Origin of the sequence: Mesorhizobium sp. M1252, assembly GCF_040318265.1 — a bacterium.
GTDB lineage: Bacteria > Pseudomonadota > Alphaproteobacteria > Rhizobiales > Rhizobiaceae > Mesorhizobium.
Genome location: NZ_JAMYLX010000010.1, coordinates 223,729 through 267,471, shown reverse-complemented (window position 1 = coordinate 267,471; position 43,743 = coordinate 223,729). Strand labels below are relative to the sequence as shown.

The 43,743-nt window shown below is 63.4% G+C and carries 56 protein-coding genes (1 of these 56 only partly in view); 29 read left to right on the top strand and 27 right to left on the bottom strand.

Annotated features, from left to right (window positions below):
* Positions 1 to 130 precede the first annotated feature (130 nt).
* Both NKH22_RS21525 and ykgO read right to left on the bottom strand, forming a co-directional pair.
* Positions 131 to 712 carry a tetratricopeptide repeat protein gene (locus NKH22_RS21525; RefSeq protein ID WP_352910853.1) on the bottom strand — a complete coding sequence of 194 codons (582 nt, stop codon included), beginning with the start codon at positions 710 to 712 and terminating at the stop codon, positions 131 to 133.
* 113 nt (positions 713 to 825) lie between these two features.
* Entirely contained in the window at positions 826 to 951 is a 126-nt protein-coding gene (gene ykgO, locus NKH22_RS21520; RefSeq protein WP_006327841.1) for a type B 50S ribosomal protein L36, read from the bottom strand.
* Positions 952 to 1,193: 242 nt separating this feature from the next.
* Between ykgO and NKH22_RS21515 the strand changes: the two genes are divergently transcribed.
* Entirely contained in the window at positions 1,194 to 1,622 is a 429-nt protein-coding gene (locus tag NKH22_RS21515) for a lysozyme inhibitor LprI family protein (RefSeq protein ID WP_352910859.1), read from the top strand.
* Between the two features lie 39 nt (positions 1,623 to 1,661).
* On the opposite strand, the gene NKH22_RS21510 is transcribed toward NKH22_RS21515, so the two are convergent.
* From NKH22_RS21510 to NKH22_RS21475, 8 genes are all read right to left on the bottom strand, one after another.
* A complete protein-coding gene (locus NKH22_RS21510) occupies positions 1,662 to 2,738 on the bottom strand; it encodes a 5-(carboxyamino)imidazole ribonucleotide synthase (protein WP_352910850.1) in 1,077 nt (358 codons plus the stop codon).
* Complete coding sequence (gene purE / locus NKH22_RS21505) at positions 2,735 to 3,232, bottom strand: 5-(carboxyamino)imidazole ribonucleotide mutase (protein ID WP_023752880.1); 498 nt, start codon at positions 3,230 to 3,232, stop codon at positions 2,735 to 2,737. The genes NKH22_RS21510 and purE overlap by 4 nt, the downstream gene beginning before the upstream one ends.
* Positions 3,233 to 3,306: 74 nt before the next feature.
* Positions 3,307 to 4,512 carry an aminotransferase class V-fold PLP-dependent enzyme gene (locus NKH22_RS21500; protein ID WP_031197096.1) on the bottom strand — a complete coding sequence of 402 codons (1,206 nt, stop codon included), beginning with the start codon at positions 4,510 to 4,512 and terminating at the stop codon, positions 3,307 to 3,309.
* A gap of 20 nt (positions 4,513 to 4,532) precedes the next feature.
* Positions 4,533 to 4,994, bottom strand: a complete 462-nt coding sequence (locus NKH22_RS21495; RefSeq protein ID WP_023673109.1) for a RidA family protein — start codon at positions 4,992 to 4,994, stop codon at positions 4,533 to 4,535.
* A gap of 117 nt (positions 4,995 to 5,111) precedes the next feature.
* Positions 5,112 to 5,906, bottom strand: a complete 795-nt coding sequence (locus tag NKH22_RS21490; protein WP_023673108.1) for an amino acid ABC transporter ATP-binding protein — start codon at positions 5,904 to 5,906, stop codon at positions 5,112 to 5,114.
* Between the two features lie 4 nt (positions 5,907 to 5,910).
* A complete protein-coding gene (locus tag NKH22_RS21485; RefSeq protein WP_023684027.1) occupies positions 5,911 to 6,561 on the bottom strand; it encodes an amino acid ABC transporter permease in 651 nt (216 codons plus the stop codon).
* 1 nt (position 6,562) lies between these two features.
* Complete coding sequence (locus NKH22_RS21480; RefSeq protein ID WP_023693641.1) at positions 6,563 to 7,228, bottom strand: amino acid ABC transporter permease; 666 nt, start codon at positions 7,226 to 7,228, stop codon at positions 6,563 to 6,565.
* 69 nt (positions 7,229 to 7,297) lie between these two features.
* A complete protein-coding gene (locus NKH22_RS21475; RefSeq protein ID WP_023673105.1) occupies positions 7,298 to 8,128 on the bottom strand; it encodes a transporter substrate-binding protein in 831 nt (276 codons plus the stop codon).
* A 155-nt stretch (positions 8,129 to 8,283) separates the two neighbouring features.
* Between NKH22_RS21475 and NKH22_RS21470 the strand changes: the two genes are divergently transcribed.
* The gene (locus NKH22_RS21470) at positions 8,284 to 9,099 is read left to right on the top strand and encodes an IclR family transcriptional regulator (RefSeq protein WP_023698476.1); all 816 of its coding nucleotides are present in this window, start codon (positions 8,284 to 8,286) and stop codon (positions 9,097 to 9,099) included.
* A 24-nt stretch (positions 9,100 to 9,123) separates the two neighbouring features.
* Here the strand turns inward: NKH22_RS21470 and NKH22_RS21465 are convergent, their stop codons facing one another.
* Positions 9,124 to 9,327 carry a YdcH family protein gene (locus NKH22_RS21465; RefSeq protein ID WP_023673103.1) on the bottom strand — a complete coding sequence of 68 codons (204 nt, stop codon included), beginning with the start codon at positions 9,325 to 9,327 and terminating at the stop codon, positions 9,124 to 9,126.
* Between the two features lie 239 nt (positions 9,328 to 9,566).
* Here NKH22_RS21465 and NKH22_RS21460 point away from each other — a divergent pair, with 239 nt between their 5' ends.
* The 6 genes from NKH22_RS21460 (at position 9,567) to NKH22_RS21435 (ending at position 14,848) form a co-directional block, all read left to right on the top strand.
* The gene (locus NKH22_RS21460; RefSeq protein WP_023684024.1) at positions 9,567 to 9,746 is read left to right on the top strand and encodes a YdcH family protein; all 180 of its coding nucleotides are present in this window, start codon (positions 9,567 to 9,569) and stop codon (positions 9,744 to 9,746) included.
* 287 nt (positions 9,747 to 10,033) lie between these two features.
* Entirely contained in the window at positions 10,034 to 11,287 is a 1,254-nt protein-coding gene (ispG, locus tag NKH22_RS21455; RefSeq protein WP_023742770.1) for a flavodoxin-dependent (E)-4-hydroxy-3-methylbut-2-enyl-diphosphate synthase, read from the top strand.
* A gap of 3 nt (positions 11,288 to 11,290) precedes the next feature.
* Positions 11,291 to 12,148, top strand: coding sequence for a transglycosylase SLT domain-containing protein (locus NKH22_RS21450; RefSeq protein WP_352522058.1), 858 nt, complete (start codon positions 11,291 to 11,293; stop codon positions 12,146 to 12,148).
* A gap of 14 nt (positions 12,149 to 12,162) precedes the next feature.
* Positions 12,163 to 12,714, top strand: coding sequence for a chloramphenicol phosphotransferase CPT family protein (locus tag NKH22_RS21445; protein WP_352910847.1), 552 nt, complete (start codon positions 12,163 to 12,165; stop codon positions 12,712 to 12,714).
* A 164-nt stretch (positions 12,715 to 12,878) separates the two neighbouring features.
* Complete coding sequence (locus NKH22_RS21440) at positions 12,879 to 14,015, top strand: sterol desaturase family protein (RefSeq protein ID WP_352910846.1); 1,137 nt, start codon at positions 12,879 to 12,881, stop codon at positions 14,013 to 14,015.
* 80 nt (positions 14,016 to 14,095) lie between these two features.
* Positions 14,096 to 14,848, top strand: a complete 753-nt coding sequence (locus tag NKH22_RS21435) for a Stf0 family sulfotransferase (RefSeq protein WP_023711633.1) — start codon at positions 14,096 to 14,098, stop codon at positions 14,846 to 14,848.
* On the opposite strand, the gene NKH22_RS21430 is transcribed toward NKH22_RS21435, so the two are convergent.
* The 3 genes from NKH22_RS21430 to NKH22_RS21420 form a co-directional block, all read right to left on the bottom strand.
* Positions 14,849 to 17,191, bottom strand: coding sequence for a response regulator (locus tag NKH22_RS21430; protein WP_023684019.1), 2,343 nt, complete (start codon positions 17,189 to 17,191; stop codon positions 14,849 to 14,851).
* 85 nt (positions 17,192 to 17,276) lie between these two features.
* Positions 17,277 to 17,462 (bottom strand): hypothetical protein, encoded by a 186-nt coding sequence (locus NKH22_RS21425; RefSeq protein ID WP_023684018.1) that lies wholly within the window; start codon positions 17,460 to 17,462, stop codon positions 17,277 to 17,279.
* Positions 17,463 to 17,499: 37 nt separating this feature from the next.
* Entirely contained in the window at positions 17,500 to 18,519 is a 1,020-nt protein-coding gene (locus NKH22_RS21420; RefSeq protein WP_352910845.1) for a LacI family DNA-binding transcriptional regulator, read from the bottom strand.
* Between the two features lie 218 nt (positions 18,520 to 18,737).
* On the opposite strand from NKH22_RS21420, the gene NKH22_RS21415 reads away from it, so the two are divergent.
* The 6 genes from NKH22_RS21415 (at position 18,738) to NKH22_RS21390 (ending at position 25,498) form a co-directional block, all read left to right on the top strand.
* Positions 18,738 to 19,571 (top strand): inositol monophosphatase family protein, encoded by an 834-nt coding sequence (locus tag NKH22_RS21415; RefSeq protein WP_050588586.1) that lies wholly within the window; start codon positions 18,738 to 18,740, stop codon positions 19,569 to 19,571.
* A gap of 61 nt (positions 19,572 to 19,632) precedes the next feature.
* Positions 19,633 to 20,658, top strand: coding sequence for an ABC transporter substrate-binding protein (locus NKH22_RS21410; RefSeq protein ID WP_023711637.1), 1,026 nt, complete (start codon positions 19,633 to 19,635; stop codon positions 20,656 to 20,658).
* 91 nt (positions 20,659 to 20,749) lie between these two features.
* Entirely contained in the window at positions 20,750 to 22,954 is a 2,205-nt protein-coding gene (locus NKH22_RS21405; RefSeq protein WP_502899913.1) for an ABC transporter permease, read from the top strand.
* Between the two features lie 14 nt (positions 22,955 to 22,968).
* The gene (locus NKH22_RS21400) at positions 22,969 to 24,069 is read left to right on the top strand and encodes an ABC transporter ATP-binding protein (protein ID WP_352459714.1); all 1,101 of its coding nucleotides are present in this window, start codon (positions 22,969 to 22,971) and stop codon (positions 24,067 to 24,069) included.
* A 98-nt stretch (positions 24,070 to 24,167) separates the two neighbouring features.
* Positions 24,168 to 24,641, top strand: coding sequence for a carboxymuconolactone decarboxylase family protein (locus NKH22_RS21395; RefSeq protein ID WP_023673089.1), 474 nt, complete (start codon positions 24,168 to 24,170; stop codon positions 24,639 to 24,641).
* Positions 24,641 to 25,498 (top strand): sigma-70 family RNA polymerase sigma factor, encoded by an 858-nt coding sequence (locus tag NKH22_RS21390; RefSeq protein WP_352910841.1) that lies wholly within the window; start codon positions 24,641 to 24,643, stop codon positions 25,496 to 25,498. The genes NKH22_RS21395 and NKH22_RS21390 overlap by 1 nt, the downstream gene beginning before the upstream one ends.
* Before the next feature lie 114 nt (positions 25,499 to 25,612).
* On the opposite strand, the gene NKH22_RS21385 is transcribed toward NKH22_RS21390, so the two are convergent.
* Complete coding sequence (locus tag NKH22_RS21385; protein ID WP_352910839.1) at positions 25,613 to 26,197, bottom strand: TetR/AcrR family transcriptional regulator; 585 nt, start codon at positions 26,195 to 26,197, stop codon at positions 25,613 to 25,615.
* Positions 26,198 to 26,302: 105 nt separating this feature from the next.
* Here NKH22_RS21385 and NKH22_RS21380 point away from each other — a divergent pair, with 105 nt between their 5' ends.
* On the top strand, positions 26,303 to 27,118 hold the full coding sequence (locus tag NKH22_RS21380) for an oxidoreductase (protein ID WP_352910836.1): 816 nt from the start codon (positions 26,303 to 26,305) through the stop codon (positions 27,116 to 27,118).
* Positions 27,119 to 27,185: 67 nt separating this feature from the next.
* Positions 27,186 to 28,187 (top strand): NADP-dependent oxidoreductase, encoded by a 1,002-nt coding sequence (locus NKH22_RS21375; RefSeq protein WP_023736995.1) that lies wholly within the window; start codon positions 27,186 to 27,188, stop codon positions 28,185 to 28,187.
* A gap of 96 nt (positions 28,188 to 28,283) precedes the next feature.
* Here NKH22_RS21375 and NKH22_RS21370 read toward each other — a convergent pair whose 3' ends face one another.
* Positions 28,284 to 29,201 carry a polyprenyl synthetase family protein gene (locus tag NKH22_RS21370; protein ID WP_023736994.1) on the bottom strand — a complete coding sequence of 306 codons (918 nt, stop codon included), beginning with the start codon at positions 29,199 to 29,201 and terminating at the stop codon, positions 28,284 to 28,286.
* Positions 29,202 to 29,333: 132 nt separating this feature from the next.
* On the opposite strand from NKH22_RS21370, the gene NKH22_RS21365 reads away from it, so the two are divergent.
* From NKH22_RS21365 to NKH22_RS21350, 4 genes are all read left to right on the top strand, one after another.
* A complete protein-coding gene (locus NKH22_RS21365) occupies positions 29,334 to 30,041 on the top strand; it encodes a biosynthetic peptidoglycan transglycosylase (protein ID WP_352499960.1) in 708 nt (235 codons plus the stop codon).
* Between the two features lie 153 nt (positions 30,042 to 30,194).
* The gene (gene rpmF / locus NKH22_RS21360; RefSeq protein ID WP_008834724.1) at positions 30,195 to 30,377 is read left to right on the top strand and encodes a 50S ribosomal protein L32; all 183 of its coding nucleotides are present in this window, start codon (positions 30,195 to 30,197) and stop codon (positions 30,375 to 30,377) included.
* 197 nt (positions 30,378 to 30,574) lie between these two features.
* Entirely contained in the window at positions 30,575 to 31,522 is a 948-nt protein-coding gene (locus NKH22_RS21355) for an agmatinase (RefSeq protein WP_023690073.1), read from the top strand.
* A gap of 193 nt (positions 31,523 to 31,715) precedes the next feature.
* A complete protein-coding gene (locus NKH22_RS21350; RefSeq protein WP_352910834.1) occupies positions 31,716 to 32,117 on the top strand; it encodes a hypothetical protein in 402 nt (133 codons plus the stop codon).
* 122 nt (positions 32,118 to 32,239) lie between these two features.
* Here NKH22_RS21350 and NKH22_RS21345 read toward each other — a convergent pair whose 3' ends face one another.
* The 3 genes from NKH22_RS21345 to NKH22_RS21335 all read right to left on the bottom strand — a co-directional run bounded on the left by NKH22_RS21345 (position 32,240) and on the right by NKH22_RS21335 (position 33,688).
* The gene (locus NKH22_RS21345; RefSeq protein WP_023733046.1) at positions 32,240 to 32,671 is read right to left on the bottom strand and encodes a GlcG/HbpS family heme-binding protein; all 432 of its coding nucleotides are present in this window, start codon (positions 32,669 to 32,671) and stop codon (positions 32,240 to 32,242) included.
* Between the two features lie 176 nt (positions 32,672 to 32,847).
* Positions 32,848 to 33,081, bottom strand: a complete 234-nt coding sequence (locus NKH22_RS21340) for a hypothetical protein (RefSeq protein ID WP_023670152.1) — start codon at positions 33,079 to 33,081, stop codon at positions 32,848 to 32,850.
* 79 nt (positions 33,082 to 33,160) lie between these two features.
* The gene (locus tag NKH22_RS21335) at positions 33,161 to 33,688 is read right to left on the bottom strand and encodes a winged helix-turn-helix transcriptional regulator (RefSeq protein ID WP_352910832.1); all 528 of its coding nucleotides are present in this window, start codon (positions 33,686 to 33,688) and stop codon (positions 33,161 to 33,163) included.
* A gap of 115 nt (positions 33,689 to 33,803) precedes the next feature.
* Here NKH22_RS21335 and NKH22_RS21330 point away from each other — a divergent pair, with 115 nt between their 5' ends.
* The 5 genes from NKH22_RS21330 (at position 33,804) to NKH22_RS21310 (ending at position 36,621) form a co-directional block, all read left to right on the top strand.
* Positions 33,804 to 34,637 (top strand): alpha/beta fold hydrolase, encoded by an 834-nt coding sequence (locus tag NKH22_RS21330; RefSeq protein ID WP_352910831.1) that lies wholly within the window; start codon positions 33,804 to 33,806, stop codon positions 34,635 to 34,637.
* 116 nt (positions 34,638 to 34,753) lie between these two features.
* Positions 34,754 to 35,410: a glutathione S-transferase family protein gene (locus tag NKH22_RS21325; protein WP_023816408.1), complete on the top strand. Its 657-nt coding sequence runs from the start codon at positions 34,754 to 34,756 to the stop codon at positions 35,408 to 35,410.
* A 5-nt stretch (positions 35,411 to 35,415) separates the two neighbouring features.
* Complete coding sequence (locus NKH22_RS21320; protein WP_023699361.1) at positions 35,416 to 35,742, top strand: ArsR/SmtB family transcription factor; 327 nt, start codon at positions 35,416 to 35,418, stop codon at positions 35,740 to 35,742.
* A gap of 23 nt (positions 35,743 to 35,765) precedes the next feature.
* On the top strand, positions 35,766 to 36,140 hold the full coding sequence (locus NKH22_RS21315) for a nuclear transport factor 2 family protein (protein ID WP_032893136.1): 375 nt from the start codon (positions 35,766 to 35,768) through the stop codon (positions 36,138 to 36,140).
* A 16-nt stretch (positions 36,141 to 36,156) separates the two neighbouring features.
* Positions 36,157 to 36,621, top strand: coding sequence for an SRPBCC family protein (locus NKH22_RS21310; protein ID WP_023670148.1), 465 nt, complete (start codon positions 36,157 to 36,159; stop codon positions 36,619 to 36,621).
* A 29-nt stretch (positions 36,622 to 36,650) separates the two neighbouring features.
* Here the strand turns inward: NKH22_RS21310 and NKH22_RS21305 are convergent, their stop codons facing one another.
* The 3 genes from NKH22_RS21305 to NKH22_RS21295 all read right to left on the bottom strand — a co-directional run bounded on the left by NKH22_RS21305 (position 36,651) and on the right by NKH22_RS21295 (position 38,476).
* Positions 36,651 to 36,914: an ArsR/SmtB family transcription factor gene (locus NKH22_RS21305; protein WP_023822283.1), complete on the bottom strand. Its 264-nt coding sequence runs from the start codon at positions 36,912 to 36,914 to the stop codon at positions 36,651 to 36,653.
* Between the two features lie 32 nt (positions 36,915 to 36,946).
* Positions 36,947 to 38,185 carry an MFS transporter gene (locus tag NKH22_RS21300; RefSeq protein WP_023683997.1) on the bottom strand — a complete coding sequence of 413 codons (1,239 nt, stop codon included), beginning with the start codon at positions 38,183 to 38,185 and terminating at the stop codon, positions 36,947 to 36,949.
* A 96-nt stretch (positions 38,186 to 38,281) separates the two neighbouring features.
* Positions 38,282 to 38,476 carry a DUF1192 domain-containing protein gene (locus NKH22_RS21295; protein WP_023670145.1) on the bottom strand — a complete coding sequence of 65 codons (195 nt, stop codon included), beginning with the start codon at positions 38,474 to 38,476 and terminating at the stop codon, positions 38,282 to 38,284.
* Between the two features lie 136 nt (positions 38,477 to 38,612).
* On the opposite strand from NKH22_RS21295, the gene NKH22_RS21290 reads away from it, so the two are divergent.
* From NKH22_RS21290 to NKH22_RS21280, 3 genes are all read left to right on the top strand, one after another.
* The gene (locus tag NKH22_RS21290) at positions 38,613 to 39,623 is read left to right on the top strand and encodes an NAD(P)H-quinone oxidoreductase (RefSeq protein ID WP_031198618.1); all 1,011 of its coding nucleotides are present in this window, start codon (positions 38,613 to 38,615) and stop codon (positions 39,621 to 39,623) included.
* A 356-nt stretch (positions 39,624 to 39,979) separates the two neighbouring features.
* Entirely contained in the window at positions 39,980 to 40,120 is a 141-nt protein-coding gene (locus NKH22_RS21285; protein ID WP_023670143.1) for a DUF1127 domain-containing protein, read from the top strand.
* A 326-nt stretch (positions 40,121 to 40,446) separates the two neighbouring features.
* Positions 40,447 to 41,139, top strand: coding sequence for a DUF1013 domain-containing protein (locus NKH22_RS21280; protein WP_023670142.1), 693 nt, complete (start codon positions 40,447 to 40,449; stop codon positions 41,137 to 41,139).
* A gap of 63 nt (positions 41,140 to 41,202) precedes the next feature.
* On the opposite strand, the gene NKH22_RS21275 is transcribed toward NKH22_RS21280, so the two are convergent.
* From NKH22_RS21275 to NKH22_RS21265, 3 genes are all read right to left on the bottom strand, one after another.
* Positions 41,203 to 41,922: a helix-turn-helix transcriptional regulator gene (locus NKH22_RS21275; RefSeq protein WP_023683994.1), complete on the bottom strand. Its 720-nt coding sequence runs from the start codon at positions 41,920 to 41,922 to the stop codon at positions 41,203 to 41,205.
* A 126-nt stretch (positions 41,923 to 42,048) separates the two neighbouring features.
* On the bottom strand, positions 42,049 to 42,459 hold the full coding sequence (locus NKH22_RS21270) for a hypothetical protein (protein WP_031198616.1): 411 nt from the start codon (positions 42,457 to 42,459) through the stop codon (positions 42,049 to 42,051).
* A 182-nt stretch (positions 42,460 to 42,641) separates the two neighbouring features.
* Positions 42,642 to 42,812: a hypothetical protein gene (locus tag NKH22_RS21265; protein WP_023670139.1), complete on the bottom strand. Its 171-nt coding sequence runs from the start codon at positions 42,810 to 42,812 to the stop codon at positions 42,642 to 42,644.
* A gap of 204 nt (positions 42,813 to 43,016) precedes the next feature.
* On the opposite strand from NKH22_RS21265, the gene NKH22_RS21260 reads away from it, so the two are divergent.
* Positions 43,017 to 43,178, top strand: a complete 162-nt coding sequence (locus tag NKH22_RS21260; RefSeq protein WP_023683991.1) for a hypothetical protein — start codon at positions 43,017 to 43,019, stop codon at positions 43,176 to 43,178.
* Between the two features lie 9 nt (positions 43,179 to 43,187).
* Here NKH22_RS21260 and NKH22_RS21255 read toward each other — a convergent pair whose 3' ends face one another.
* Both NKH22_RS21255 and NKH22_RS21250 read right to left on the bottom strand, forming a co-directional pair.
* The gene (locus tag NKH22_RS21255) at positions 43,188 to 43,520 is read right to left on the bottom strand and encodes a hypothetical protein (RefSeq protein WP_155921656.1); all 333 of its coding nucleotides are present in this window, start codon (positions 43,518 to 43,520) and stop codon (positions 43,188 to 43,190) included.
* Between the two features lie 13 nt (positions 43,521 to 43,533).
* Positions 43,534 to 43,743, bottom strand: the 3' end of a protein-coding gene (locus NKH22_RS21250; protein ID WP_352910828.1) for an SGNH/GDSL hydrolase family protein. 504 nt of this gene lie beyond the right edge of the window; 210 of the gene's 714 nt are visible here — the last part of the coding sequence; its start codon lies off the right edge, out of view — the gene reads right to left on this strand; the stop codon is at positions 43,534 to 43,536.

The following is a 43,743-nucleotide window of genomic DNA, read 5'->3' as shown; positions in this document are numbered from 1 at the left end:
AGGGAGTAGGGAGTAGGGAGTAGGGAGTAGGGAGTAGGGAGTAGGGAGTAGGGAGTAGGGAGTAGGGAGGTGGCGTCTCGACCAATCTTCTCTACTGACTACTGACTAATCCCTAATTCCTACTGCCTAATCAAATTCGTTCGCCGGCAAGCTCTTCCGAAATTGCCGCGACCTGGTCCTGGGCGCTGCGCATCATCGGATAGATGGTAAGCACCTTCTGCCAGGCTTCGAGCGCCGATTGCTTGTGGCCGGTGGCGGCCATGATCTGGGCCAGGCCGGAAAGCGCGCCGAAATGGCGTGGTTCCAGCTGCAGCGTCTGGTCGATGTCGGACATCGATTTCCCGAAATTCTTCATCATGTAATGGACGGTGGCGCGCCGGTTCCAGCCTTCGGCATATTTTGGCTGCAGGATGACGACCTGGTCGAGGAAGTCGAGGGCGACGTCGAACTTCTGGTCGTCCATCGCCTTTTGCGACCATTGCATCATCAGGTCGATCGAGGCGCTGCCGGACTGGAACCATTCGCCCCAGATGCGCCCGGCGATGCGCTCGGCCGCCTTTTCGTTGCGCTCGCGCTTCAGCTCGGCAAACAGTTGGTCGAGCCTGGCTTCCCTGGTCAGGGCAACCGGCGGCTTTGCCGGCGGATCGTCCGCCGACGCCGGAGCGACGCCGAAAAGAAACAGGGTCGCCAAAAATGCAAAAAGAATCCGCATCACCGGAATCTAACCCCGGACGGCGGATCGTCAAACTGAAATTAGCGTGAAAGTGCCTGGAACCAGGCAATTACCATCGTATGGACGGAGACAACGAGCCTCCGGCCGAACACTCAGCCCTGGCGCGCCTTGTAGCGTGGAGCGGTCTTGTTGATGATGTAGACGCGGCCCTTGCGGCGAACCAGCTGGTTGTCGCGGTGACGCGCCTTCAGCGCCTTGAGCGAATTCTTGATCTTCATGGTCTTGCCCGTCGGTCTGGGCCCTGTCCGGGCCGAATTATTAAGGCGCGCCTGAAAAGCGCGCCTTTGAACTTGCGGTGGCTCATAAACGAGGAGCCTTGCCCGTGTCAACCGCAAGCGTGCTGGATAGAGGCCGAGAATGGCTTTGGCCATCAAATATCCGCCATCTCGGCTCCACGCCATTGCGCGGCCGAAGGCGGGCTGGAATGGTGCGGCACCCGCAAGCCGATTTGGAGACCTCCATGCGCCTGTTGTTTGTGTCCGCGAGCCTTGCCGTTATGGCAGCCGCCTCCATCGCGCAGGCGCAGGAATGTGACCGCAACGACGACAGCCAGCAGATGATGAACATCTGCGCCGGCGAGGACTATCTGGCCGCCGATGCCAAGCTCAACCAGGCCTACAAGGATCTCGTCGGTCACAACGACGACAAGGGCAGGAAGCTGCTGCAGGTCGCGCAACGCGCCTGGATCGCCTTCCGCGACGCCGAATGCGCCTATACGACGACAGACAGCGAGGGCGGCTCCATCCATCCGATGGAGGTTTCACAATGCCTGACCGAACTGACGGACCAGCGCATCAAACAGCTCACCGCGGGCGCCAATTGTAGGGAAGGCGATGCGAGTTGCGCCAGCCCCGACGAGGACGGAGATCTGAACGACGAGCTGCAATAGGGGCTCGAGCCACGCCCTCGCGCAAAGTGCCGGAATGGCTTAGCTACGGCGGCTGATGCGCGTGAAATGGCCCATCTTGCGGCCTGGGCGCGCTTCCGCCTTGCCGTAGAGATGCAGCATCAGATCGGGCTCGGCGAGCAAAGCGGGTACGCGCAGCACATCGTCGCCGATCAGGTTTTCCATGACGCAGTTTGAATGCCGGCCAGGGTTGCCCAGCGGCAGGCCGGCAATGGCGCGGATATGCTGCTCGAATTGCGAAACGATGCAGGCGGCTTCCGTCCAGTGGCCGGAATTGTGCACGCGCGGCGCCATTTCGTTGGCCAGCAGCGTGCCATCGGCAAGAACGAAGAACTCGACGCCGATGACGCCGACATAGTCGAGGGCCGACAGGATTTTCGCTGCCGACCCGTGTGCCGTCGCCGCCGTCTCCAGCCTGATCTGGGCCGGCAGGGTCGAGGTATGCAGGATGCCGTCGCGGTGGACGTTCTCAGCCGGATCGTAGGCGGCGACCGCGCCGTCCAACCCGCGCGCGGCGATGACCGAGATTTCGCGCTCGAAAGCGACGAAGGATTCGAGGATCAGCGGCACATTGCCCATGGTCTCGCATGTGCCGGCAAAGCCGCCCGTCTCCATGTTGCGGAAGACGCGCTGGCCCTTGCCGTCATAGCCCATGCGGCGGGTTTTCAAGATGCCGCTGCCACCGAACTCTCTCAGCGCCGCCGTCAGCTCGTCGTCATTGTCGACGGAGCGGAAATCCGCTGTCCTGATGCCGATGCCGTCCAGGAATAGCTTCTCCGCCACCCGGTCCTGGGCGACTTCCAGCGCCCTGGGTGGCGGATAGACCGGGACCTTGGCGGCGAGCGCGCCGGCAGCCGCTACCGGCACATTCTCGAATTCGTAGGTGACGACGGCGCTGACTGCCGCCAGTTCGGCAAGGGCGTCCGCATCGTCATAGGCGGCGGTGATCTGGCGGTTGGCGACCTGAGCCGCCGGGCAATCGGCCTGCGGTTCGAGGATAATTGTGCGGTAGCCGAGGCGCGCTGCGGCAACAGCCAGCATGCGGCCGAGCTGGCCGCCGCCGATGATGCCGATGCTCGATCCCGCGGGCAGGCTCACGGCGCGTCCGTCGGTTCGGTGGCGACCCTGGCGGTTTGGGCGGCGCGCCAGGCATCCAGGCGGGCGGCAAGTTCTTCGTCGTTCAGCGCCAGCACGGCGGCCGCCAGAAGGGCGGCGTTGGCCGCACCCGCCTTGCCGATGGCAAGCGTGCCGACCGGAATGCCGGCCGGCATCTGGACGATGGAGAGCAGCGAATCCTGGCCGGACAGCGCCTTCGATTCGACCGGCACGCCGAACACCGGCAGCGGCGTCATCGCCGCCGTCATGCCGGGCAGGTGGGCGGCGCCGCCGGCGCCGGCGATGATCACCTTGTAGCCGGCCGCCTTGGCGCCCTTGGCGAAATCATAGAGGCGGTCCGGGGTGCGGTGGGCGGAGACGATCAGCCGCTTGTGCGGAATGCCCAGCGCCTCCAGCGTTTCGGCGGCGTGGCGCATCGTCGCCCAGTCGGACTGGCTGCCCATGATGATGGCGACGTCGGCGCGGTGGTCGGTCAAGCGCATGCTCCCGGCGGTAAAGGCGCGCCTTAGCGGAATTCGGGCTGGCCCGCAAGGATGGCGGCCGCCGCAGCCTAGTCCGGCCAGCGCAGGGCGCCGGATGAATCCTTTCGCGGCTGTCTCATCGCATCCGCCGGCCTGTCGGCCGCGGTGAGCACGGCGCGGAGGCGTTCGGCGACGATCTCGGCCTCGCCTGGGTGCAGGTTGCACGGGTCGAGGAAGAAATGGCCACGCTCGACTTCGTGGTTGCGCACGATGATGGGCGGCGATCCGGCCGCCAATGCCGAGGCGAGGCCGGCGGCACTGAAGCGGCTTTCGGGGGAGACGAAGATCTGCAGCCGGTCAAGTGGATTGGCGGTCGGGTCGGGAATGATGTTTGCGACGATGCCGGGTATTCCCTGCAGCGAATCCCTCCATAGATGGAGCGCCGCTTCCTCGCGTCGGCGGATGCCGGCATGGTCGCGCTTTTCCCAGGCTTCGAGCGCCGCGATGGTGCCGGCGATGCTTTCCTTGCCGACCTTCATGGCGCGGGCGACGCCGCGGTTCTGCAGATAGGCGGCGCGGACCAGATCCTTGCGGCCGGTGACGATGCCGCTGGTCGGCCCCGAAAGGAATTTGTGGCCGCTATAGACGACGATGTCGGCGCCGCGCGCCAGGAAGCTGCGCAGGTCATATTCGGAAGCCGCATCGACGATCACCGGCACGCCCCTGGCGTGGCAGATATCGCAGAATTCCTCAAGGGAAAGCATGCCGTATTGCACGGTGTGGTGCGCCACGACGTAGAGCGCCGCCGCCGTGCGCTCGTTGATAGCCTCGCGCACATGATAATCCTGCGTGACGCTGACCGTGCCGGCCGGAATGACCTTGGCGCCGGCGACGCGGATCGACTGGTCGATCGGTGCGCCGTAATTGACGATATGGCCAAGCTGGATGACGACTTCGGACTTCAGGCCTTCGGTGTCGTCGGGCAGCCGTTCGATCGCCAGCAAATTGGTGCCGGTCATTGCCCCGGCGATCGCCATTGTGATGCCTGAGGCGCAGCAGGCGGTGATGAAGCCGGCCTCGCCGCCGGTGAGGCGGGCGGTGATCACGCTTGCGGCGCGCTGCAGATCGTCCATCTCCACCCATTGCGAGGCGATCTCGGCCATGGCGCTGATCGCCTCGGGAACGATGATCGAGGCGCCGAGCGTCGTCATCGTGCCGGAGACGTTGATGATCGGCCGCAGTCCCAGCCGTTCACGGATCGTGGTGTTGGAGCCGGTGTCGGAATAGGTTTTCATGTTCAGCAATCCCTTGACGGTCAGGCGGCGATCTCGACGACCGCTTCGATTTCGACGGTGATGTTTCCAGGCAGCGAGCCGACCCCGATCGCCGAGCGGGCATGGCCGCCGATCTTGTCGAAGACGCTGGCGAACAGGTCCGAGCAGCCATTGACCACTTTCGGGTGGTCGCTGAAGGTCGGCGTCGCATTGACGAAGCCGAGCAATTTGACGACGCGCACGATGCGGCCGAGATCGCCGGCGGCGGCGTGCATGACGGCGAGCAGGTTGAGGCCGGTGAGGCGGGCATGCTCATAGGCCTGCTCGACGGTGACGTCCTCGCCGACCTTGCCGGTGCACAGCGTGCCGTCGGCGCGCAGCGGCCCTTGACCCGAAAGAAAGATCAGCCGGCCGCTTTCCGCATGGGTGACGAAATTGGCGATCGGCGTCGGCGGCTCGGGCAGCGTCAGGCCGAGCTCGGCGAGCCGGATGTAAGGCGTCATGGAAGAATTCTCCTTGGGCCGGCCTGTTGTTTTACGCAATTCCCAAGGGAAAGCGCTTCGCGCTTTTCCCGGGAAAACCGCTTACACTTTTCCTGGAATTGCTTTGGGCCGCCCATGTCAGAAATGCGAGGCGCGGAACCGCGCCAGGAAAGAGCGCAGGCGCTCATTGGTGGTCTCTTCGGCAAGGATCTCCTTCGGCGGGCCAACAGCGCTGACACCGCCATCGGCCATGAAGACAATGCGGCTCGAAGCGTCGCGGGCAAAGGCCATCTCGTGCGTGACCATCACCATTGTCATGCCGTCTTCGGCCAGGCTGCGCACAACGGCCAGCACCTCGCCGACCAATTCGGGATCGAGCGCGGAGGTGATCTCGTCGAGCAGCAGGATCTTTGGCTCCATGGCGACTGCCCGCGCTATGCCGACGCGCTGCTGCTGGCCCCCGGAGAGTTCCGCCGGCAGGCTGTCGGCCTTGTGGGCGAGGCCGACGCGGCTCAGCCAATGCTCGGCGATCTGGCGCGCCTCGGCCTTGCTCTTGCCGCGCACCTTGGTGAGGCCGAGCATGATGTTGCCGGCGGCGGTGAGGTGCGGAAACAGGTTGAAGCTCTGGAACACCATGCCGGTTTCGGCGCGCATATTGGCAAGGTCGCGCTCGCTGCGCCGCTGGCGCGCGCCGGCCTCACGAAAACCGACCTCCTTGCCGTCGATGCGGATCGAGCCTGAGTCGTAGCTTTCGAGAAAGTTGACGCAGCGCAGCAGGGTGGTCTTGCCGCTGCCGGAAGGGCCGATGACGGTGACCACCTCGCCCCTGTCCACCTTGAGGCTGACCGAGCGAAGCACCTCGACCGAACCAAAGGCTTTCGAGACCCCGGCAATGTCGAGAAGGGCAGCATTGTCGTTCGAGCTTGTGGCCATCGTGCTAGTCCCGGATGAAGGCAAAGCGCCGTTCCAGCCGCCGGCTGGCGTAGGAAAGCGCATAGTTGACGGCGAAATAGATCAAGGCGCCGAGGATGTAGAGCGGCATCGCCTCATAGGTGCGGCCGATGACCTGGTTGATCGCCTGCATCAGGTCGGTGATGCCGAGCAGCGAGACCAGGGCGCTGCCCTTGACCGCATCGGTGACGCCGTTGATCCAGGGCGGCAGGAAGCGCCGGAAGGCCTGCGGAAAGATGACGTAGGTGAGCCGCTGGCGGAAGGTCAGCCCAATCGCCATCGCCGCCTCGGACTGCCCTTTGGGAATGGAGCCGACGGCGCCGCGGAGATACTCAATGACCTGCGCGGTCTTGAACAAGGTGAGCGCCAGCACCGCCGCCGAGAAGGATTGCAGATGCAGGCCGATGGCCGGCAGGCCGTAATAGACGAAGAACATCAGCACCAGGATCGGGATGCCGCGGATGGTGTCGGAGAAGATGCGCACGGCCCAGCGCAGCGGCGCCGGGCCGTAGACCAGGCCGACGCCGAGCGCGACGCCGGCAATCAGCGACAGCACCACGACCAGCAGCGACACCCACAAAGTGATGGCGAAGCCCTGGGCGAGGAACGGTACGGCGTAGAGGATCTGGCTCAGCATGTCAGCGCGCAGCCCTGAACCGGCGTTCGACCAGCCGCAGTCCGAACAGCAGGGTGTAACCGGTCACCAGATACATCGCCGTCGTCACCAGATAGACCTCGACGATGCGGAAGGTGTTGAAGTTGATCCACTGGGCGCCGAAGGTGAGCTCGGGCACCGAGATCACCGAGGCGATCGACGTGTCCTTGAACAGCGAGATGAAGGTGTTGGACAGCGCCGGCAGCGTGATGCGCAGCATGGTCGGCAGGCGCACATGAACCAGCCGCTGCCACGGCGTCAGGCCGATGGCCTTGCCGGCATCGAGCTGGCCGCGCGGCACGGCTTCCAGGCCGGAGCGGAACACCTCGACCAGATAGGCGCCGCTATAGACCGACAGCGTCAGCACGAACGAGGTCGGCGCGTCGTAGGCGACGTCGATCACCGTCGGCAGGCCGTAGAAGACAAGATAGACGAGCAGGATCAGCGGCACGTTGCGGATGAATTCGACGTAAGCCGCAATGATGGCGCGCACCACGCGTCCGGCCGAGACATACCAGACCGCCAGCACCAGGCCGATGACGACGCCGATGGCAATCGAAATCACGGCAAGCTCGAGGCTGAGCAGAAGGCCGCCCCAGAGCTTGTCGAAATGGCGCCAGATCAGGTTGAAGTTGAGCGTATAGCCCATGCGTCTCCCGCAATAACCAAGGGGATGCGAACTAGAAGGCGGAAGGGCTAACCCTTCCGCCAGCACTTGTCAGACAACCGGGAAACCGGGATGGCGGGCCGGCGGCTCTTGGCCGAAATAGTCCTTGAAGGCGGCGTCGTAGAGTGCGGTCTCATGGCCGAACATGGCGATGGTGAAGGTCTGGTTGACGAAGGTCAGCCAGTCCAGGTCGCCCTGCCTGACCGCCGCGCCGTAGAGCATCGAGTACCAGCTCTTGCCGGCATCGAAATATTTGTCGGGGTTGCGCGAGGCCAGCCAGCGCACGGTTGAAAGATCGACAGCGGCGGCATCGGCGCGTTTCGATTCCAGTGCCTGCAGCACATTGGCCTGGGTGTCGATCTGCAGCACCTGCGCCTCCGGCAGGGCGTAATGGACCGAGCTTTCGGCATCGACATTCTGCAGGATCGAGATGCGCGTCGCCGAGCCGCCGGCGAGCAGCTTGTCGAAGGTCTTGTTTTCCGCAGTCGGCAGCGTCAGCAGGGCGACGCCCTCGACATAGTATGGCCTGGAGAAATGGATCAGCTGCGAGCGCTGCGCGGTCATGGTCATGAACTGGATGGTGATGTCGACCTTGTTGGTGGTGACATTGGGGATGCGCTGCGCCGGATCCTGCATGACGAACTCGACCTTGCTCGGATCGTCGAACAGACCCTTGGCCAGGATGCGGCCCATGGTGATGTCCATGCCGACCAGCTCGCCGGCATCGTTTTCGAAATGCCATGGCGCGTTGGTGCTGCCGGTGCCGACGATCAGCTTTCCGCGGTCAAGCGCGGTGCGCAGAACGCTGTCGGATGCGGCTTGTGCCGCCGCCTTTTCGGCGCTGACAGCGGTCATCACGCCCGCCGTTGCAAGCCCGGCCATGCCCAGTTTCAGAAAATCTCGCTTGGATGCGTCGTTCACTGCGACCTCCTGTTGTTTGAGTTCCCCTTACAGACACACGTGTCGCCGACCTGATTGTCTCTTACAATAGACACATGTATCCTATACAAGACAGATACTAACATCAGGAATCAGTTATGCAAGACAGCAATGGACTCACGGATCGGGCGGAGCTTGGTCCAGCCGGGAGCCCGACGCCCGACAAGACCTCCGGCTCGCGCGAGAAGGGCCTCAACCGGGTGCTGGAGATCCTGGACTTCCTGCATGTTACGCAGCGCGCCATCGGCATTGGCGATCTCGCCAAGGGGGTGAATGCGCCGCGCTCCACCACCTATACGCTGGTGCGTTCGCTGGTCGATGCGGGTCTCCTGGAGATGGAGGGCGACGGCAACCGGGTCTATTTCGGCAAGAAGCTCTACCTCTATGGAATGGACTATGTCAGGGGCAACGACCTGCTTAGGCGGGGCCGGCAGGAGGTCGACAATCTGTCGCGCGAGACCGGCGAGACCTCCGAATTGTGCATGCTGCAAAGCGGGCGCTATACCATCGTCCATTCCAGCCCCGGCACCAGGCCGTTCCGCATCAGCTCGGCCACCGGCCTGCAGATCCCGCTGCCATGGACGGCATCGGGGCGGCTGCTTCTGGCCGGATTGGAAAGGGCCGCCATCCAGGACATGGTCTCGGAAGACGACCTTTTGCTGCCCGACGGCCGCAGGCTGCAGTTCGACGACTTCGTTGCCGATATCGCGACGGCCAGAACGACCGGCTATTGCATCACTTCGGGGCTGGTCGACGCCTACACCAAATGCCTGGCCGCCCCTGTCTTCGCGGCCGCCGGCAAGGTCGAGGCGACGATGTGCCTGGTGGTGCCGATCGACACTTCAGCGGAGAAGACCGACGAATTGCTGACGTTGCTGCGCCATCGCGCGGCGCGGCTGTCGATAGCGGGGTGAGCAGTTAGGCCCCGAGGCCGTCGGCTAAGCGATGATGTCCGGAATGATCTTGTCTTCCAGCGCCATCAGCCGGTCCTTGAGGAAAAGCTTCTTCTTCTTCATGCGCTGGATCTGCAAGGGGTCGCAGCCCATGGCGATCATCGCATTGATGGCCGCGTCGAAATCGGCATGCTCCTGCTTCAGGCGGGAAAATTCGAGGCGGACATCGGCCTTTTCCTGGTCGGACATTCTCTACCGTCTGCATGTCTGCGGCGCCCGGCAATGGGCATGATTGGGCGGGGGCGGCATCAATTGCCGCCGGCGCGCAGCCAATATCACATATCACATTGTCGTGGAATGCTACCACGCAGCATTCGACATCGCAGCCGGATGGTGGCAGACTGTCATGGTGCCGTCACAGATGCGACCTGCGGTGGACGTGCCTTTGACGGCTGCAATCGAGGAAACCATGAAAGGGAGAACCAATCATGTCTCTTGCATCCCATCTTGATGAGTTGCAGCGGAAACACGGTGATATCGAACGCGAGATCGACGATGCGATGAACCATCCATCGGTCGACGACCTCGAAATCGTGAATCTGAAGCGACGCAAGCTGGCACTCAAGGACGAGATTGAAAAACTGAAGGCGAAACCGACGAGACACTGACGCCCTTCCAGGATTAGACGCGCCGCCTTGGCGCGTGACTATCGCTCCGGTGGCGACATGCCGCCGGAGGCCTGTTTTTGCTACTAATTCCCATACTGTTGGCCGGCGAAACCCGTCTGTGGGGTCGCCGCGCTGCTGCGATTTGGCGGCTCTGCTTGTCTGTCGCCATTGACAAGCCATCTTTGCTCCTCCACCTCATGCCCGAACCTCAGCGCTATGCGCTGATAGCTGATTGAGCGTGCGTCGACGTGGACGTGTGTCGCTCGGGTGATCAAGAGGCTGCCGGCATGACCGGGTATTTTTCCTCCCCCTTTGCGCGCCGGACATCGGTCGGCGTCGATGTCGGCGGCGTGGTCGTCGGCGGCGGCGCGCCGGTCGTCGTGCAGTCGATGACCAACACCGACACGGCCGATATCGACCAGACCGTCGCGCAGGTTGCGGCTTTGCATCGCGCTGGCTCCGAGATCGTGCGCATCACCGTCGATCGTGACGAGAGCGCCGCCGCCGTGCCGCGCATCCGCGAACGGCTCGAGCGGCTCGGCATCAATGTGCCGCTGGTCGGCGACTTCCACTATATCGGGCACAAGCTGCTGGCCGACCATCCAGCCTGCGCCGAGGCGCTGGCCAAATACCGCATCAATCCCGGCAATGTCGGCTTCAAGGACAAGAAGGACCGCCAGTTCGCAGCGATCGTCGAAATGGCGATCAGATACGACAAGCCGGTGCGCATCGGCGTCAATTGGGGGTCGCTCGATCAGGAGTTGCTCACCCGGCTGATGGACGAGAACCAGAGCCAAGGCTTCCCGCTGACGGCGCAGGAAGTAACCCGCGAGGCGATCGTGCAGTCGGCCATCCTGTCGGCCGAAATGGCCGAAGAGATAGGCCTCGCCCGCGAAAAGATCATCCTGTCGGCCAAGGTCAGCGGCGTGCAGGATTTGATCGCGGTCTATACCGAGCTTGCCACGCGTTCCAACCATGCGCTGCATCTTGGCCTCACCGAAGCCGGCATGGGATCCAAGGGCATCGTCGCCTCGTCGGCTGCCATGGGCATCCTCTTGCAGCAAGGCATTGGCGACACCATCCGCATCTCGCTGACGCCGGAGCCGAATGGCGATCGCACGCGTGAGGTGCAGGTCTCGCAGGAACTGCTGCAGACCATGGGCTTCCGTCAGTTCGTGCCGATCGTCGCCGCTTGCCCCGGCTGCGGTCGCACGACCTCCACCGTGTTCCAGGAGCTCGCCCAGAACATCCAGGCCGATTTGCGCAAGAACATGCCGGTCTGGCGGGAGAAATATCCCGGCGTCGAGAACCTCAAGGTCGCGGTGATGGGCTGCATCGTCAACGGCCCCGGCGAATCCAAGCACGCCGATATCGGCATATCGCTGCCCGGCACCGGCGAGACGCCGACCGCACCCGTCTTCGTCGACGGCAAGAAGTCGGCGACGCTGCGCGGTCCGTCGATCGCCGCCGATTTCGAGAAGATGGTTGCCGACTATATCGAGCAGCGGTTTGGCCAACACGGCAAGGCTGCGGCCGAATAAGCCATGCGGGGGCTGCTCAAAGCCGGTGTGATCCTGCTCTGCGGGCTGGGTGCCGGACAGGCGCTCGCCGATCCACCGCAATCGCGCTCGGCGGCGAAACGATTGATTGGCCGTGTCTGTGACCTGATCGAGACGCATGCCGAGCGGAACGGCCTGCCGAAGGATTACTTCGCCCGGCTGATCTGGAAAGAAAGCCGCTTCGATCCCAATGCGGTTAGCCCGGTCGGTGCCGAAGGGATCGCCCAGTTCATGCCGGGCACCGCCAAGATGCGCGGGCTAGCCGATCCTTTCGACATCGACCAGGCGATCCCGGCTTCGGCGAAATATCTCGCCGAAATGAAGACCGGCTTCGGCAATCTCGGCCTGGCGGCGGCTGCCTACAATGCCGGCGAGAGCCGGGTTTCGCGCTGGCTGGGTTCCGGCGGTTTCCTGCCCATGGAGACCGAGAGCTACGTCTTCGACATCATGGGCGAACCGGCCGACAAGTTCTCCGACAGCGCCTACGCCGGAACGATCGAGCCGCTCGACGCGAAAACCAGCTTTGCCGTCGCCTGCCGCAAGCTGCCGGTGATCATGTCCAGAACCGTGGCGATGGCCTCGATCAATGTGAAGCCATGGGGCGTCCAGGTGGCCGGCAATTTCCGCAGGGGAGCTGCGATCAATCAGTGGCTGCGGGTCAGGAGCCGGTTTCCGGCGCTGCTGTCCGGTCGTGACCCGGTGGTCAGCCGGGTGCGCACGCCGATCGGCCGACGCGGCATCTACGCCGTCAGGATCGGTGTCGACGACCGTGCCGCCGCCAACGTCATCTGCCAGAAACTGCAAAGCGTCGGCGGCGCCTGTATCGTCGTGCGCAACCGATAGGCCGAGGGGGCGACATGACGGCCAAAATCGTCCTGCTCAATGGCGTCGGCAGCGCCGGCAAAAGCTCGATCGCCAGGGCGCTGCAAACGATCGCCACCGAGCCGTTCCTGCATGTCCAGATGGATGCTTTCATCGACATGCTGCCGCCGGCGCTGCAGGATCATGCCGACGGGTTTTCCTTTGAGACGGTGCTGGAGGACGGCAAGCCGTCGGTGGTGATCAGGAGCGGGCTGATCGGCGCGCGAACCATGCGCGGCATGCGCCATGCCATCGCCGCCATGGCCGGGCAAGGCAACAATCTCATTGTCGACGACGTGATCTTCAATGACGAGATAGCGGAGTACCGCATGCTGCTGTCGGGTTTCGATCTGCATCTGGTCGGCGTCATGGCGCCGCTGGAGGTGCTGGAAGCGCGCGAGGCCGCGCGCGCCGACAGGCTGCCTGGCCTGGCGCGCTGGCAATATGGACGCGTCCACAAGGGCATGGACTACGACCTCGAAGTCGACACCAGCCGGCTGACGCCGCTTGAATGCGCCCGTCGCATCCAGGAAAGATTCCGACTATAGTGGCCGGTGTCTTTGACACGATCGCAGCTTTTACCAATTGCCCAAAACGCCGATAGCCGTCTCTGGCCTGCAAAGTCGTGTCGATTAAATATTTATGAGCCTTGCTGTAGTAAGACAGGTCGAAATTTCTGGCGAGACCTTTGGGGCCGTTAACGGGGGAAATCATGCCGGTGACAAATTTCCTTGGACGCGTCGTCGGTGAACTTGAAACGCCGCGCGCCAAACGGCCGTTCGGTTCTGGCTGGCTGTCCGGCTCGATTGGCTTGCTTGCCGGGGTCACCGCCCTGCTGATGGTCATCGTGCTGCGCTACCCGTCGCTCACATCGATGCCGGATCTGGCCCCCATCCACCAGATGCTGTTCTTCAAGCCGGTGCTCTATTTCGTCCTCATCTCCGGCTATATCCTGGCGATCCTCAGCATGACGCTGCGCAGGCAAAAGACGCTCGGCGCGGCAGCGATGTTCACTGTGCTGCTGGCGTCGCTGGTCGGCATGCTTCCGGTGCGCCATCAACTGCACATCGAAGGGGTGTTCTTCGGGCTTGATTTCTTCATCCTGAACGCCCTGTTCATGGGTGTGCTGTTCGTTCCGCTCGAACGTCTTTTCGCGCGCAACAAGGATCAGACCGTGTTCCGCGACGAATGGCGCGAGGACCTGTTCTACTATCTGGTCTCATCGCTGCTGGTGCAGATTTTGACCTACCTGACCTTGGCGCCGTCCAACTTCGTCAATGCGCAGGGCGCCCTTGGTTCGGTGCGCGCCTGGGTCCACGACTTGCCGTGGCTGGTGCAACTGCTGGCGGTAATGTTCCTGACCGACCTTGCCCAGTATTGGGTGCATCGGGCCTTTCATCGCATTCCCTGGCTGTGGAAGTTCCATGCCGTGCACCATTCCGCCAAGTCGATGGACTGGATTGCCGGTGCGCGCATGCATTTCCTGGAAATCATCGTGCTGCGCAGCCTGACGGCCACCCCGATGTTCGTGCTGGGGTTCGATGAATCGGCTATCCAGACGTATATATTGATCGTCTACGTCTATTCGTCTTTCATCCATTCCAACATCGGAACCAGTTTCGGTCCAGTCGAAAAGGTGCTGGTGTCGCCGCGTTACCACCACTGGCATCACGGCCTCGAGAAAGAAGCGATCGACGTAAACTTCGCCATCCATTTCCCGCTGCTCGACCGGCTGTTCGGTACCCACCATATGCCCGAAGGGCGCTGGCCGAACGGCTACGGCATTCACGGACATCCCGTTCCGAACGGATACTGGCAGCAATTCCTCTATCCCTTCCGGCGCGGCTAGACTGGAGTCCTTCGCGAAGCGCGCGTGTCACCGCGCCTGGCGAGGTTAGCCCAATCCATGACAAGCGACAGAGCCCCGAGATGCGTGACGGCTACATAATCTGCGGCACGCCGAGAACCGGAAGCACCTTGCTGTGCGGCCTTCTGGCCTCGACGAAAACAGCCGGCGATCCGCACTCGTTCTACCGGCGGCAGGACAAGGCGGAATGGGCCGAAGAGTGGAAATTGCCGCATCCCGAGACGATGAGCGCGCATGATTTCGACCTCGCCTATCTCGGTGCGGCAATCAGCGCGGGAAGGGGCGGAACGGGCGTCTTCGGCTTGCGCCTGATGCGGGAAAACCTGGATGAACTCTCGGCAATCCTCGACCGGATCTACCCAGACCTGCCATCGGACAAAGCACGCTTTGAAAAGGCCTTCGGGCGGGTCCTCTACATCCATCTTTCGCGCGAAAACAAGCTGGCGCAGGCGGTGTCGCTGATCAAGGCCGAGCAGACCGGGCTTTGGCACATCGCGCCCGACGGAACCGAGATCGAACGAGTCGCACCGCCGCAGGAACCCCGCTACGATTTCAAGCGGATCCAGCGCGAGCTTGCCGAACTCGAAGCCTATGACGCGGGCTGGAACGTCTGGTTCGCGGAGCAGGGGATCGTCCCGCTGCGCATCGGCTATGAGCGCCTGTCAGGCGATCCGGCAGCGGCATTGGCATCCATCTGCAAGGCCCTGGGCGTTCCGGCGCCGAATGCCGCCGACGTAAAGCCGGGCGTCGCCAAGCTCTCGGACGAGATTAGTCTGGACTGGATGCGCCGCTATCGTCTGGACGCGGCGATTTGATCAAGCCCTCTTTACCGCGACCGTTTCGCTGAGCCATGTGCCGATCTTGCTGCCGAGGCGGTCGGGCGACACCGGCTTGGGCAGATAGTCGTCCATTCCGGACTCGATACATTTGTCGCGGTCGCCCTTCAGTGCGTGCGCGGTGACGCCGATGATTGGTGTGTGATTGCCACTCGCTGCCTCCGCCGCCCGGATGGCGCGGGTCGCCTCGTAGCCGTTCATCTCCGGCATGGAGACGTCCATGAGGATCAGCTTCGGCCGCAGCGCCCGGTACATCTCGACGGCCGTGCGGCCATTGCTGGCGATGCGGTAGCTGAGGCCAAGCCCATTGAGGATTTGGCCGAACACCAGCTGGTTCACGTCATTGTCCTCGGCGATCAGAATATCGATCGGGCCGTTTGGCGTGGCGATCGATTCAGGCACTGTGGCCGCCGGAATTGCCGGGCCGCGAATGACGGTGAAGGCGGGTGGCGTCACGGGTGCCGCCTGCGGAACGACAGGCTCGCGAACGAACTGGGCCTTGCCGATCTGGGCCCGCGCTTTCTGGATGGCCGAGATGACGGTGCCGAGCAGGATGGCCGAGCGCGCCGGCTTGGTGAGATGCGCGGCGATGCCGAAATCGATGACCATCTTGCCGAAATCGACCTGGTCGACGGAGGTCAGCAGCACCACCGGGATGGCGGAGAGACGGCTGTCGGCGGAAATCGCCTTGGCGACATCGGCGCCGTTCATGCCGGGCATCTGGTAGTCGAGGATGATGCAGTCGACCGCAGCACCGAGTTGGCTGGCCCGGTCTAGAAAGGCGAGGCCGACGGCGCCGCTTTCGGCGGCCGCGCAGTCGAAGCTCCAGCTTCTGAGCTGCTCCAGCAAGATCTCGCGGTTGACCGGGTTGTCGTCGATGACCAGCACGCGGGCGCCGGTGACATCGACCGGCACGATCTCGTTGCGCGTGTCCTGCTGATGCGCCGGCAGCGGCACGGCGAACCAGAACACCGAGCCGCGGCCGATCTCGCTTTCGACGCCGATCTTGCCGCCCATCAGGTCGATGAGGCGGGCGGCGATGGCAAGGCCGAGGCCGGTGCCTTCATGGCGGCGCGTCGACGAGCCGTCGACCTGCGCGAATTTCTCGAACACGTTCTCGAGCTTCTCGGCAGGAATGCCGATGCCTGTGTCCTCGACGCGGACCTTGAGCTGGACGATGCCGTCGACCACCTCGCCGCCGACATCGATCAGCACATGGCCCTTCTCGGTGAACTTCACCGCATTGCCGAGCAGATTGGTGACGATCTGACGAAACCGTCCGGCATCGCCGACGACATGGGCAGGCAGGCGCGGGTCGACACGCACGATCAGCTCGAGGTTCTTTTCGGCGACGCGCGCCGACACCAGTGTGGCCACGTCCTCGACCGCTTCGGCAAGCCGGAAGGGTGCAGGATCGAGCGTCAGCTGACCGGCATTGATCTTGGAGAAATCGAGGATGTCGTTGATGATGGTGAGCAGCGCATTGCCGGACTTGACGATGACTTCGGTGAAGGTCTTCTGGCGCGCGTTAAGCTCGGTCTTGGCGAGCAGTTCGGCCATGCCCAGCACGCCATTCATCGGCGTGCGGATCTCATGGCTCATATTGGCCAGGAATTCCGATTTGGCGCGGTCGGCCGCTTCGGCCTTGAACAAGGATGCGGCGGATTCGGTGAAGGCGCGGCGGATCGCCTTTTCCATCGGCCGGAAGATCCAGAGGGCAACGATGGCAAGAACCGCGAACAGAAGGCCGCTTGCCCACAACAGCAGCCTGTCGCTGGAGGCGTCGGCCAGATGGCGTTCGCCATCCATGGCGGTACGCACACGCACCAGCATCGGCTGGACGAACAGGTCGTTCTGGTTGAGGATTTCGCGCGAACTCCATTCGTCGGTCTGTTGCGCCGCCGACATCAGGTTGAAGTTGCGCACGATGTCGCGCGACGACCAGAACAGGTCGCCGTTGACGGCGGCCGACGAGAGTTCGTCCAGCGTTTTGGCCGATAGGCTCGGCTTGATCGCGGCCAACTCCGCGGACAGTGTTTCGATCTCGCTGGTCAGGCGTTGCGAATGGCCGCGCGCGGCGGCGGCAAGGCCGTCACGGGTTTCGGTGCGCCAGGTCGTGCTGGCGGTTTCGGCAAAGCTGGAGGCGTTGCGCAGGTCGCGGGTGAAGACGACGAGATTGCTGCTCAGCGCGTCGATGTCGTGGCGGAAGGAATTGACGCGATTGAGCGCAAACATCACCGCGGTGGAAGCCAGCGCAAAGATGAGCAATCCCGAGATGTAGCGGATCCGGATCGAGCGGATGAAGAAAGAATATTCCGGCATGCGCAACCCCAACACATACGCATCATTTTAACGGTCGGGATTACGCTTGATTTACATTAAAATTCCGTTCGCGCCTGGCGGGCCGTCAAGATCCTGGCTGCACGTGCCCGGAGTTGGCGCCATAGAGGGTGGCATCGCATTCGCGCATCATGCGCAGTGCTTCTTCCTCGGTCAGGCCGAACTTGCGCATCATGCTCCGGATTTCGGGGCCTACAGCTATCTCCACCGGTCTTGCCGCCTGGCGGGTCTTCCTGGCCTTTTTCTTGGACATCAGTACGTTTCCCGTCTTGACCGACACATGTTTCGCATCAGCCCTGGCCCGGCCTCACCGTGCTGCGCCAGACCATGGGCGCATGGCAGATCAGGCGGCTGCCAGCCTCCTCCCGCGCGCCGGTCGCGAGCCGCACGGCGCGCCTGGCGATCTCCTCGATCGGCGGCGAGAACGTCGTCAGCCGGTAAGAGGCCCAGTCGGCCTGTTCAATGTCGTCAAAGCCGATGACGCAGAGATCGCGGGGTACGTTGATGCCGAACTCGTGGCGGGCCGCATCGAGAAAGCCGCACGCAATCAGGTCGGTCACGCAGAACGCCGCATCCGGCCGCTGCCGGCCGGAAAAGAGCCGCCTGGCGCCATCGGCTCCGGTGGCATAGCCGGTGCGGCCCTCGCGCCACACGGTCACCTCCAGCCCTTCCTTCTGCGCGGCGGTAAGGAAGGCGGTTTCGCGGGAGAGCAGGCTGGGCGTGCCGGCAGCCGAGGTCACCAAAGCGGGGCGGGTACAGCCGGCCCGGATGAAGGCATGCAGCGCTGCCTCTGCGGCTGCAGCGTTGTCGACACCGATATTGTGCGGGCCGTCGAAGCGGTCATCGCGATTGATCAGCACCAGCCGCTGGCCGTTCTCAAGACAGGTGCGGATCAGCAACTGCGGCGGCGAGCCGGACAGAACGATGCTCGCATCGGCGCGATAGTTCAGCGTGTTGCGCAGCGCCTGGTCGACATGGTGGCTGGGGCCGGAGGTGTTGAACACCATGGCCATTTTGCCGGCGTCCCGCAGATGTTGGGTCAGCGCCTTCTGCAGGCGGGCATGATAGGGCGTGTCGCCATCGGCAACGATGAGGCAGACAATGCCGGTCGAGGCCCGCATCAGGCCGCGAGCCAGATGGTTGACGTGATAGCCGAGTTGCTCGGCCGCCAGCATCACTCGCTCGCGGGTTTCCCCGGAAACGGAAGCGCCGGGCGTGAAGGTACGTGACACCGCCGAACGTGAAACCCCGGCGAGGTCGGCAACCTGCTGGGCGCTGGAAAAACCGGTGCGGATTCTCGGAGCCGTCAAGCCAACGCTCTCGCTGCTGTTTTCGTGATTCTTTGCACGCCCGTGCAATGTAATGCAACTCTTCTGCCATTGCCACCCACCGCACTTGACAGGCATGGCCGAATGCAACAGCTTTGCACAGCCGTGCAATACAAGCCGGCTCAAGAGTGGCATCGGAGGAATACCCTGTCCATTTCGCCGAAGACGGCATTGAGGGCGCGATTGTCCGGACCGGCTGCATGAGCAGGGCGGCGGCGCATCCGAAGGCGGACCGGCTGTCCAAGGCCGAGATGGACAGGCGTGCCGAGGTCTGCCGGAAACTGCTTGTCACGGCCGGGCAACTGGCGATGGAAGGCTATGCCCGGCAGGGCGCCGTCCAGCCGGTGGCGATGAAAGGCCCGCAGGATTTTCTCACTGAAACCGACGGTAAGGTCGAGGAGCACATCCGCGCCACGCTGGCAGAGGCTTTTCCGCAGGACGGGTTTTTGGGCGAGGAAGGCGGCGGCATCGGCTCTGCCCGCATGTGGGTCGTCGACCCGATCGACGGCACCGCCAATTTCATGCGCGGTATTCCGCATTTCTGCATTTCGATAGCTTTCGTCGAGGACGGCCGCAGCGAGATCGGCGGCATTGCCAATCCGGCCGTCGGCGAAACGTACTTTGCCCGTCGCGGGCAAGGCGCGACGCGCAATGGCGCGCCGATCCATGTGTCGCCGACGCAAGCGTTCGACCGCGCCTTTGTCGAGTTCGGCTGGTCGCCGAGGATTCCCAATCGCGACTATCTGGACAAGGTGAGCCTTGTCTGGGCACTCGGCGCCAATGTGCGGCGCTCCGGCTCCGGAGCGCTTGGGCTGGCCTATGTGGCCGACGGCCGCTCGGATGCCTATGCCGAGCTGCACATCAATTCGTGGGACTGCCTGGCCGGATTGCTGCTGGTGGAGGAGGCCGGCGGCCGGGTGAACCGGTTCCTCGACGGCGATGGCATGGCGAAGGGCAATCCCGTGCTTGCGGCAGCACCCGGTGTTGCGGCGACATTGTCCCAGGTGATCGGAGTGCCGCTCGACGACGGGTAGATCGTTTCCAGTGAGAAGACAGGGAGGAATATCGATGAAGACATTTGACAGTAAGCGAGGCTTGCGCGCCGCCTGGCTTGGCCTTGGCGCGGCGCTGGCCATGTTCGGATTGGCGGGTGCCGCCCAGGCGGCCGATCGCAGCCTCACAATGTATTGCGCCGTCGACGAGGCCTGGTGCCGGGCGATGGCGACCACCTACCAGAAGGAGACGGGCGTCAGCGTCGACATGACCCGCATGAGCGCCGGCGAAATCTACGCCCGCCTCCGGGCCGAGAAGGACAATCCGCAAGCCGATATCTGGTGGGGCGGCACCGGCGACCCGCATCTGCAGGCGGCGGAAGAGGGCCTCACCCAGGAATACAAGTCGCCGCAACTGGCAAACTTGCGCGACTGGGCGCTGAAGCAGGCCGACAGGTCGAAGAACCGCACGGTCGGCATTTATCTCGGTGCGCTCGGCTATGGCTACAATGAGGAAGATCTGAAGCAGCGCGGGCTGACCGCGCCGGCGTGCTGGGCCGATCTGGTCAAGCCGGAATTCCAGGGCGAGATCGAGATGGCCGACCCGAATTCATCGGGCACGGCCTGGACCATGCTTGCCACCATCGTCCAGCTGATGGGCGAGGACAAGGCATTCGACTATCTCAAGCAGCTCAACAAGAACATCGCCGAATACACCAAGGCAGGGGCCGCGCCGGCGCTCGCCGTCGGCAAGGGCGAGACGCTGATCGGCATCTCCTTCCAGCACGACGTGATCAATGCCGCGAAACAGAACCCTGCCGTGAAGGTGGTGTCGCCTTGCGAAGGCACCGGCTTCGAGATCGGCTCGATGAGCATCGTGACGGGCGCCAAGCATGCCGAAGAGGCGCAGAAATTCTACGACTGGGCGCTGAGCCCGGATGCGCAGAAGCTCGCGGCGCCGAACGGCAGCTTCCAGATTCCGTCGAACACCGCCACGCCGGTGCCGCCCGAGGCGCCGGACCTCTCGAAGATCAAGCTGATCGACTACGATTTCGCCAAATACGGCTCGTCGGCCGAACGCAAGCGGCTGTTGAAGAAGTTCACCGACGAGGTCCGCAATGGCGGCTGAGCGCGTTCTTTTGCGCTCGCTCTAGCATCTGATCGCCGGCTGCCCCTCGCCGCGGCCGGCGCACCATCCTTTGGCAACAGAAAGACATTGAATGGCCGCGGCCGGTTCCATGGTCAGTTCCGCTCCTGGACGAAGCGCGCTCGCCTGGGTAATGGCCGCGTGGGCGAGCTTCGTGCTCTTGCCTTGGTACAAGGTCGAAGGCGGCTTCCTTTCGTTCGACTGGCTGGCACAGCCGGCGGATGCGACGCCGGCCATCATCCTGGCGCTCGGTGGCCGGCCCTGGCTGTTGCCGCTTATCCTGCCGCTTCTGCTGGCGAGCTGGCTGGTGGCGCGCAACAACCCCAAGAGCCTGGCGGTTGCAGGCGCGGCGGGCCTGCTGTGGCTGGCCATCGAAGGCTTTTCCATCATCCATTCGGGCTGGGGATTTGGCTTGCTTACCCGGATCGCCGGCACGCCGGGACCGATGCAGCCCGGGCTTGGCTGGGGCGCGGCGCTCTATGCCGTGGCGATGCTGATGTTCATCGCCGAGGCGCTCGCTGCGCGGGGATGGTGCAAGGGCGACCGTTTCGTCGTCGGCTCGCTCTCAATCGTGATTGCTTCGCTGATCCTGTTCGTCGCCTATCCGCTGCTGTCGATCCTCACCTCGGCCATCAAGGACAATGACGGCAATGTCGTGCCGGCGCTGTTCTTCGACAAGATCTTCAGCGCCAACATATGGAGCCTGCGCTGCCTCTATGGCGAGGGCTCCTGCGGCGTGGCGTGGAACACGGTGGCGATCGCAGTCCTCGTCGGCTTTTTCTGCACGGCGCTCGGCCTGGCGCTGGCGCTGATCGCGCTACGCACCAAGCTGCCGGCCAAATGGTTGCTGCGCGGCCTGTCCATCCTGCCGATCATCACGCCGCCCTTCGTCATCGGCCTGGCGCTGATCCTGCTGTTCGGCCGCGCCGGCATCGTCACCAACCTCATGTCGGTGCATCTCGGCATTCCGCGCAGCCGCTGGATCTATGGCATGGCCGGCATCACCATCGCGCAGGTGCTGGCCTTCACGCCGATCGCCTTCCTGGTTTTGGTCGGCGTGCTGCAAGGGGTCAGCCCGAGCATGGAGGAGGCGTCGCAGACCCTGCGCGCCAGCCGCTGGCGGACGTTTCGCACCGTCACCTGGCCGTTGATCCGGCCGGGCCTGGCCAGCGCCTTCCTGATCTCGTTCATCGAGAGCATGGCCGATTTCGCCAATCCGCTGGTGCTGGGCGGAAACTTCAACGTGCTGTCGACCGACATCTTCTTTGCAGTGGTCGGTGCGGCGCACGACCAGGGCCGCGCGGCGGTGCTGGCGATCGTGCTGTTGATGTTCACGCTGGCAGCCTTCGTCATCCAGCGCCGCTGGATCGGCAGCCGCAGCTACGTCACCGTCGCAGGCAAGGGCGATGGCGGCGTACCGGCGACGCTGCCCAAGGCCTTGCGGATCGGCTGCTACGCCGCCGTCGTTCCGTGGCTGGTTCTGACCATCGTGGTCTACGGCATCATCCTGGGCGGCGGTTTCGTGCAATCGATCGGGCGCGACAACACGCCGACGCTCGAATATTTCCTCACCGCCTTTTCGATCGAGAAAGGCGTCAATGGCTGGTTTTTCAGCGGCTCGGCCTGGCCGTCGCTGCTGATGACCATCGGCCTGGCGCTGGTGGCGATGCCGTTCACCGCGGCGCTCGGCATCCTGACGGCCTATCTGCTCGACCGGCAGCGTTTCGCCGGGCGCACCATGTTCGAGTTCCTGGCCATGATGAGTTTCGCCATTCCCGGCACGGTGATCGGCGTCAGCTATATCCTTGCCTTCAACGTGCCGCCGGTGCAGTTGACCGGCACCGGGCTGATCATCGTCATCTCCTTCATCTTCCGCAACATGCCGGTGGCGATCCGTGCCGGGCTCGCCAATCTCGGACAGATCGACAAGAGCCTGGACGAGGCATCGCTGACGCTTGGGGCGCGGTCTTTTGCTACCTTGCGGCGGGTGATCCTGCCGATCCTGAAGCCGGCGATCGTGACCGCGATGATCTACAGTTTCGTGCGCGCGGTGACGGCGGTCAGCGCCGTCATCTTCCTGGCGAGCGGCCGGTTCAATCTCGCCACGGTCTACATTGTCGGGCGCGCAGATGTCGGCGAATACGGCATCGCGATTGTCTATTCGGCGGTGATGATCGTTGTCATGATGGTCATCCTCATCGGCATCCAGCTGCTGGTCGGCGAACGCCGGCTCGGCCGGCGCCGGCCTGGGGCGGAAGCCGTGGTGGCAGCAATCTGATGGGGAGAAGCGGCGTGGATCAGACGGCGAAGAATGCTGCCCCGGTTGTCACGGACAGGCCGGCCGTGCGGTTCGAGGGCGTCACCAAGAAATACGGCGCGGTGATCGCCGTCGACAATGTCAGCTTCGACATCGCGCCGGCCAGCCTGGTGACGCTGCTCGGGCCCTCGGGTTGCGGCAAGACGACGACGCTCAGGCTGATCGCCGGGCTGGAACAGACCAGCACCGGGCGCATCCTGATCGACGACAAGGATGTCACCTTGCTGTCCGCCGCCGAGCGCGATGTCTCCATGGTGTTCCAGTCCTATGCGCTGTTTCCGCATATGAACGTGATGGAGAATGTCAGCTACGGCCTGCGGGCGATGGGGCTTGGCAAGGCGCAGGCAGCCGAGCGCGCCGCCGAAAAGCTGTCGCTTGTCGGCCTGTCCGGCTACGAGAAGCGCCAGCCGAGCGAGTTGTCCGGCGGCCAGCAGCAGCGCGTCGCGGTGGCGCGCGCCATCGTGCTGGAGCCGAAGGTGCTGTTGTTCGACGAGCCGCTGTCCAATCTCGACGCCAAGCTGCGCCGGCGGGTGCGCGACGAAATCCGCGGTCTGCAGCAAGATCTGGCGCTGACCATGGTCTATGTCACGCATGACCAGGAAGAGGCGCTCGCCGTCTCCGACCGCATCATCGTCATGAACGCCGCTCGCGTCGCCCAGGACGGCACGCCGCGCGACCTCTACAACGAGCCGACCAACCGTTTCATCGCCGACTTTATGGGCGACGCCAATCTGCTCGATGTCGAGGTGCTTTCCAGCAATGCGACCAGTGCCAGGGTCAAGGTCGGACCCTTGCTGCTCGACATGCCGGCTCGCGGTAACGCTCCGGGACCGGCGATGCTCGCTGTGCGCCCGAATGCCGTGCGAATCTTGCCCGGCCAGCCAGCGGGCACCATGAAGGGCCAGGTGGTCAAGAGCTCGTATCTCGGCGACCACATGGAATACCGCATCGCGATCAGCGATCCGGCGGTCGAACTGTTCGCGACATCGCCTGATGTCACACCCGCTGTGGCGGAAGGGACGATGGTCGGGATCGATTTCGATCCGGCGAAGATCGTGCTGATCAAAGACGATTGAACGCGCCGGGAAAGCACCTTCGAAAAAATCCAGCCTGAATGTCACACCGGCCGGACCTGCCTCGTCATGATGGCGTACCCAACACAAGGACTGCAATCATGACCGCCAAAATCGACCTCTTCGCCGCCGCCCCTGCGCTGATCAAGCAGTGGCAGCGCGCATCGACCGAACTCTCCGTCGCCGCCGGGCTCGAGCACAGCCTCAACGAGCTGGTGAAGCTTCGGGCGTCGCAGATCAATGGCTGCGCCAACTGCATCAATCTGCATGCCACCGAAGCGCGCGAGAATGGCGAGACCGAGCAGCGCATCTATCTGCTGCCGGCCTGGCGCGAAGCGCCCTGCTACAGCGACCGCGAGCGTGCCGCGCTCGGCTGGACCGATGCGCTGACGCGCCTCTCGGAAGGACAGGACCGCGAAAGCGCCTATGATGATCTTAAGGCGCATTTCACCGAGGAGGAGCAGGTGAAGCTCACCGTTTTGATCAACATCATCAATGGCTGGAACCGCATCGCCGTTGGCTTCGGGCTCTACACCGACGCAGCAACGATACGCGCCAGCGCCAAGGCGGCCTGATGACGGCGACGGCACCCGACGACGCGGCAGCGGGCTTCGGCCCGCTGCGTCCGAAGCTGATGCGGGTCGCCTATCGCATGCTGGGCTCGGTGAGCGACGCCGAGGATGTCGTGCAGGATGCCTTCATCCGCTGGATGGGGACCGACCGCTCGCAGGTTCGCGAGCCAGAAGCGTTCCTGCGCCGCACGGTGACGCGGCTTTGCCTTGACCAGCTCAAATCCACGCGGCGCCAGCGCGAGACCTACATCGGCCCTTGGCTGCCCGAGCCGATCGTCGAAGAGGACGATCTTGAAGATGTCACCTTGCCGCTGATGTTGGCGCTGGAGCGGCTTTCGCCGCTCGAGCGGGCGGCCTTTCTGCTGCACGATGTGTTCGGACTGGAATTCGAGGAGGTCGCGACCGCCATCGAGCGCGATTCAGCCGCCTGCCGCCAGCTTGCCGCTCGCGCACGGGGCCATGTCCGCGAGGCGCGGCCTCGCTTCAAGGTGGAGAAGCAGCGTGGCCTGGAGATCGCCGAAGCCTTTTTCGTGGCATCGCGCAGCGGCGACATGGAGGCGCTCGGCGCGCTGCTGACGGAAGATGTCAGCGCTCATGCCGATGGCGGCGGCAAGCGTCCGGCGGCTTTGGCGCCGGTGCTGGGCTTCGACGCCGTCATGAAGCAATACGCGCAAGTCGCGGCCTGGCTGCGCGACAATCGCTCGACGCTGGTGCGCATCGGCTTCGTCAATGGACTGCCGGGGTTCGTCACGCGGGAGGCCGATGGCGAACTGCAGACGACCGCGCTTGACATCGAGGACGGGAAGATCGCGGCCGTCTATGTCATGCGCAATCCCGACAAGCTCAGGCATCTGCGTTAGACCCGATTGAATCGGAGCGAAATACCGGTTCGGCCCGCCTCCAAAAGCCGGCCCTTCCTGTGTGCGACCCGAGGACGATGTCAGGGCTGCCCTTTGCCGCTGCCGCCACGACCTCTAGGATGCCTTCTCCCCGTCACGTGGCTGGATCAGCCTGCGCGCGGCATCTGCTCCTGCCGCAAGGAAGCGATCCGACAATTCGGTCCCTGCCACCGCGCGGGCCAGTTGAAGCGCGCCGATGAGGGTCGCAAAGACGCCCATGGCAACGCCTTCCGGATCCCTGGCCTGCGGAAGCGCTGCAGACAGCTGACGCACCAGAACCAGCAAGCGTTCGGTATAGACTTGTCGCGTTTCGAGCGGCTGACGCGCGAGTTCCGGGAGCAGCGCGGCGTTGGCGCAGCCCGTTCCCGGATTGTCCCGGTGCCCGGCTGACAGATACGCCGCTATCCCCATCTCCGGACCACCGGCGGCCAATACCTCTTGCAGTTGCTGCACCTGGCTCTCTAGCGCCGCTACCAGGCTTTCACGCACAAGCTCCGCCTTGGATTGGAAATGCGGATAGAAGGCTCCGTTCGTCATCCCGGCGTCGCCCATAATGGCTGCCAGTCCAGACGCGGCGATGCCGTCACCGCGAAAACGCTGGGCTGCGACCTCCACGATGCGATCGCGGGAGGCGTCCTTTCGGCCCTTTTCGTAGCGCATGGCTGCTATTCCTTTCTGCTATTGCATTACGATCGTAATGTGATATTATGATCATAATTCAACCAGCGAACGAAAGCTAGCCCCAGTGGCTTTGGAGCATAAAAAATGAATGCGAACTCTGGAAAGACCGCAGTCGTGACCGGAGCCTCTTCGGGCATCGGCCGCGCCAGTGCCGAGGCCTTGGCGCGGGCGGGGTATACCGTCTTCGGGACAAGCCGCAGCAAGGCCGGCAACGGCCCGGCTAAGGTGTCCATGCTGACCTGCGACGTGACCGACGGGGAGTCCGTCAGCGCCCTCGTTGCAACCGTGCTGGCCCAGACCGGTCGTATCGATCTGCTGGTGAACAATGCCGGTGTCGGCCTGCTTGGCGGCGCCGAGGAATCTTCGGTCGCACAGGTGCAGGCTCTGTTCGACGTCAATCTGTTCGGCGTCATGCGCATGACCAATGCGGTGTTGCCGTCGATGCGGCGCCGCGGCCAAGGGCGCATCGTCAACATCGGCTCGATTCTAGGATTGGTGCCCGCGCCATACTCAGCGCACTACTCGGCGGTCAAGCACGCGCTGGAGGGCTATTCGGAATCGCTCGATCATGAGGTTCGCGCCTTCAACATTCGCGTCTCGGTCATCGAGCCGGCATTCGTGCGCACCGTCTTCGACCAGAACGGCATCGAGCCGGATTCCCTGTTGAAGGACTACGATCAGGCGCGCGCCGGTCTCAAGGCGCTGCTTGCCGATGTGATGCCCAAAGCCGATCGGCCGGAAGTGGTGGCGGATGTGGTCGTCAAGGCAGCGACCGACGCCCGTCCGCGACGGCGCTATACCGCAGGGAAGGCAGCGCGCCAGGTCAGCCTGCTGCGCCGCTTCGCCCCCGCGGAGATGTTCGACAAGACCTTGCGCAAGCAGTTCCGCTTGCCGGTCTGAACAACGGCGGGACGGAGAATTTCACGCACAAACGGCACACCAACAGGCACTTCAGAAAGTCACTGCCATGAAGGCATTCGTTGTCGACAAATATAACAAGAAAGGCATTTTGCGGCTGGCCGAGATGCCGGAGCCGGAACTGCTGGACAATGACGTCCTGGTCGAGGTCCATGCCGCAGGAGTGAACCTGCTGGATTCCAAAATCAGAACCGGTGAATTCAAACTCATCCTTCCCTATCGCCGGCCCTTCATTCTCGGTCACGACGTGGCTGGAAGGGTTGTCAGGGTGGGCTCGAAAGTCCGCAAATTCAAACCCGGCGACGCCGTCTATGCGCGGCCGCGCGACGGCCGGATCGGGACATTCGCCGAATTCATCGCAATCGATGAAGCCGACGTGGCGCTGAAGCCGGCGAACCTCAGCATGGAAGAGGCGGCCTCGATCCCGCTGGTCGGTCTGACCGCCTGGCAGGCTCTCATCGAGAGGGCGGGTCTGAAGACAGGCCAGAAGATCTTCATCCAGGCTGGCTCCGGCGGCGTGGGGACATTCGCCATCCAGTTGGCAAAGCATCTCGGCGCGATCGTTGCGACAACAGCGGGCGCGGCAAGCAACGATCTGGTCAGGGATCTCGGCGCCGATGTCGTCGTCGACTACAGGAAGGACGACTTCGAGAAAATCCTGTCGGGCTACGACGTCGTCCTGAACAGCCAGGACGCCAAGACGCTTGAGAAATCCCTGACTGTGCTGAAACCGGGTGGGAAGCTCATCTCGATTTCCGGTCCTCCGGATCCCGAATTTGCCAGGAAACAGGGACTGAACGTGGTGCTAAGGCTGCTGCTGCGCCTGCTGAGCCGTGGTATCAGGACCAAAGCCAAGCGCCGGGGCGTGGGATTTTCGTTTCTGTTCATGTCGGCGCAAGGTGAGCAACTGAGCAAAATCACGTCCCTCATCGAAGATGGGGCGATTCGCCCGGTCGTCGACAGGGTCTTTCCTTTTGAAGCGACCAATGAGGCGCTGGCTTACGTCGAAACAGGACGCGCCAAGGGCAAGGTCGTCGTCAAGGTCAGATAGCGCGCCCAGTTGCTTTGGGGCATTTGAGAGACACCAAGCAAGGCAGCGCAAGGCCGACAAATTCCGAAAACGGTTCGGCATCCGATTGCCCAAACCTCAGTTGTTCCGGATTGCCACGAAGCTTGCCGCTGCCTTCAGCAAGGCTGCCTGTTCACCGTAAGGCTCAAGCAATTCATGGGCCTGCTTGACCAGCCCATGGAGCTGGCTGCGCGCCCAGTTCGCGCCATGCAGCGCCACCAGCGTCGCCTTGCCGGCGGCTGCGTCCTTGCCGGTCGCCTTGCCCATCTGGCTGGCATCGGCGGTCAGGTCGAGCAGGTCGTCGGCGAGCTGGAAGGCAAGCCCGACCGCCGAGCCGAATTCGGCCAGCCGGTCGCGGTCCTGCGGTGCGGCGCCGGCAATGATCGCGCCGGCTTCGCAGGCGAAGCGGATCAGCGCGCCGGTTTTCATCGCCTGCAGCCGGATAATGCCGGCTTCGTCCGGCCTGCTGCGCTCGGCTTCGAGATCGAGCGTCTGCCCGCCGACCATGCCCCCAGTGCCGGCCGCGCGCGCCAGCGCCAGCACCAGCGCCGCCCTGCGCTCCGCCGGCAGCGCCGTCGCCTCATCGGCGAGGACATCGAAGGCAAGCGTCAGAAGCGCATCGCCGGCAAGTATGGCGGTAGCTTCATCGAAGGCCTTGTGCACGGTCGGCTGGCCGCGGCGCAGATCGTCGTCGTCCATGGCAGGCAGATCGTCATGGATCAGCGAATAGCAATGCACGCATTCGAGCGCCGCCGCCACGCGCATCGCCGCCTCGCCATCGGCGCCAAAAAGGGCGGCACTTTCCATGACCAGGAAGGGGCGCAGCCGCTTGCCGCCGTTCAGCACGCCATGGCGCATGGCCGCCATCAGACGCTCCGGTCGGGCGATCTCGCCGGCAAGCGTGCGGCCGTCGAGCAGCAGCCTGAGCCCGGCCTCGATCGCCGCCGCCCGCCCCAGAAGTGCGGCCTCAAAGGCCAATTGCTCGTCTTTCGTCATGGCCGGGAGCGGTAGCCGACACTCAGACGTTGCGCAAGAAGCCTCGCGCCATTATGCCGGAGGCGGGAGAGTGGCGCGGGTGGGGGCGGCTTGACGGAACCGATCGTCGATCATGAAACCGAAGGGTTTGAGATGGCGCGACCAAGGCGCGTGAACCGCGCCGGTCTGAAGCGCCTGGCACGGCGCGGCCTGGTTGTCGCCGTCGTGCTGGCGGCGATACCCATTGTGCTGACCTTCCTCTATCTGCCGTCCTTCGTGCATCCGATATCGACCTTGATGGTCAAAGACCTCACGACCTTCTCCGGTTACGACCGGCGTTGGGTGTCGATCGACGATGTGTCGCCGGTGCTGGCCAATTCGGTGATCATGTCGGAGGACGGTCAGTTCTGCTTCCATCGCGGCATCGATCTTGGCGAATTGCGCGGCGTCGTCGACGATGCGCTGGCCGGCGAGGCGACGCGCGGCGCCTCGACCATCACCATGCAGACGGTGAAGAACCTTTTCCTGTGGTCGCGGCCGCTGGGCTCGGTGCGCAAGGTGGTCGAACTGCCGCTGGCCGTCTATTTCGATGCGGTGATGTCGAAACGGCGGATCATGGAAATCTATCTCAACATCGCCGAATGGGGGCCGGGCATTTACGGCATCGAGGCGGCGGCCCAGCATCATTTCGGCGTTTCGGCCAAACAGCTGTCGCGGCGGCAGGCGGCATTGCTCGCCGTCTCGTTGCCCAATCCGATCGCCCGCAATCCGGCCAAGCCCGGTCCGGGTCTGCGGCGGCTGGCGTCGCTGATCGAACGCCGCGCCGGCCGTTCGGGCGCGTATGTCGGTTGTCTTGATTAGGTCGAACCGCTGCCGCCTCAAAAAAAATCGCCACGGTGCTGGCCAAAACGGCGCAGGGCGTGTATAGGCACCCGACTTTCTCAGATTATGGCCCTGACGCGGCCCTTTCACGAGGGCTATCGGGGCATTTTGACCATGTAGTGGAGCATATCCATGGCCGTTCCGAAACGAAAAACCTCTCCGTCCAAGCGCGGCATGCGCCGCTCGGCCGACGCTCTCAAGGCCCCGACCTATGTCGAGGACAAGAATTCCGGCGAAATGCGCCGCCCGCACCATATCGACCTGAAGACCGGCATGTATCGCGGTCGCCAGGTGCTGACGCCCAAGGAAAGCTGAGACCAGCTTTCGAAGGGTTTGAATGCCAAAAGAACCGGCCATTGGCCGGTTTTTTTGCGTTTGGTGCGCCGCGCCGCCAACTATGCCAAAGACCGGGCGCCCGTGGCGATACAAGCTGCGGCGGCGGTGCTGTATTGAGTCCGCATGCCTTGTCGCGGCGCTTCCGCGCGATGATCGACCGGCTTCAGAGGGACCGCATGACCAAGCTCACCACAGCACCCCGCGATATCTTCCAGACCTTCATGAACTTCCCGCTGGTCGAGGACCTCGATGCGCTGAAGGCGGATGTCGCCATCATCGGCATGCCTTACGGCAGTCCCTACACGATCGACGAGCTGGTCAACGACCAGACCAACGCGCCGACCGCGGTGCGGCGCGCCTCGCAGCGCATCAGCCTCGGGCTCGACCGCTATGATTTCGACATTGGCGGAACCCTGTTCGACGGGCAGGACGTCAAGGTGGTCGATGTCGGCGATGTCCCCGGCGATGCCGCCGGCAGCCACTACAGGTTGGCCGAAACGGCGATCCGCAAGATCCGCGTCGCCGGCGCCTTGCCGATCACCATTGGCGGCGATCACGGCATTCCAATCCCGATCCTGCGGGCGCTTGACGGCGAAGGGCCGATCACCCTGGTTCAGATCGATGCCCATCTCGACTGGCGCGACAATGTCAACGGGGTCAGGGAAGGCTATTCCAGCCCCATCCGCCGCGCTTCGGAGATGGCACATATAGCCGGGATTTTCCAGCTCGGCATCCGCGGCCAGGGCAGCGCCCGGCTCGAGGAGGTCGAGGCGGCCCGCGCCTACGGCTCCAACATCGTCACCGCCAATGAATGGCAGGATATCGGTACGGCGGCGCTGCTCAAGCGCATCCCGGACCGTGGCCGCTATTACCTGACCATCGATGCTGACGGTCTCGATCCCGCTGTCATGCCGGCGGTCGAAGGCCCGGCGCCTGGCGGCATCAGCTACCGGCAGACGATCGAACTGATCAAGGGGCTGTTCGCCAAGGGACGTGTCGTCGGCATCGACATCGTCGAGATCGCGCCGGCGCGCGACGTCAACGAGATCACCTCGATGACCGCCGGCCTTTTCATCCTCAACGCTATCGGCGCCGCCGTGCGGACAGGCCAGTTCAAGCGCTGAATCCCGGCGTGTCGGTGGTCAGCCGGGGCAACTGTGGCTGACAGGGTTGTTTCGCGCGGTCTTTTTCCGTGTTTGCGGGCGCTAGCGAAAAATCTTGACGGCGTGCCTGCGGGGCATTCTACAGAAGGTGCCCCCATTGTTTAGGCAATTCCTTGGGAAACCGCTTTCCTGGAATTGCTAGAGGAGACGCCTGATGTTCGGTGCCATCCCGCTGCTGATCGTGCCCTTCGTGGCCTACAATCTCGGACTCCTCGGAATATTCGGCAGCGGCGACGATCCGTGGGCGACCGAGATCTTCTCGTTCAGCATGATGTCGGGCGGGGTGTTCTCGATGACGCTCGGCGACCTGATGGTGGTGATCGGGCTGGTCTTCCTGTTCCTGGAAATGGTGAAGTCGGTGCGCACCACCAACGCTTCGATCATGGACCATCTGTTGTCGACATTGGTCTTCGTGGCGTTCCTGGTCGAGTTCCTGCTGGTGAAGGGCGCGGCGCACTCCGTCTTCTTCACGCTGATGGTGATCGCCTTGTTCGATGTGCTGGCCGGGTTTTCGGTGTCGATGCGGTCGGCGAGTAGAGACATAAATTTGAACTAGCCGCCTTCGTTGGATGGTCGCATCCGTTCGCGATTGGCGTGGCTGCTCTTTCTGGTCGTCATCCCGGGGTCTGCGCCGCGTAGCTTCGCTCCTGCTTCGCCCTGGGATGACGAAGCTCCCCCTCAGCCCGGATCGGCGGTGAAGCCGGCGGCTTCGATGCCGGCGATGGCGGCGGCCTCGTCATTGTCCGACGTATCGCCCGAAATTCCGACGGCGCCGATGACGGCGCCTGCCTTGTCGCGGATCAGCACGCCGCCGACGACCGGCAACACGCGTCCACCCGAGACGTCCGAAATGCCGGCGACGAGATGCGGCCGCTCCTTGGCGAAAGCCTCGACACGGCGCGAGCCCATGCCGATGGCGAGCGCGCCATAGGCCTTGCCGGCCGACATTTGCGGGCGCAGGAACGAGGCGCCGTCCTGACGCTGGAAGGCGACGAGATGCGCGCCGGCATCCAGCACGGAAACGCCGAGCGGTTTAAGCTTCATCTCGGCGCCCTTGGCGAAGGCGGCGTCGATGATGTGCTTGGCTTTTTCGAGGGTCAGTGCGGTCATGGCTGTCTCCTGATCAAAACGCGTCAATCATCGACCTGACATGCGGGATGCGAAATCCCGGTTGCGGTTGAAATGCTTCGCGCGGGAAAGCGGAATGGCGGGCTTTTGCGGATCGTGGCACATGGCGGATACGATCCCGCCGGCATCCAGATCGGGCGTCGATGAAGAAGGCCGCGCTATTTTTTCTTGGCTCGGGCCGCTTTCTTGACCGGAGCGGCGGGGGCGTTGGCGAGGTCTTCCGCTTCCTTGGCAAGGCGCAATGCCCGGAGCTTGTTGGTCTTGGCCTGGCGGGCGTCGGCCTCGGCGACATACTCCGCCATCGCCTTTTGCCGCACCGTGGCGGCCTCTTCCTGCTTCTTGAAACGCATATCCGCCCGGGCGCGGGCAGTATCCTTAGAGTTCTCGACCAAGAGCGTTATCCAATCCCGTAAATTATGTTTTTCAGCCCCTTGATAGCAGAGCCGGCCTGATAATGGGGAAATAAGTTGGTCAAGCGGCCGGGGCCTGGATGCCGCTCGACGCCTTGCGGGCGACCACCGCCTCATATCCGGCCTGCAATGTAGCGCGGACGGAAGGCCGCGCGGGTGTGGCGACAGGCGTGCCCAGATGGTCGTGGCGCAACTCGTCCATGAACTGCTCCCACATTGGCGGCCCGCCTTTCTCCAGCAGTTCGGCGCGGATCGAAAGCTCCTCGCTCACCGGCAGCCAGACGCGGCCCCAAGCGCCGAGATGCGCCATGATCGGCACCAGCGTGATGGCCATCTCGGTCAGGCTGTAGATCGCCTTCTGCTTGTGCGAGGGGTCGTCGGCCTTGGTCAGCATGCCGAGTTCCATCAGCCGCTTCAGCCGGTCGGCCAGGATGTTGGAAGCGATGCCCTCGATCGAGCCGTTGAGCAGTTCGCGAAAGTGGCGTTTGCCGCCAAAAATCATGTCGCGCAGGATGATCAGGCTCCAGCGATCGCCGAACACTTCCAGCGACAGATTGATCGGGCATCCCGAGCGGTGTTCGGTTTTCATCCGACTCTCCTCAAAAAACCGGTTGCATTATCGTATCAGTTTTATTATCGTGCAACCGATTGCAAAATGCAACCAGTTTGATTGGCCTTTGATTGGCCGATAGGAGGAGAGTCCCATGACAAGGGCCGCAGCACCCGAAATCGTCTCCCAGACGTTTGGCGATCCCGGAGATCCAGCCATTCTGCTGATCATGGGCGCCATGGCCTCGATGCTCTGGTGGCCGGAGGCGCTCTGCAAAAAACTCGCCGGCGAAGGCCGCTTCGTGATCCGCTACGACAATCGTGACACCGGCCTGTCGACCAAATATACGCCGGGCGAGCCGCCGTATACGTTCGACGACATGGCGGACGATGCGGTGCGCGTCCTCGACAGTTGCGGCATCGGCAAGGCGCATGTGATCGGGATGTCGATGGGCGGCATGATCGCGCAACGATTGGTGTTGAAACATCCCTTGCGTGTCATCTCGCTGACCGTAATCAGCAGTTCGCCGGTGGGGATCGACACATCGCAGCTGCCGGGGACGACCGAAGCCTATATGGAGCACTCGGCCGATGGCGCCAGGGTCGACTGGTCGAACCGCGACCAGGTGATCGGCTTCGTCGTCAAGGATGCGCGTGCGATCGCCAGCACCGCGCATCCCTTCGACGAGAAGGCGATGCGCGCGTTCGTCCAACAGGACTACGACCGATCCGGCGGCTTCCTGAGCGCGACTAACCATTTCATGCTGAAGAGCGGCGAGGATTTGAAAGGACGCCTGCGCGAGATCAAGGTTCCGCTGCTCGTCATTCACGGGACATCGGATCCGATCTTTCCGGTCGAGCATGGCGCAGCCCTTGCCGACGCTGTTGCCGGCGGGCGGCTTGTCCGCGTCGAAGGCGGTGGCCACGAACTGCATCCCGACGACTGGGGCACGATCGTTGCCGCCATCGTCACGCATACCAAGCCCTGAAGACAGTCTCGAACCTTGACACATTCGCCTCACGGAAATAGTTAAGTAAATGCTTCAGTGTTGGCGCTGGCTGGCACCGCTCCAGCATCCACGAACCGCAAACAGACGAGCAAAAAATGTCCCTGACGTTCCATTTCCATCCGCTGGCATCGTTCTGCTGGAAACCGCTGATAGCGTTTTACGAGAACGATACGCCCTTCACGCCGGTTATCGTCGACCTCGGCGACGAGCAGTCGCGGGCAGCGTTCCTGAAGGTGTCGCCGACCGGCAAGATGCCGGCGCTGCGTGACGATGCACGCAATCGCACGGTGCTGGAATCGACCATCGTCATCGAATATCTGGCCGCGCATTATCCCGGGCCGGTCGAGCTCATCCCGGCCGAGGCCGACCTTGCTCTCCAGGTCCGCCAGGCCGACCGTTTCTACGATTTCTACGTGCAGGCGCCGATGCAGAAGATCGTCGGCGACAGGTTGCGCCCGCAGGACAAGACCGATCCGTTCGGGGTCGATGAGGCGCGCGCGCAACTGCGCAACGCCTATGCGATCATCGAGGAGGAGATGCGCTCGAAACTCTGGGCGGCCGGGCCTACCTTCACCATGGCCGACTGCGCGGCCTCGCCGGCGCTGTTCTACGCCAACAAGGTCGAGCCATTCGGCGACAGCTATCCGGCCCTGAAACACTACCACGACCGCCTGCTCAAGCGGCCGTCCTTCGCCCGGGTGGTCGAGGAGGCGCAGCCCTACTTCAAGTTCTTTCCCTACAATAACGGCTGATCGCGATGCTGCACGATCCCGCCCAGCTCGACCTGATGTTCCAGGCGCTCGCAGACCCGGCCAGGCGCAGCATGGTCGAACGGCTGTCGCGTGGGCCGGCCTCGGTCAGCCAGTTGGCCGAACCGCTGGCGATGTCGCTGTCGGCCGTCGTCCAGCATCTCAACGTGCTCGAAGCAAGCGGGCTGGTGCGCTCGGAAAAGCTCGGCCGCGTGCGCACCTGCCAGATCGCGCCGCAGGCGCTGCGCAGCGCAGAACACTGGATCAACGAACGGCGGCTGACATGGGAGCGTCGGCTCGACCGGCTCGGCGATTTTCTCGCCGGGACCGAATGACCTGAAGCAGAGGAGAAATGACCATGCCCGGCAAAAGCAGAGCGGAGTTGATCCGCGGCTATTTTTCCGCCTACCAGGCGAATAACAAGGCTGCCGTCGCGGCGGTGCTCGCCGACGATTTCACCTTCACCAGCCCCTATGACGACGCCATCGACCGTGCGACCTATTTCGAGCGCTGCTGGCCGGACAGCCCGGCCTTCAGCTCGATCGTCATCGAGCGGATATGCGAGGACGAGGACGCCGCCTTTGTCCTCTATCGCTGCGAGACGGCGGACGGAAAGACCTTCCGCAACACCGAACTGCATCTGTTCCATGGCGACAGGTTGCGCGCCGTCGAAGTCTATTTCGGCGCGTCCTATCGCGACGGCGTCTTCGTCGCGCAGAAACCATCAAGCTGACCAAGAGGACCCGACCATGGCCGAACGATCCGTCGTCCACTCCACCTTCGTCCTCGAGCGCCTCTATCCAGTTGCGCCGGCGAAAGTCTATTTCGCGCTCAGCGATCCGGCCGCCAAGCGGCGCTGGTTCGCCGACCCCGACAACCCGATGACCCACAGGCACGAAATGGATTTTTGCGTCGGCGGCCAGGAGGTCAATGCCGGCGGGCCGAAGGACGGGCCGATCCACACCTATACCGCCACCTATCAGGACATCGTGCCCAACCAGCGCATCGTCTACAGCTACGACATGCTGTTCGGTGATGTCAGAATCTCGGTTTCGCTGGCGACAATTGAGCTTCGCCCGGAAGGCACGGGCACGCGTCTGGTGCTCACCGAGCAGGGCGCGTTTCTCGATGGGCACGACACACCGTCATCGCGCGAGCATGGTACCGGATTCCTGCTCGATGCGCTGGGCAAGGCGCTGGCAACGGACACTTGAAAGCCAGGGAGGCGAGCTGGAATCGCGGCCTATGCTTCCCAGAACTGATCAAGCCAAATATTGAGCTTGAGGAAGCCGCCACTGCTGACTGTATAGACCCGCCTCGTGCCCTCGGCCTTGGCCTGAACCAGACCGGCGTCCAGCAACACTTTCAAATGCTGGGACACGGCCGGGCGGGAGACTGGCAGGCCCGAAGCCAGTTCGTTGACGGTTTTCGGGCCACGCCGGAGCTCTTCCAGAAGATAGCGCCGGTTGGGGTCGGCAATCGCCATGAAGGCGTCAGAAAACATCATGCCTATACTTGTGGGGCAAAGCTTTTCAAATCTCAACCGTCGGCTTCCGCTTTTCTGAGCCGCAGTGCTTCAGGGGTGACCGAGCGATCGGCCGGCTGGGTCTTGAAGGCGTCGCGGTCTTCGATAGGCACCGGCGCGCGGCGGCTGATGCGCAGCAGCGTGTAGGCGGCGAGGCTGAGATGCGCCAGCGCGGTGGCCAGGAACAGGCCTTCGGGGCGGAGCCAGCCCATCAGGGCGGCAGCCAGCAAGGGCCCGATCATGGTTCCGAAGCCATACAGAAGCAGCAGGCCGCCCGAGACCTTGACGAAATCCTCCGATCGGGCGTGGTCGTTGGCATGCGCCACGGCGATCGAATAGAGCGTGTAGGCAAAGGCGCCGTAGGCGGCGGCGAAGACAATGACGAGGACGGCGGAACGCGGTTCGAACAGGAAGATCAGGATGGCGAACAGTGCGGCGCCGAAAGCCGCGCCCGCCAGCACGAAACGGCGGTCGGTCTTGTCGGAGAGGCGTCCGGCCGGAAGCTGCATGGCCGCGCCGGCAATAACGACAAGGCTCATCATCAGTGCGATCTGGGCGGTGGAGATGCCGATACGGGCGCCGTAGACGGCGCCAAGCGTGCCCCAGGCGCCATTGGCGATGCCGACCAACAGGCAGGCGATCGCCGACACCGGCGAGTTGGCGTAGAGACCTTTGACGTCGAGCTTGACGTCCTGCAAAGGCTTGGGAGACGAAGCCGACGACACCGCGGTCGGGATCAGCGACAGGCAGAACAATATGCCGGTGATCATGAACAGCGATGCCGATCTGACGTCGCCGCCGGCAACGATCATCTGGCCGCCCATGATCGAGGCATAGGTGACCATCATGTAGAGGCCGAAGACGGTGCCGCGGTTCTCGTTGGTGGCCTTCTCGTTCAGCCAGCTTTCGATGACCATGAAGGCTCCGGCCATGGTGAAGCCGGTGAAGGCGCGCAGCAGGATCCAGACATATTCGTCGATGATCAGGCCGGTAAGCAACGCCACGATGGCGCCCGAAGCGGCAAAGGCGCCGAACGCCCGGACGTGGCCGGCGCGGCGCACCAGGCGCGGTGCGAAGAAGCAGCCGGTGACGAAGCCACCGGCCCAGGCCGTGCCCATCAGGCCGAGCGATGCGGTCGAAAACCCTTCGAGCTGGCCGCGCAACGGCAACAACAGGCCGTGCAATCCCGAAGCCGCGAGCAGGAAAGCGGTGCCGCGAAGCAGCGAGAGGATCGGCCTGTAGCTTGCAAACATTGTTTGATCCGTCTGGAGATTCGGTGGCGGGGTCTGAAGACAGGCGCATTCGGGCTTTTCGGCGGCGGATGCTCAACGCCGAAACTAACGCGAAAACTAGCCGCGGCGAAACAGGGCTTCGGCCGCCGATTTGGTGCTGCCCTTGGTCTGGAGCTCGGCTTCGAGCCGGGCAATCTCCTCGCGCAGGATGCTGATCCGTTCGGTCAGGTCACCGACCGAAAGCAGCGACAGATCCTGTCCGATCTCATGCGGGCGGGCTTTCTTCTTGGGTTCGTCGTCGAAGATCGCCATCGTCGCTCCTCCCTATTCAGTATTGGGGCTGATTTGGCCATTTGCCTGATCCGGCAATCAGCATACATAGGGCAGGGGCGTAGATGCAAACAGCCGGCAAGAAGCTGGCAGCCGGCGGACCGAGACGGGAAATTTCATGGCGAGCGGACATAAAATTCCAGCCACGATGACGGCCATTGCAATCTCGCAACCGGGCGGGCCGCGGGTGCTGAAACCGGAAACGCGCGACGTGCCGGTGCCTGGTCCCGGCGAAATCCTGATCCGGGTGCGTGCGGCCGGCGTCAACCGCCCCGACGTGCAGCAGCGCAAGGGCGCCTATCCGGCGCCGCCCGGCGCTTCCGACCTGCCCGGTCTCGAGGCATCGGGCGAAGTGGCCGCCCTTGGCGACGAGATATCGCGCTGGCGCATCGGCGACCGGGTCTGCGCGCTGACGCCGGGGGGCGGTTATGCCGAATATGTCAAGGTTCATGCCGGCAGCGTGCTGCCGCTGCCCGCCGGCTTCACCCACACGGAGGCGGCCGCGGTTCCGGAAAACTATTTCACCGTCTGGCACAATGTGTTCGAGCGCGGCGGCTTGAAAAAGGGTGAGACGCTGCTGGTCCATGGCGGCTCATCGGGCATCGGCACCACGGCGATCCAGCTGGCGTCGGCCTTCGGCGCCTATGTCGTCACCACCGCCGGCTCGAAGGAGAAATGCGACGCCTGCCTGAAGCTCGGCGCCGACCGGGCGATCAACTACCGCGAGGAGGATTTCGTCGCGGCGGTCAAGGATGCGACCGGCGGCAACGGGGCCGACGTCATTCTCGACATGGTCGGCGGCGACTATATCGCGCGCAACTACGAGGCCGCCGCGGTCGAGGGCAGGATCGTCCAGATCGCCGTCCAGGCCGGCGCGGTGGCGAGCGCCGATTTCTCGAAAATCATGATCAAGCGGCTGACCCACACCGGCTCGACGCTGCGGCCTCGCACGGTCGAGTTCAAGGCGGCGCTCGCCGCCGCACTGGAAGCACAGGTGTGGCCGCTGCTCGGCACCCGGAAGGTAGCGCCGGTGATGGACATGATCTTCCCGCTGACCGACGCCTGGCGGGCGCATGAGCGCATGGAAGAGGGCGAGCATATAGGCAAGATCGTTCTCGACGTCGGCTAGATGGGGCGAGATTCAGGTGAGGCCGGCCTGCGAATGGCGGCTCCCTGCGCTTCCGGCCTTCGCCGGCCGAAGCCCTCATGAGGGGTTGCGGCAGTTAAGGCTACGGCCGGCGTAGGCCGGTGCTTCGTACTGAAGTACGCTCCGCTCCGGTTCTCGGGAGCCGCCATTCTCGGCTCGGCCTGACCTGAACCTCGCGCCATGCTCCGCGCTCAGCCTGTCGGCAAGATGAACAGAAGCTTAATGCTGCAATGCAGCATTTGCATTGCGGCTATGCAAAGACGTCTGTTCAATTCGTGGGCAGCACTGCCTATCTAAGCGTCATCGAAACGATTTGATCCAACAACTGGAGGACAACCATGAACCCGATCCGCGCTTTCCGTAACTGGCGTATGTACAACGAAACCGTGCGCGAGCTGAACAAGCTCAACGCCCGTCAGCTCAGCGACCTCGGCATCAGCCGCGGCGACATCGAGAGGATTGCCCGCAAGGCCATCTAATTCGAAGCCTGGTCGGCCGATGAGGCCTGACCACGCGGCAGAAGCAAGAGCCGCCGCAGACGGTATCCCGTCGCCGGTTCCGAACCCGCTGGACCCTGTCCGGCGGGTTTTGTCGTTTTGGACCCCCTGTACAACTCGGCATCAATGATCGCCGGAGCCGAGGTCCTCCTGGCCTCCCCCGCTGTCCGGTGTCCGACGGCTGCGCCCTGCGCCAAAAACATTGCGAAACGGCAGCGGAGCGGTTATACAGGCCGCGAATTTCCCATTTTGGTGGCTCTAAACCACCGCCCGCGCGGGAACGCGGGCGAACGAGAAGGATTTTTGAAATGGCCAATACGCTGCTGATGCCCAAGGCGACCGCCGTCTGGCTGGTCGACAACACCGCGCTTTCCTTCGAGCAGATCGCGCAGTTCTGCGGGTTGCATCCGCTCGAGGTCAAGGCGATCGCCGACGGCGAATCGGCGCAGGGCATCAAGGGCATGGATCCGATCATGACCGGACAGCTGACCCGCGACGAGATCGCGCGCGCCGAGAAGGATCCGAACCAGCGCCTGAAACTGTCCGACCCCAAGGTGCGGGTGCCGGAATCCAAGCGCAAGGGTCCCCGCTACACACCGCTGTCGAAGCGCCAGGACCGGCCCAACGCCATCCTGTGGCTGGTCCGCAACCATCCGGAATTGAAGGACGCGCAGATTTCGCGCCTGGTCGGCACGACCAAGTCGACGATCGAACAGATCCGCGAGCGCAAGCACTGGAATTCGGCCAATCTGCAGCCGATGGACCCGGTGACGCTGGGTCTCGCTTCGCAGATCGACCTCGACATGGAAGTCAACCGCGCCTCGCGCGGCCGCGAGCAGGCGCAGCCTGTCGGCGACACGCTGCTGCCGGCTGCCGTGACCGAGCGCCTGGTGCCGGCGCCGGAGAAGCCGAAGGACGAGGATGCCGAGCTCGACGCAAACGCCGTGTTCGCCAAGCTCTCGGCGCTCAAGTCCAAGAAGGAAGATGCGGACGACGAGTGAGGTTTGCGACAGTTCAACAAAAAAGCCCGCTTCGAGCGGGCTTTTTAACTGATTGTCGAAATCTCAGCTGCGCGCCGCCCGGTCCGGCGTCATGCCATAATCCTCGCTGCGCTCGACCGCGCGGTAGAAATCGGCGAGCTGCTTGCCGCGCTCCGGCTTGAAGATGCGGCCGGCAATGACCACCGAGGCGATGCGGTCGATGCGGAAGGCGCGGAAATCGTCGCGCATCTCGCACCAGGCAACCAGCGTCCATACCTTGCCCCAGAACCAAAGGCCGAGCGGGCGGATGTCGCGCCCGGTGCCGCGGCCGGCCTCGTCGCGGTAGTCGATGGTCAGCACCTGTCGCTTCTCGACAGCGCGCTCGATCACGTCGATCGCCTCACGCGCGGCGTCGCTCACCACCCACATCGGCGTGTGGATCTCGGTGCGGGCGATGCGGTCCTTCTCAGCGTCGGGCAGGACGGCGCCGATCTTGACCAGCGCCTCGTCGGCCGCACGCGCCATGGCCGCGCCGCCAAAGGCCCGCACCATGCGGGCGCCGGCGACCAGCGCGACGATTTCGTCACGCGTGAACATCAGCGGCGGAAGGTCGAAACCCTCCCTCATCATGTAGCCGACGCCGGCCTCGCCGTCGATCGGCACTCCGGTCGACTGCAAATCGGCGATATCGCGGTAGATGGTCCGCTCGGAAACCTCGAGCCATGTGCCGAGCTTCTGGGCGGTGACCAGCCGGCCGCCACGCAGATGCTGCACGATCTGAAAGAGCCTGTCGGCACGTCGCATCGTATGGTCCCTCGGCTGCTTGTCGATGAATGTCATGGTCCCAAAACCGGTTCCGGGTGACATCCATGTCCTGTTTTATGCTTGTCGTTCTCCCAAAAACCGCTGCGCACTTTTGGGCGACACGCATTATGGTTTAAGTCCTTCGCGCTTGCGCTGCACGGCGACGAATTCCGCGCCGAAGGACAACTTCTTCGTTGTCGGCGTGTTCACGTCGAGCACACGCCAGTACGGCGTGATATCGTTCAGCGTCATGCCGCGTTCGAGATCCTCATTGGCGGCTTCGGCGACGGTTCGCAGATGATAGCCGATGGTGACCGGACATGTCACTTGCGCCCCATGCTCGATGGCGAGCGCGGTGCGCAAGGCGTGTACATCCATCTCGAGGCCGTTGGGGATCGTGCGGATGAAATCATCGACCTGACGGGCCGTCGGCACCAGCATCGGCTGGCCCTCGACGACGTCGCCCATTGTGCGTGGCGTCGGCTTCACGCCGTTGACGCCCGGCGTGTTCAGCCTGTCGTTCCAGCTTTTCACCATTCATGTCTCCTGACACGTTTATGGCATGGTGCTCCTGACAGCATTCTGTCAGGAGCCTTCAGCATTGTCCGTAGCAGGCGCCAAAAGTCTTTGCGCCAGCCCAAGGCGTCGCCGCCCGGGGGTCCATGTCAATGATCCGGGCGTTGCGGGGTCCGCATCCAAGCATTGTCATGTAAAACGCCTCAGATCTCGCGAATGCGGCTGTGACCCTCATACATATCCGGCCAGCCAATGTCCTTGCGGATGTCCGCCGGCAAGGAGTTCAGGAAGCGCTGGGTACGGACTTCATTGCGCATCGTGCGGATCTTGCCGACATAGTGCTGTACGCTGTTCAAAATACCAAAGCTGTTCATGACCATCTCCTCTTCTCTGATGGAGACACTATCGCATACCCCTCCTGACAGCAGTCTGTCAGGAGCATGTCAGCTCGTTGAAGAAAGCTGCGAGGTGCTTGGCGGTCGGTTCGGAAACGAGCCTTTTGTCAGGAATGGCCAAGTCGACCGAGACCATGCAAGAACCGCTTTGACAGCCTGTCGCGATGCTGCTCAAAGGCGGGCATGTCGAAACTCCTCGCGCTCGTCATCATCGGCATGATGGCCATTCAGCTGATCAAGCCGCTCGGCTGGCCGGGCCTGAAGCGGCGCGGCGATTTCTGGAAGCTGGCCCTGATCGCCATGGCGGCCATCGCGCTGGCGGGTGCGCTGGGGCACTGGGCATAGCCTTGAGGGTCAGGTCGGGTCCACCGTTCCCATGGCAATCATCCGGATGGCGTTGAGGCTGGGCACGAAGAAGTAATCGCCACCGCGCGTCGTCATGAATTCCGGCAGGTTCGCCGCAATAAAAGGCGTGGCGTTGGCCGGGCCGGCCGGAATGACATGCTTGCTCGATTCGGCGCGGTTGCCGGTCAGCGTGCAGGTGTCGTTGCCGGTTTCGGAATCCAGGCCGTAGCTCATCCATTGCTGCTGGATGATATTCTGGCTCAGATCCATTGGAAGCAGGCTGCAATCAACAGTATTTGGAAATACTCGCGTCAGTTCTCTGAAGCCCACCAGTCCGAGCATGTGCCCCCTCAGGTCAATCGGCGAGCACCCATCCGACCAGATGTTCGGCCCAGGCGCGGTAACCGGCTTCCGAGGCATGAAAGCCATCGGAGGCAAAGCCGGCCTCAGGGTTGGTGATCGGCAGCCGTGGCGCCGGCACGGCGCCGCGCTCGAAACAGAGGCGCTCGCCCATGCGGTTCATTGCGGTAGCGCGGATTTCGAGTATCTTGCCGAGCAGCGGCGG

Excerpts from the sequence above, each read along its gene's own strand:
- NKH22_RS21300 (WP_023683997.1), bottom strand. The coding sequence starts at position 38,185 with ATGTTTGCAAGCTACAGGCCGATCCTCTCGCTGCTTCGCGGCACCGCT.
- ispG (WP_023742770.1), top strand. The coding sequence starts at position 10,034 with ATGACCGGGTATTTTTCCTCCCCCTTTGCGCGCCGGACATCGGTCGGC.
- NKH22_RS21515 (WP_352910859.1), top strand. The coding sequence starts at position 1,194 with ATGCGCCTGTTGTTTGTGTCCGCGAGCCTTGCCGTTATGGCAGCCGCC.
- NKH22_RS21330 (WP_352910831.1), top strand. The coding sequence starts at position 33,804 with ATGACAAGGGCCGCAGCACCCGAAATCGTCTCCCAGACGTTTGGCGAT.
- NKH22_RS21440 (WP_352910846.1), top strand. The coding sequence starts at position 12,879 with ATGCCGGTGACAAATTTCCTTGGACGCGTCGTCGGTGAACTTGAAACG.
- NKH22_RS21415 (WP_050588586.1), top strand. The coding sequence starts at position 18,738 with ATGAGCAGGGCGGCGGCGCATCCGAAGGCGGACCGGCTGTCCAAGGCC.
- NKH22_RS21265 (WP_023670139.1), bottom strand. The coding sequence starts at position 42,812 with ATGAACAGCTTTGGTATTTTGAACAGCGTACAGCACTATGTCGGCAAG.
- NKH22_RS21345 (WP_023733046.1), bottom strand. The coding sequence starts at position 32,671 with ATGACCGCACTGACCCTCGAAAAAGCCAAGCACATCATCGACGCCGCC.
- rpmF (WP_008834724.1), top strand. The coding sequence starts at position 30,195 with ATGGCCGTTCCGAAACGAAAAACCTCTCCGTCCAAGCGCGGCATGCGC.
- NKH22_RS21355 (WP_023690073.1), top strand. The coding sequence starts at position 30,575 with ATGACCAAGCTCACCACAGCACCCCGCGATATCTTCCAGACCTTCATG.
- NKH22_RS21350 (WP_352910834.1), top strand. The coding sequence starts at position 31,716 with ATGTTCGGTGCCATCCCGCTGCTGATCGTGCCCTTCGTGGCCTACAAT.
- NKH22_RS21470 (WP_023698476.1), top strand. The coding sequence starts at position 8,284 with ATGCAAGACAGCAATGGACTCACGGATCGGGCGGAGCTTGGTCCAGCC.
- NKH22_RS21315 (WP_032893136.1), top strand. The coding sequence starts at position 35,766 with ATGCCCGGCAAAAGCAGAGCGGAGTTGATCCGCGGCTATTTTTCCGCC.
- NKH22_RS21280 (WP_023670142.1), top strand. The coding sequence starts at position 40,447 with ATGGCCAATACGCTGCTGATGCCCAAGGCGACCGCCGTCTGGCTGGTC.
- NKH22_RS21370 (WP_023736994.1), bottom strand. The coding sequence starts at position 29,201 with ATGACGAAAGACGAGCAATTGGCCTTTGAGGCCGCACTTCTGGGGCGG.
- NKH22_RS21320 (WP_023699361.1), top strand. The coding sequence starts at position 35,416 with ATGCTGCACGATCCCGCCCAGCTCGACCTGATGTTCCAGGCGCTCGCA.
- NKH22_RS21435 (WP_023711633.1), top strand. The coding sequence starts at position 14,096 with ATGCGTGACGGCTACATAATCTGCGGCACGCCGAGAACCGGAAGCACC.
- NKH22_RS21375 (WP_023736995.1), top strand. The coding sequence starts at position 27,186 with ATGAAGGCATTCGTTGTCGACAAATATAACAAGAAAGGCATTTTGCGG.
- NKH22_RS21295 (WP_023670145.1), bottom strand. The coding sequence starts at position 38,476 with ATGGCGATCTTCGACGACGAACCCAAGAAGAAAGCCCGCCCGCATGAG.
- NKH22_RS21395 (WP_023673089.1), top strand. The coding sequence starts at position 24,168 with ATGACCGCCAAAATCGACCTCTTCGCCGCCGCCCCTGCGCTGATCAAG.
- NKH22_RS21460 (WP_023684024.1), top strand. The coding sequence starts at position 9,567 with ATGTCTCTTGCATCCCATCTTGATGAGTTGCAGCGGAAACACGGTGAT.
- NKH22_RS21290 (WP_031198618.1), top strand. The coding sequence starts at position 38,613 with ATGGCGAGCGGACATAAAATTCCAGCCACGATGACGGCCATTGCAATC.
- NKH22_RS21480 (WP_023693641.1), bottom strand. The coding sequence starts at position 7,228 with ATGGGCTATACGCTCAACTTCAACCTGATCTGGCGCCATTTCGACAAG.
- NKH22_RS21465 (WP_023673103.1), bottom strand. The coding sequence starts at position 9,327 with ATGTCCGACCAGGAAAAGGCCGATGTCCGCCTCGAATTTTCCCGCCTG.
- NKH22_RS21325 (WP_023816408.1), top strand. The coding sequence starts at position 34,754 with ATGTCCCTGACGTTCCATTTCCATCCGCTGGCATCGTTCTGCTGGAAA.
- NKH22_RS21445 (WP_352910847.1), top strand. The coding sequence starts at position 12,163 with ATGACGGCCAAAATCGTCCTGCTCAATGGCGTCGGCAGCGCCGGCAAA.
- NKH22_RS21390 (WP_352910841.1), top strand. The coding sequence starts at position 24,641 with ATGACGGCGACGGCACCCGACGACGCGGCAGCGGGCTTCGGCCCGCTG.
- NKH22_RS21525 (WP_352910853.1), bottom strand. The coding sequence starts at position 712 with ATGCGGATTCTTTTTGCATTTTTGGCGACCCTGTTTCTTTTCGGCGTC.
- NKH22_RS21285 (WP_023670143.1), top strand. The coding sequence starts at position 39,980 with ATGAACCCGATCCGCGCTTTCCGTAACTGGCGTATGTACAACGAAACC.
- NKH22_RS21450 (WP_352522058.1), top strand. The coding sequence starts at position 11,291 with ATGCGGGGGCTGCTCAAAGCCGGTGTGATCCTGCTCTGCGGGCTGGGT.
- NKH22_RS21270 (WP_031198616.1), bottom strand. The coding sequence starts at position 42,459 with ATGGTGAAAAGCTGGAACGACAGGCTGAACACGCCGGGCGTCAACGGC.
- NKH22_RS21490 (WP_023673108.1), bottom strand. The coding sequence starts at position 5,906 with ATGGCCACAAGCTCGAACGACAATGCTGCCCTTCTCGACATTGCCGGG.
- NKH22_RS21310 (WP_023670148.1), top strand. The coding sequence starts at position 36,157 with ATGGCCGAACGATCCGTCGTCCACTCCACCTTCGTCCTCGAGCGCCTC.
- NKH22_RS21425 (WP_023684018.1), bottom strand. The coding sequence starts at position 17,462 with ATGTCCAAGAAAAAGGCCAGGAAGACCCGCCAGGCGGCAAGACCGGTG.
- NKH22_RS21430 (WP_023684019.1), bottom strand. The coding sequence starts at position 17,191 with ATGCCGGAATATTCTTTCTTCATCCGCTCGATCCGGATCCGCTACATC.
- NKH22_RS21305 (WP_023822283.1), bottom strand. The coding sequence starts at position 36,914 with ATGATGTTTTCTGACGCCTTCATGGCGATTGCCGACCCCAACCGGCGC.
- NKH22_RS21405 (WP_502899913.1), top strand. The coding sequence starts at position 20,750 with ATGGCCGCGGCCGGTTCCATGGTCAGTTCCGCTCCTGGACGAAGCGCG.
- NKH22_RS21495 (WP_023673109.1), bottom strand. The coding sequence starts at position 4,994 with ATGACGCCTTACATCCGGCTCGCCGAGCTCGGCCTGACGCTGCCCGAG.
- NKH22_RS21485 (WP_023684027.1), bottom strand. The coding sequence starts at position 6,561 with ATGCTGAGCCAGATCCTCTACGCCGTACCGTTCCTCGCCCAGGGCTTC.
- NKH22_RS21255 (WP_155921656.1), bottom strand. The coding sequence starts at position 43,520 with ATGCTCGGACTGGTGGGCTTCAGAGAACTGACGCGAGTATTTCCAAAT.
- ykgO (WP_006327841.1), bottom strand. The coding sequence starts at position 951 with ATGAAGATCAAGAATTCGCTCAAGGCGCTGAAGGCGCGTCACCGCGAC.
- NKH22_RS21385 (WP_352910839.1), bottom strand. The coding sequence starts at position 26,197 with ATGCGCTACGAAAAGGGCCGAAAGGACGCCTCCCGCGATCGCATCGTG.
- NKH22_RS21260 (WP_023683991.1), top strand. The coding sequence starts at position 43,017 with ATGTCGAAACTCCTCGCGCTCGTCATCATCGGCATGATGGCCATTCAG.
- NKH22_RS21475 (WP_023673105.1), bottom strand. The coding sequence starts at position 8,128 with ATGGCCGGGCTTGCAACGGCGGGCGTGATGACCGCTGTCAGCGCCGAA.
- NKH22_RS21275 (WP_023683994.1), bottom strand. The coding sequence starts at position 41,922 with ATGCGACGTGCCGACAGGCTCTTTCAGATCGTGCAGCATCTGCGTGGC.
- NKH22_RS21500 (WP_031197096.1), bottom strand. The coding sequence starts at position 4,512 with ATGAAAACCTATTCCGACACCGGCTCCAACACCACGATCCGTGAACGG.
- NKH22_RS21365 (WP_352499960.1), top strand. The coding sequence starts at position 29,334 with ATGGCGCGACCAAGGCGCGTGAACCGCGCCGGTCTGAAGCGCCTGGCA.
- NKH22_RS21335 (WP_352910832.1), bottom strand. The coding sequence starts at position 33,688 with ATGAAAACCGAACACCGCTCGGGATGCCCGATCAATCTGTCGCTGGAA.
- NKH22_RS21380 (WP_352910836.1), top strand. The coding sequence starts at position 26,303 with ATGAATGCGAACTCTGGAAAGACCGCAGTCGTGACCGGAGCCTCTTCG.